Source organism: Mycoplasma sp. 21DD0573, from assembly GCF_034863425.1.
Lineage (GTDB): Bacteria > Bacillota_I > Bacilli_A > Mycoplasmatales > Metamycoplasmataceae > Mycoplasmopsis.
In genome coordinates, this window is sequence record NZ_JAYFEZ010000009.1 from 1 (window position 1) to 41937 (window position 41937).

General features: G+C 28.9%; 33 protein-coding genes, 1 tRNA gene and 1 riboswitch. Of the genes, 5 read left to right on the forward strand and 29 right to left on the reverse strand.

Going from position 1 to position 41937, the window contains the following annotated elements; translation table 4 throughout:
- Positions 1 to 134 precede the first annotated feature (134 nt).
- From rplA to VBM86_RS01780, 12 genes are all read right to left on the reverse strand, one after another.
- Positions 135 to 830, reverse strand: coding sequence for a 50S ribosomal protein L1 (gene rplA, locus VBM86_RS01725; protein WP_257088879.1), 696 nt, complete (start codon positions 828 to 830; stop codon positions 135 to 137).
- Positions 831 to 832: 2 nt separating this feature from the next.
- Positions 833 to 1426 carry a 50S ribosomal protein L11 gene (gene rplK / locus VBM86_RS01730; RefSeq protein WP_323189659.1) on the reverse strand — a complete coding sequence of 198 codons (594 nt, stop codon included), beginning with the start codon at positions 1424 to 1426 and terminating at the stop codon, positions 833 to 835.
- 165 nt (positions 1427 to 1591) lie between these two features.
- Positions 1592 to 2617 (reverse strand): hypothetical protein, encoded by a 1026-nt coding sequence (locus VBM86_RS01735; protein ID WP_323189660.1) that lies wholly within the window; start codon positions 2615 to 2617, stop codon positions 1592 to 1594.
- A gap of 2 nt (positions 2618 to 2619) precedes the next feature.
- Positions 2620 to 3357: a triose-phosphate isomerase gene (gene tpiA / locus VBM86_RS01740; protein ID WP_323189661.1), complete on the reverse strand. Its 738-nt coding sequence runs from the start codon at positions 3355 to 3357 to the stop codon at positions 2620 to 2622.
- A gap of 73 nt (positions 3358 to 3430) precedes the next feature.
- Positions 3431 to 4696 (reverse strand): GTPase ObgE, encoded by a 1266-nt coding sequence (gene obgE, locus VBM86_RS01745; protein ID WP_323189662.1) that lies wholly within the window; start codon positions 4694 to 4696, stop codon positions 3431 to 3433.
- Between the two features lie 122 nt (positions 4697 to 4818).
- Positions 4819 to 7416 carry a protein translocase subunit SecDF gene (secDF, locus tag VBM86_RS01750; RefSeq protein ID WP_323189663.1) on the reverse strand — a complete coding sequence of 866 codons (2598 nt, stop codon included), beginning with the start codon at positions 7414 to 7416 and terminating at the stop codon, positions 4819 to 4821.
- A 65-nt stretch (positions 7417 to 7481) separates the two neighbouring features.
- On the reverse strand, positions 7482 to 8438 hold the full coding sequence (ruvB, locus tag VBM86_RS01755; RefSeq protein WP_323189664.1) for a Holliday junction branch migration DNA helicase RuvB: 957 nt from the start codon (positions 8436 to 8438) through the stop codon (positions 7482 to 7484).
- Positions 8410 to 8667, reverse strand: coding sequence for a hypothetical protein (locus VBM86_RS01760; protein WP_323189665.1), 258 nt, complete (start codon positions 8665 to 8667; stop codon positions 8410 to 8412). Before VBM86_RS01760 ends, ruvB begins: the two co-directional genes overlap by 29 nt.
- 30 nt (positions 8668 to 8697) lie before the next feature.
- On the reverse strand, positions 8698 to 9012 hold the full coding sequence (locus VBM86_RS01765) for a hypothetical protein (RefSeq protein ID WP_323189666.1): 315 nt from the start codon (positions 9010 to 9012) through the stop codon (positions 8698 to 8700).
- A 90-nt stretch (positions 9013 to 9102) separates the two neighbouring features.
- Positions 9103 to 9303, reverse strand: coding sequence for a 50S ribosomal protein L32 (gene rpmF, locus VBM86_RS01770; RefSeq protein WP_257088893.1), 201 nt, complete (start codon positions 9301 to 9303; stop codon positions 9103 to 9105).
- A 138-nt stretch (positions 9304 to 9441) separates the two neighbouring features.
- The gene (locus VBM86_RS01775) at positions 9442 to 9666 is read right to left on the reverse strand and encodes a hypothetical protein (protein ID WP_323189667.1); all 225 of its coding nucleotides are present in this window, start codon (positions 9664 to 9666) and stop codon (positions 9442 to 9444) included.
- 108 nt (positions 9667 to 9774) lie between these two features.
- Positions 9775 to 9921 carry a hypothetical protein gene (locus VBM86_RS01780; RefSeq protein ID WP_323189668.1) on the reverse strand — a complete coding sequence of 49 codons (147 nt, stop codon included), beginning with the start codon at positions 9919 to 9921 and terminating at the stop codon, positions 9775 to 9777.
- A gap of 122 nt (positions 9922 to 10043) precedes the next feature.
- Here VBM86_RS01780 and VBM86_RS01785 point away from each other — a divergent pair, with 122 nt between their 5' ends.
- Positions 10044 to 10979 (forward strand): nucleotidyltransferase, encoded by a 936-nt coding sequence (locus VBM86_RS01785; RefSeq protein WP_323189669.1) that lies wholly within the window; start codon positions 10044 to 10046, stop codon positions 10977 to 10979.
- A 1-nt stretch (position 10980) separates the two neighbouring features.
- Here the strand turns inward: VBM86_RS01785 and VBM86_RS01790 are convergent, their stop codons facing one another.
- From VBM86_RS01790 to nadE, 17 genes are all read right to left on the reverse strand, one after another.
- Positions 10981 to 12210, reverse strand: a complete 1230-nt coding sequence (locus tag VBM86_RS01790; protein ID WP_323189670.1) for a hypothetical protein — start codon at positions 12208 to 12210, stop codon at positions 10981 to 10983.
- Complete coding sequence (gene holA / locus VBM86_RS01795; RefSeq protein ID WP_323189671.1) at positions 12161 to 13114, reverse strand: DNA polymerase III subunit delta; 954 nt, start codon at positions 13112 to 13114, stop codon at positions 12161 to 12163. The genes VBM86_RS01790 and holA overlap by 50 nt, the downstream gene beginning before the upstream one ends.
- 121 nt (positions 13115 to 13235) lie before the next feature.
- Positions 13236 to 13319, reverse strand: a tRNA-Leu gene (locus VBM86_RS01800).
- Between the two features lie 335 nt (positions 13320 to 13654).
- Positions 13655 to 14134, reverse strand: a complete 480-nt coding sequence (locus VBM86_RS01805) for a DUF3899 domain-containing protein (RefSeq protein WP_323189672.1) — start codon at positions 14132 to 14134, stop codon at positions 13655 to 13657.
- Positions 14134 to 16512, reverse strand: a complete 2379-nt coding sequence (locus tag VBM86_RS01810) for an ATP-binding cassette domain-containing protein (protein ID WP_323189673.1) — start codon at positions 16510 to 16512, stop codon at positions 14134 to 14136. The genes VBM86_RS01805 and VBM86_RS01810 overlap by 1 nt, the downstream gene beginning before the upstream one ends.
- On the reverse strand, positions 16505 to 17557 hold the full coding sequence (locus VBM86_RS01815; RefSeq protein WP_323177343.1) for an ABC transporter ATP-binding protein: 1053 nt from the start codon (positions 17555 to 17557) through the stop codon (positions 16505 to 16507). Before VBM86_RS01815 ends, VBM86_RS01810 begins: the two co-directional genes overlap by 8 nt.
- 11 nt (positions 17558 to 17568) lie before the next feature.
- Complete coding sequence (locus VBM86_RS01820) at positions 17569 to 18918, reverse strand: ABC transporter permease (RefSeq protein WP_323189674.1); 1350 nt, start codon at positions 18916 to 18918, stop codon at positions 17569 to 17571.
- A 12-nt stretch (positions 18919 to 18930) separates the two neighbouring features.
- Positions 18931 to 20091 (reverse strand): ABC transporter permease, encoded by a 1161-nt coding sequence (locus VBM86_RS01825; RefSeq protein ID WP_323176495.1) that lies wholly within the window; start codon positions 20089 to 20091, stop codon positions 18931 to 18933.
- A gap of 14 nt (positions 20092 to 20105) precedes the next feature.
- Positions 20106 to 23975, reverse strand: a complete 3870-nt coding sequence (locus VBM86_RS01830) for an OppA family ABC transporter substrate-binding lipoprotein (RefSeq protein WP_323189675.1) — start codon at positions 23973 to 23975, stop codon at positions 20106 to 20108.
- A gap of 10 nt (positions 23976 to 23985) precedes the next feature.
- Complete coding sequence (pepF, locus tag VBM86_RS01835; RefSeq protein WP_323189676.1) at positions 23986 to 25836, reverse strand: oligoendopeptidase F; 1851 nt, start codon at positions 25834 to 25836, stop codon at positions 23986 to 23988.
- A 97-nt stretch (positions 25837 to 25933) separates the two neighbouring features.
- Positions 25934 to 26101: riboswitch (Lysine riboswitch) on the reverse strand.
- Between the two features lie 229 nt (positions 26102 to 26330).
- Positions 26331 to 27572 (reverse strand): CNNM domain-containing protein, encoded by a 1242-nt coding sequence (locus tag VBM86_RS01840; RefSeq protein WP_323189023.1) that lies wholly within the window; start codon positions 27570 to 27572, stop codon positions 26331 to 26333.
- A 51-nt stretch (positions 27573 to 27623) separates the two neighbouring features.
- Complete coding sequence (locus VBM86_RS01845; RefSeq protein WP_323189677.1) at positions 27624 to 29111, reverse strand: DnaB-like helicase C-terminal domain-containing protein; 1488 nt, start codon at positions 29109 to 29111, stop codon at positions 27624 to 27626.
- On the reverse strand, positions 29098 to 29559 hold the full coding sequence (rplI, locus tag VBM86_RS01850) for a 50S ribosomal protein L9 (RefSeq protein WP_323188374.1): 462 nt from the start codon (positions 29557 to 29559) through the stop codon (positions 29098 to 29100). The genes VBM86_RS01845 and rplI overlap by 14 nt, the downstream gene beginning before the upstream one ends.
- Positions 29540 to 31579 carry a DHH family phosphoesterase gene (locus VBM86_RS01855; RefSeq protein WP_323189678.1) on the reverse strand — a complete coding sequence of 680 codons (2040 nt, stop codon included), beginning with the start codon at positions 31577 to 31579 and terminating at the stop codon, positions 29540 to 29542. Before VBM86_RS01855 ends, rplI begins: the two co-directional genes overlap by 20 nt.
- A gap of 140 nt (positions 31580 to 31719) precedes the next feature.
- Positions 31720 to 32862: a ZIP family metal transporter gene (locus VBM86_RS01860; RefSeq protein WP_323189679.1), complete on the reverse strand. Its 1143-nt coding sequence runs from the start codon at positions 32860 to 32862 to the stop codon at positions 31720 to 31722.
- Positions 32862 to 33590, reverse strand: a complete 729-nt coding sequence (locus tag VBM86_RS01865) for a YebC/PmpR family DNA-binding transcriptional regulator (RefSeq protein ID WP_323189680.1) — start codon at positions 33588 to 33590, stop codon at positions 32862 to 32864. Before VBM86_RS01865 ends, VBM86_RS01860 begins: the two co-directional genes overlap by 1 nt.
- A gap of 12 nt (positions 33591 to 33602) precedes the next feature.
- Positions 33603 to 34391: an NAD(+) synthase gene (gene nadE / locus VBM86_RS01870; RefSeq protein WP_323189681.1), complete on the reverse strand. Its 789-nt coding sequence runs from the start codon at positions 34389 to 34391 to the stop codon at positions 33603 to 33605.
- 289 nt (positions 34392 to 34680) lie between these two features.
- On the opposite strand from nadE, the gene VBM86_RS01875 reads away from it, so the two are divergent.
- The 4 genes from VBM86_RS01875 to VBM86_RS01890 are packed head-to-tail and all read left to right on the forward strand — an operon-like array spanning position 34681 to position 41885.
- On the forward strand, positions 34681 to 35394 hold the full coding sequence (locus tag VBM86_RS01875; RefSeq protein WP_323189682.1) for an MPN527 family putative ECF transporter permease subunit: 714 nt from the start codon (positions 34681 to 34683) through the stop codon (positions 35392 to 35394).
- Between the two features lie 10 nt (positions 35395 to 35404).
- Positions 35405 to 37732, forward strand: coding sequence for a leucine--tRNA ligase (locus VBM86_RS01880; RefSeq protein ID WP_323189683.1), 2328 nt, complete (start codon positions 35405 to 35407; stop codon positions 37730 to 37732).
- A 10-nt stretch (positions 37733 to 37742) separates the two neighbouring features.
- Positions 37743 to 40388 (forward strand): endopeptidase La, encoded by a 2646-nt coding sequence (lon, locus tag VBM86_RS01885; RefSeq protein WP_323189684.1) that lies wholly within the window; start codon positions 37743 to 37745, stop codon positions 40386 to 40388.
- Between the two features lie 6 nt (positions 40389 to 40394).
- A complete protein-coding gene (locus tag VBM86_RS01890) occupies positions 40395 to 41885 on the forward strand; it encodes an APC family permease (protein ID WP_323189685.1) in 1491 nt (496 codons plus the stop codon).
- Positions 41886 to 41937: the final 52 nt, after the last annotated feature.

Here is a 41937-nt window from a genome sequence, read left to right on the forward strand (position 1 = left end):
TTGAGATGCTTTGAGTTTTTTATAAATTGTCTATAAAACTTGTCCTAGTTTATTAAAAAAGTTTCATTCATTTTTTATTTCCCTTGCACATAGGAATAAAAAAATCATAGGTTGCCCTATGACTTATAAATTAACTATTTTTCAATTTTAATTTTAACACTTGGTCCCATTGACGCTGAAACTGTTAAGTTTAACATATATGTCCCTTTAACAGCTGCAGGTTTTAATCTTTTAATTAATGAGATTAATGTTTGTGCATTTTCTACTAATGCTTCAGTTGACATACTTGCTTTTCCGATTAATGAGTGTACAATACCAGCTTTGTCTGTACGGTAGTTAGCTTTACCTTTTTTAAGTTCTTCAACAGCTTTTTCAGGTGTTGGAGTAACTGTACCTGTTTTAGGGTTTGGCATAAGACCTTTAGGCCCTAATTTTTTACCATATTTTCCTAATAAAGGCATCATAGCTGGGTCAGCTACCATAACATCGAAATCAAATTGATCTTCTTTAATTCTTTGTTCTAATGCTTGTGCATCAACAACAATATCTGCACCAGCTTCTTGTGCAGCTTTTTGTTTTTCAACATTGTTTGTAGCTACTAAAACTCTGATTGATTTACCTGTTCCGTTTGGAAGTAATACAGCCCCACGTAATTGTTGGTCTGCTTTACGAACATCTAAGTTTAAGTTGAAAGCTAAATCGATTGAAGCATCAAATTTTGCGTAAGAAGTTTTTTTAGCAAGCTCAATAGCTTCAGCTAAATCGTAAGCAACTGTTCTGTCAAATGCAGCTCTAGCAGCTTTTAAATTTTTAGAAACTCTTTTAGCCATAATTATTCTGCTCCTTCTTCTTCGTTGTGTTCGTGTGAAATAACGTTAACTTCGATTCTTTCACCTTTTGTTGCAACAAGTTCTTCAGCTTCTTTGTTTAATTCAGCTTCTCTAGCTTCAGCTTTTGCTTCTGCTTTAGCTGCAGCAGCAGCTTCTTTTTTAGCTTTAAAAATGTCGTCGTATCCTTCAACTAAAACACCCATTTGTTTAGCTGTACCAGCAATTGTAGCCATAGCAGCGTAAACATCATCTGTGTTTAAGTCAGGTAATTTGTATTCAGCGATTTCTCTTAATTGGTCTTTTGAGATTGTAGCAACGATTGTTGTTTTAGCGTTTGAAGCACCTGATTGAATTTTTGCAGCTTGCTTAATTTTGTATGAAGCAGGAGCTGTGAATAATTTGAATTCGAATGATTTGTCTTTGTAAACTGTAATTTGTACTGGAACTGGTTCGTCCCCTCTATCTCTTGTAGCATCGTTAAAAGCTTTTGTAAATTCTGGCATGTTAACACCAACTCCAGCAAGAGCTGGACCTGGTTTAGCTTTACCAGCAGGGAATTGCAACTTAGCAATACGTTGAATTTCTTTTTTTGCCATAAACTCTGTATCCTTTCGATATGGTGGTCAAACGATATTTCTTATATCTCCCACATTAATTTGGCAATATTGTGTATATTGCTTTTTTATTATAATAAAAAAAATCATTTTTGATAATGATTTTAATGTGATTGATTTTTAGACTTTTAGCACTGTGTGTATGGCTTAAATGTTTTTAATTTTATCTCTTAGATTCTGTGTTTTTTTAGAAAGATTTTCATAATCATCTGATAGACGTTCTAAATATTTTTTAATGTTTTCTCCATTAAATTCTGCTTCATTAACTAATTCAATTGCTTTCTCAAGTCATCTTAAGTTTTTCTTAAGAATTTCTAACAAGTCCTCATTTGCAATTGATTTAGAAATTTTATCAAGTATTACAATGTTATCAATTTGTCTAAATAAATTAATTTTATTGAGTGTCTGCATTCTTTTTTTATCAAATGATTTTAATTCAGTTGTTATTACATTTTTAGCTTTTATCCTATGATTAAGAGTTTTTGAATTTTTGTAAATAAAATCAATTCGCTGAATATCATCTGAATTATAAATTCTTAATTCATTTAATATTGTTGTGATTTCTGCATTATTAAGAAAATTCTTATTCTTTTTCTTATATTGTGCTTCAAAAAGAGCGAAACCAACTAAAGAGGCAATTAAGCCAGGATCTGACTCATCAGTAATCTTGCGAATTGATTTTTTCTTAAGAATTTCTATTGTATTTTTAAAGTAGCTTTTATCTTCATAACCTTTAGACATTCACTTTAATGAAATTTCTTGTTTAGATGTAAATTTATCCTTAAAAATATTTGCATTATGACAAATTGTTTGGTTGCCTAAAACTGTTTTTATGATTGTATTTTCTAAAACGGGATTTCAGCCATAAAACACAAACTTCTCATTAATATTATTAACAGTTAAATCTTTGACCTTCATTCCATTTAATTTAGCTATATCAGCTAACAATTTAATTCTGAATTTTTTGAAGTATTCTTTTTTGTCGTAATTTCTAAAGTTAATAACATTTGTTTTTATTTGCATTTCTTGGTTTTTATCATTATTTGGATATTTCCCAATTGTGTATGCAAATGGAATTGAATGAAACTTCGATGTCTTTAATTCATCATAAATAAGAGCGTGTCTTCTATCTATTGCTTCGAAGTCAATGTATATTTCTATTTTCTTATTCATTTTTACCTAGTTTTTAAAGAATGCTTAATTACTTCGATAAAGTTATCTAATTGCAATGATGCCTTACCAACTAAAAATCCATTGATATTTGGTTGTGCGCATAATTGTTCAATATTTTGACTTGTAACACTTCCTCCATATTGAACAATAACTTTGTTATCTAGCAATTGCGAAATGAAGCCACAAATTTCATTAGCAAATTCAGGAGTGGCTGAATGACCTGTTCCTGTAGCTCAAATCGGCTCATAAGCAATGATGAATTTATCTAAATCAAGACCTTTAGTTGTTTCTAAAACTTGTTGCTTAATAATTTCTTTAGTTTTATTGTTTTTATAATCTTCTAAACTTTCACCAACACAAATTAAAGGTGTAATCCCGTGTTCAATAGCAATTTTAGCCTTAACATTAACTCTTTCGTTAGTTTCAAAGTGATGTAATCTTCTTTCGTTGTGTCCCAAAATAACGTATCTAACGTTTAAATCATTTAGCATAAGAGCACTAACTTCACCTGTGAATGCACCGAATTGATGAATAGACATATTTTGAGCAACTGGTAGTACAAATTTACTTATAGCGCTTGTGAATGCAGGTAAACTTGGATAAGGCGCTGCAATTCCGACTTTAATGCTTTTAGGAATGTTTAATTCTTTGAACGATAAAACTAAATCATCTAAATAACTCAATGTTTGAGTATAAGTTTTATTCATTTTTCAGTTTCCGATTATTAAAAAATCTTTCATATTTACCTCTTTTATTTATTTTATTTTATTTTATTTAAAGAAAATAAAAAGAAATCAATAATTAAATTATTGATTACTCTTCATCTGTTCATTCAAATTGGAAACCGTAAATAGAAACAGTGTCACCATATTTAACACCTTTTCTAATTAACTCTTCTCAAACACCCATTTTCTTTAAGATATTGTTAAATCTAACAAGGTTGTCAAATGTGTTGATTGGAATACGGTTGTATAATTCTTCAACTTTTTTACCTGAAACTTCGTAGTATCCGTGATATGGATTTGTAACGACAAAATCAGGTTCATACTCAATAACTTTTTCCTCTTCTTCTTTTTCTTCAATTGGTTGAGCTTTGTTATTGATAATTAAGTCTCATAATTTAGCTTTAACTTCTTCTAAGTTTTCACGTTTGATTGCAGAAATTGAAACAACTTCAACATCCGGATATTTAGCTTTGAATTCTTTTAAGTGTGTTTTGAAAGCTGGTAAATCTTCTTTGTTAGCAATTACTAATTGTGGCTTTTGCTCTAATTTTAAATTGTATGACTTAAGTTCATTGTTAATAACTTCATAATCTTCAATAGGATTTTTTTCTTCTGAACCAAAGTCAATAATGTGAGCTATAACTCTGCAACGTTCAATGTGTTTTAAGAATTGAATTCCTAAACCTTTACCTAATGCAGCACCTTTGATTAATCCAGGTAAGTCGGCAACTGTAAATGAATCGTCAAAATATTTAACCATTCCTAATTGTGGCACAAGAGTTGTGAATTCGTATTCAGCAACTTTAGCTTTTGCATTTGAAACAGCATTTAAGAATGTTGACTTTCCTGCCGATGGCTTACCTACAACACCAACATCTGAAAGAATTTTTAACACAATGTGTGCTTCAAATTTTTCCCCAGGTAATCCATTTTCAGAAATTCTTGGAGCTGTATTTTTAGCCGTTTTGAATTTAGTGTTACCTCTACCACCTTTACCACCAGAAGCTATTAAATATGGCTTATGTGGTTCAATAATATCAGCAACTAAACGTTTACCATCATAAACCAATGTTCCAACAGGCACCTTAACGTATGTGTCTTCTGCATTGGCTCCATAAAGGTTTTTAGGACCACCTTTAACTCCATCTTTTGCAACAATACGTTTGTTTTGGTAGAAAGTTAAAAGAGTATTTTTACCTAAGTCACCTACAAAGTAAACATTTCCTCCTCTTCCTCCATCTCCACCGTCTGGACCACCTTTATCAACGTGTGCCTCTCTACGGAATGAAACCATACCATTTCCACCACGTCCAGCTTGAATTGATACATAAACTTCATCTATAAATTTAGCCATATTTTCCTCCTTTATGGTAATTAATTCAAATTAATGTAATTATATTCTAAAAATATAATTAAGTTATGCAAATGCATTTGTTTTTGTTAAAAAAACAAACTCACGTTTGTGAGTTTGAAATTTTAAAGATAATCATTTACTCCAGCGAATGTTTGCTCATCTGGATTGTTAACATTTCAGTAACCTGTATCAATTCTCTTTTGAATTTTTCTTTGTTTGTGACCTTCTAACATTGCTCATACTCAAGAACAAATGAAGATTGATGAGTAAACTCCAATTGAAATTCCAAATAACATAACAATGTTAAATGACATATTTGTAGCATTGTTAAAGCATAATAGAACTAAAATAGCTAGAATTGTTGTTCCAGATGTATATAAACTTCTCTTGAATGTTTGTGCAATTGAGTGGTTAACAATTGACTTGATATCATCTTTTTTAAGAATTTTTCCATTGAATTTAGTTTTAATTGTTTCACGTATCTTATCAAATGTAACAACAGTATCATTGATACTTAAACCTAAAATTGATAACATAGCTGCAACTATGATTGTTGAAACTTGTAATCTTGTAATTACAATGAAAGCAATAACCATTAAGAAGTCGTGAACTAAACCAATAATTGCTGCAATTGAGTAAGTTCAGGACATTCTGAATAATAAGTAAACAATAATTCCTACAAAGCTGATTACAGTAGCTAAAACTGCATTTAATACTAATTTGTTAGCTTCACTTGTTGAAATTGTGTAACTGATAATTTCAACGTTTGCATTATTGCTTAAAATATCAGCTCTAATTTTTTCGACAACATCTGCTGATAATGATTGACTTGTTTTAATCATTACAACATATTCATTTCCTGAAGCACTTGCTTTTGAGAAAGAAACTATTTGGTCAACATTTTCAATATTGTATTTTGCAGCATTATCTGCGATTACTTTTTTAATAGATTCAGCATCTTCTAATGTGATAGCAGAACCAATCGATGGTTGAACAGTTATATTTGTTCCTCCAGCAAATTCAAGTGATTTATTAAATCCTCCTCAAATATTGTGTTCAGATGCTGAAAGTGAAATGAACACAATCAATCCAATAAGAACAAATACCACAGAACCAAGTGCAAATCATTTTGATTGTTTCAAGTAATCAAAGTTTTCAATCATTGCACCAAGCTTAGTTTTATGGTTAATGTATCTTTTTCTAATACCTAACATATAAAGCTTGTCATTGAACATACCTGTTCCAACTAACATTGACGCTAAAAATCTTGAAAAGACCAACATAATTAACAATGTACATAAAACAGATAATACAAGTGTAATGCTGAATCCTTTCACATCTTTTGTACCAAAGTAGAATAGGATAAATCCGACAATTAAAGTTGTAACGTTTGCATCGATAATTGATGACATACTTAGCTTATTAGCATTCCTGAAGGACTTCTTGAGCGAGTCTCCTGTGTAAACTTGTTGTTTTAGTCTTTCAAAAGTAATAACGTTTGCATCGACACTAATACCAATTCCAATAATCAAGGCAGCTAATGTAGCCGGTGAATATTCTCCTCTTAATACTGTGAAGATTAGTAGTGTTAAGAAAATATAAAGAGCAATTGAGATTGTTGATAACGCACCAAGTAATCCATAGTTAACTAACATAAATATTGAAATTAAACTGAAGATAACAATTCCAGCAATCATTGCATAGTTAAATGATGAATTGTTTAAATCGGGTTGCACGTAAACATTTGATAATACTTCTAACTCATAATCACTTAAACCAAAGTTAATTTGGTTAGCTAAGTGTTGTGCTTCTTGAGCTGTGAAATTACCTGATATTTGTACGCTTTCACCATTTAATGGTTCATTAACTGAAGCGTTTGAAATCATATAAGCAGTTGCATTAAATTCAAACTCTTTTAAAGCATTTTCAACTCTTCTAGGGTAACCGGTTGAATTATCAATTGAGTAAGCTTGGTTTGTAACGTGAATAAAGTTTCATAAATTATGTCCTGATTGATCTCAATCTTCAGGGAACTCATTTTGTGCAATTGATAATAATTTTTCAATATTTAATCACATTAAAACACGTTTGTCTTGTTGGCTTGAAACATATTCAGTTGCTTTTGTTCATTCAACTTGACTATCTGGTCTAAGTTTTAGACTAACTGAGTTTTTACCATTTGATGTATTTGCTTGTGATGTTGCAGAATCTTGTAAAAATGGTGGAATTCATTTTGAAGCAGGTATATCTGTAGGAGAACCATCCACTCCAATAGGCTCACCAACTTTAAATGAACCTTCATAGAATAATGGTCTTAACTGTCCATCAGTAATTGTCAATAATGGTTTATCAACAATTTCATTTTGGAAAAGAATTCTCTCTGAATCCGTTAATTGACCTGATTTAGTGATTCTTATTTTTCCATCACCTTCAGAACTAACTGTAATTCCATTTAAACCGGTACTATTAAGTCTGTTATATAACGATGTGTTAACAAGATTTGTAAGTTGATTGTCTGCGTTCTTTTTATCTTTTTGAACTTGGACTAAAACTTCAATTCCTCCACCATACTCAATAGATTTATTTACATTTTTACCAATGTAAAATAAACTACCAAAAACAATAGCTAAGATTGTTGAAATAATTGTGATAGTGCTTATCACAATTCTCTTTCAATTGCTTAACTTAAAAAATCCTGATATTCTGCTTCTTAATTTCATAATTAGTATTAATTCTACCAAAAATATGCTTTATTTTTTATCTATAAGATAAAAAGAAATTAAAACTAAATTGACAAGTTTTGTCTTAGTAAATAATCTATTCCTAAAGACGTTATTTTTCTTCCTCTAGAAGTTTTTTGCACTAATTTTAAGAGCAATAAGATTGGTTCTATTTCATTGACTATATCGTATTTGTTATGTAAGGTTAAACCGACAATAGTGTCTAATGAAACTGATTTTTCTTCAAATCCATCTTTTAAAATTTGAAGATATTCAATATGATCCTTTGTTAAACCATATTCATATAGGTCAAGATATTTAAAGGTTTTCTTAATAATTTGCTTTGTAATTTCACCTTTTTCTGAAGAAAGTGCAAAGTCTAAAACTCTATAAATTAAGTGATTTGCTAACCTAGGTGTATTTCTTGAATAGGAAGCAATGTACTTAATTAGTTCGTCATCTAAATTTAAATTTAACTTTGAACAAGTGATTTTTAAGATTTTGCAAATATCTTTTAATGTGTAATTAACTAATCTTCCAATGTAACCAAACCTATCTTTAAGAGGTTGTGAAATTTCATTTAATTTTGTAGTTGCTCCAATTAATGTGAATGGTTTTAACTTCATTCTGATCGGTCTAGAATTTCCATCTACACCTATGATTAAGTCAAAAACAAAATCTTCCATTGCAGAATAAAGAAATTCAACAACATTTTTATTAATGCTGTGAATTTCATCAATAAACACAATATCATTTTCATTTACAACTGATAAAACACTAATTAAATCAGCTTTCTTTTCAATGTTTGTGCCTTGTACAAAGTGAATTTTGGTACCTTTTTGGTTAGCTATGATAGTTGCTAAAGTTGTTTTACCCATACCAGGCATTCCATAAAATAAAATGTGATCTAAAGGCTTATTTTGAACTTTAGAACTCTGTATCATTGCTAAAAGTGTTTGTTTTAATTTATCTTGACCAATGAATTTTTCAAAACTATGCGGTCTTAAATCTATTGTCTTCATCTTTTTGAGTCGCTATAAATTTAATGCTTTCTTCTACCATATCTTCAAGTGATTGATTTAATTTAACATTTTTAACTGCACTTTCAATTTGACCTTTGGTAAATCCTAAAACTAATAATGATTTATATAACTCATCTTTCAGTTGTAATTTTTCAGCTTTTTTAGCATCTCCATTTGTTAATATTTTTGCTCATTTGTTACCTAATTCAAAACAAATTAAGTTAGCCATTCTTTCAGTAACAAATGGAATTGATGCTAATTATTCAACTTTGTGATCAACAATTAAGTGAGCTACATATTCTCATCCTTTTTCAAGAATGCTCATTGCAATTTTAGCCCCTACTTTTTCTATACCAATAAGGTCTATAAATAATAACCTTTCCTTAAATTCTTTGAACCCATAAGTGTGTGTCATATAATCTGTTCTGTATTCAAATAAATAGAGTTTTGTCTTTTGCCCAACTTCTCATCTTTTGTCGTCAGCAACAGTTACTATGTATCCATCTCCTTTTGATTCTAAAATAATGTTTGATTTGTTTTTATAAACTATTTCTCCGATTGAATATAATTTCATTTTTTGTCCTCCACTTATTTAGTAAAAACTCTCAAAAAGGAACAAAAAAAGAACAGTTACCTGTTCTAGTTTATAAATTTAATTAAATTATTAGTTGTTACGATCTAATAAAGCTTTGTACCCTTGTACTTTTTTACCTTTATAAAATCCACAGAATTTACATACAACATGTTGTTCAATTTTGTTTGAACATTGCTTGCAATTTACAAGGTTAGGTAATTCTAATGCTGAATGACTGTTTCTTTTGTGTTTACGTTGTTTTGACGTTTTACGTTTTGGAACAATGGCCATTGTTACCTCCTTTTTAATATTTTGACTAGTCTAAAAGCTTTTATATTATAGTATAAAAGGTAAAAAATAATAGTCCATTTTTAGATTTTTTAGTGATATTTTATAATGTAAAAAAATAAGTAGCAAAGCTACTTTTAATTATTTGATAAGTGAAACTTCTGTTGAAGAATCTAATTTTTTAACCACTTGATCAAGTGTGATTAATTCTTTTTTCAATAGCACTGATGTAACGATTGGAAGGATTACTGCACATAAGAAACCTATAATTTGTAAAATCATATGTTTTCTAAATAGTGATGCATATTTTGAATCTAATTTTTTATTTGCAATTAATGCAAAAATAGATTTTCTAATATCTAACATAAATACTATGCAAATTACATTAAGAATTCCAAATATAAGTATCAATGTTACTAATCATCATTGAGACATAAGTGCACTCAAATCTAAAAGTGAAATTACAACATTTGATTAAGTAGTTGATTTTTTGTAATTTGTAAGTGCCGTTAAAAATACAAAGTATGAAAAACCTGAAATAAGCACAAATATAGAAATGACTAAAATTGCTATGTTGAATTTAGCTAATTTTGGTTTGAGTTCTTTAATAATGCTTAACATAATATGTTCCTTTCAGGTTACTAAACATATTTAGTAACCAAGTATTTTTCAAATCATATATAAGTAGTTATATTTATTAGCATTCTAAAAACTCATATATTTATATTATAATAATTTTATTCATGAAAAGTTTTATTGCAAGAAAAAAGAACATTGTAGGAATTGTGGCTGAATACAACCCATTTCACAACGGTCATATTTATCAAATAAATTGAATTAAAGAAAATATTCCTAATGCTTATATTGTTGTTGGAATGACAAACAAATACACTCAACGTGGAGAATTCCCTATTGCATCATTCAGACAAAGAGCTAAAATAGCAAAAAAATATGGAGTTGATAAAGTTATTAAGTTTAATGATGAAAAATCAATTCAAGCAGCTCATATTTTTGCATCAAATGCTGTAAAACAGCTTGCTAAACATAAAATAAAATACTTAGTTTTCGGTTCTGAAACAAATGATATTGATTTGTTTTATAAAATCGCAACAACTATAAAAGATAATATTGATGAATACAATAAGAAAATTAAGTTCTATTTAAAGCAAAATGGAACAGGATTTCCTAGAGCAGCTTCCCAAGCTTTATCTGATTTAATAGGAGTAAGCATAACTTTACCTAATGATATTTTAGGAATAGAGTATGTTAAAGAAATTGTTAATTCAAATTTAGATATTAAAGCAATTTCAATCCAAAGAACAATTCCATTTCATTCAGATGAAACTATGTCTAATTTTGCAAGCGCTTCAAAAATTAGAAGTATGATTAAAAACAATCAAGATGTTTCTATGTTCACACCTATGAGACTAGTTTATAAGCCCAAAAACGATATTGCAAGTACTTATAAAAAGTTTAAGAAAATAGTAAATAAAAAAACACCTCAACAATTAGCTTCAATTAAAATGATTGATGAGGGTATGGAAAATTTATTTAAAAAACAAGTTAATTTAAATGATGATTATTACTCATTTATTGATTCATGTGTATCGAAAAGATACACAGCAAGCAGAATAAAAAGAGCATACCTTAGTATATTCTTGAATATTAAAAAAGATTAATTTAATAAATATAAAACCCTCAAGGTTCTAATTTCTTCTTATTAAATTTTTTGAACAAGAATTTAATTCTTACATAACCATTTGTTTTATTAATAATTACATTATGTGTAACATTGTTGCACATAATTTTTTTTCAAATTAACTTTTTAGTCTTAAATGTAGAGACAGAAATCTTTTTAAGTTTTGGATTGTATTTTAGAATCTTGTATCTTTTGAAAATTGAAGAGTTGAATAAATCAAAAAATCTATCTTCTCAATTAATAATTGAATTTAAATTATTTTCATTGTTATTGAATGACTTAAATGGAATTTGATATCCAAATAATTTAGGTGATATTAACAATAAATTTAAAATGTTTGATAATGATTCTGTTTTGTAAATTAAAACATCATTAAACTTATTGATGAATGAATTAGGATCGAATATGAAGTTTAAATTATTTTTAGCAAAAACAACTTTGTCATAGTCTCCAATGTTTCTTACTTTATGTGTATCCAACTTAGTAAACACATCATAATTGTTGAATAGTTTACATACTTTTAAAGCTTTTTCGTAGTACTTTTCATATAAAGTAATCTGAGTTACGGTTACAGCTAAATTGTCAATTGCTTTTTTGATTAATTGAATATGAGGTTTATGAATATTATTTTGCTTATCATTAAGAAAATCAAATAAACCTGAAATGACAACACTAGAAATTTCATATTCAATTTCAAGTCACTTGTAAATTTTTTCAAAATCTTTATGTAACTGATTATCTGAATTTGCAAGAGATTCTAAATCCATCATTTGTGTGTTCAATAAATCAACATACTTTGTCTCATCTGGTGATGTTTCATTATTCAATTTTTTTTGAACATCGAAACCATTATGTCTGCTCAATAATTCTGCAAACGAAGTTATATTATCAAACTTAATAATTCCTTGAATTTCAACATTTAATTTCTTTAAATTAGAAACAAAACTTTTCAAATTATCTATTTTCTGTAAGAAAATTTGCTCTGTATTTGTTTTTGATGATAATAAATCAAAGTTATATAGAGAATATAAATCAGGTAGAACAATAACAAATTTTTCATCAATGTTTGAAGTAATCACTTTTAGCAATTGCTCATAGTAATTTTGAATAACTTCAATATTTTGTGATTTAACAATTTGAGAATCCAAGTAAATAAATGTTTTATTTATTTTTGGCGAAATTTTGGATCATAAACATTTCGAAAATATCATATGAATCAACTCCTGAAGTTTTTAATAATTTATCTGTTTTAGCTAATTGTTCAATTATTTTTTGCACTCTATCAAAACCAAATCTTTTTAAAATCATCACATGAACAAAAACTCTTTTTTCATTCATATTTAAAGCTTGTGAAATTTCAGAGATATTAAGTCCTAAACTTTGATATCAGTAAATTCTATTTACTAATGTAAACGTTGAAACAAAGTTTGCAAACAATAATATAACAGGTGTGTTTTCGTTTTTCTTTTGCTCAAAGATCTTATACATAGCTTGAAAATCATCTCTTGAAATAGCATTAGAAAATTGAAAAGGATCATCTGATGGGTAAGGTGCAATGGTTTGTTCAATTATATCTTCTGTAATCGTTTTGTTTAATAAGCACAACTTATTAATTTCATTATTAATAATTTTTCAGTCATTAGGTAATTTTTGTAAAAATACCAATGCAGTTGTTTTATCTATAACAATATTATTTCTCGCAAATTCACTTATAACATAGTCTGCAAGCTGTGTCGGCAATAATGCATCTATTTTTTTAGGTTTTTCGCATAGTCTTAATGCATCGTCGCTTATAACTCTTTTATTTATTATTTCTGTTTTGTAAATTAAATAAACACTAATATTTGAATCAACTGATTTTAATAAATTTAATAAATACTCATTTTTAGAATTATCTTTAGATTTTGCAGGTTTGCTAAAACTAATATTCTCGAGGATGATTAGTTTTTTAGAAGAAAATAAACCATTGCTTAACAAAATTTCATTTAATGTATCAAACGAGCTTAAATATGAGTTGTTGTCAAAAATAAAAACATCTCTTTCAAGAACAGCTTTTTCCTCAGATTTAATTATTGACTTAATGTATTCTAAATCAGTTCCATAATATAGCTTCATATCATTCCTTTAAATTCAAATATTAAAATTATTATACAAAGATATTCAAATATTCTATTAGCTCTTTATTACTGTACGAGTACTAAAAAGGTATAAAAAAATAGCACAAAGTGCAGTAAGTTGGTGCCTTAGACAGGATTCGAACCTGCACGGATTTCTCCAGTGGATTTTGAGTCCACGGTGTCTGCCATTCCACCACTAAGGCATATTATTTATTATATCAATTTTTAATCATCTAAAAATAAAACAAACTGAATAATCAGTTTGTTAAATTTACTATTAAATCAGAAAGTGATAAATAATAAGAATTGCAAAAACAAAATTTCTTACTTAAGGTATTTTATAATTCAGGATTGAAATAACGATAAGAATTTCTTATCTTTTTCATCTTTTGTAAAAATCAATTAAAAAGATAATTAACATTTTACATACTTATAATAAGTACACTCCTTTAATATCGGAAATTTAACTTTTTGAAAATATTCATTTAGTAAAAGGGTATAAAAATGCACATAGGTTTAAAGCTATGTGCAAGGATTATTAGGCATAAATAATAATTGTGAAGATAATTGATAAAAGTAAATAAATTGAAAAGTTAAATACAAACGGAAACTTAGATGGTGCAGGTTTGTCTATTTGTCTTTTTTTAGTTTTTTCCTTTGTGTGGAGATAAGCTCTCTTTTCTTCATTAGACATAGACTTGAGTCTTCTTTGTTCTTTAGCATCTTGTAGATTAGTTCAAGACATCTTGAATTTTTCAATACTTTTTTCTAAAAAACCAAGTTTGAAAATAATACATAATAAAGCCACTAAACAAGTAACATAAGCTGGAATTGAAAAACCGTTTATGAGTATGTTGTAATGGTATTTTTCCTCAGCTAATAATGCATTATTTTTTCCTAAATATGCAGCAACTATCACAAAATATATAACTAGAAAAGCTAGTGATATTAAATAAAATCTAAGTGTTACAAATTCAAATTTTAATTTATTTAAACTTCTATATATTAACTTTTTCATTAATTGTATTTACCTTCTTTTCATTTTTTAGCTTGTTCATCAGTTGCATAAATATAATGTTTATTTTTCTCAACTGTATGAATTGTTGGAATATTAGGGAATTGTTGTTCATCTAAATATGATAATTCAAACTTAACATCTTGGAATTTTTCATTAGCATTTGAAATTTTAGGTATTGCTTTGAATAAATTAAGTGTGTAAGGGTGAATTGGTTTTGCATAGATTTCTTCAGTTTGCCCTGATTCAACAATTTTACCTAAATGCATGATCTGAACTCTGTCAGCGACATATTCAATCATTGATAAATCGTGTGCTATAAAAATCATAGCAATATTTTTTTGTTTACATAAATCTTTTAAAAGGTTCACAACTTGAGCTTGGATAGAAATATCAAGTGAAGCAATCGGTTCATCAGCAACAATTACTTTAGGTTCTGTAATTAATGCTCTTGCTATAACTATTCTTTGTCTTTGACCACCACTAAACTCGTGTGGATAACGGTAAGCAAATTGTTTTAGTAACCCAACATCTTCTAAAGACTTGTAAATTATATTTCTTACATATAAGTTACCTACTCTTAAGAAACGATATGGAGCAATTAATAATTTAACAAAATTAGCACATCATCTGTTTTGAAGTCACATATCTAAACTTGAAATTCCCATAAGCAATCTAATATCACTTAAGTTTGCATTTAAATATTTTGTTTCAATTTTGAACGATTCAATTCCATTTAATCTATCTGAAACATTTGTTTTATAGATATTTAAATCAATTTGTCTTTGTTTAATTAAAGCATTATTTCTAGATACTTTAGGCTCTTTGAGTAGTGGTTCAATTAAGTTTTCTTTGTAAAACTTGATAAAGTTAGTGTGATTTTTCTTGAAGTTTTCGAAAATCACATTGTCTTTACTTCTTAACTCTTGTTGGAATTTTAATGCTTCATCAATTTCTGCTCTAATGTCATAAATTCTATTTGAGTATTCTTGTAAGTATTTGGCAAGTTCGGAATTAAAGACTTCTTGCTTTTGTTTAAGTTCTTCTTTTGCAACTTTGATTTGATCACTTACATCTTGAGGATCCTTAAAGAATTCTACAAACATTCTAAAGAATGTTTTATTTTTCGTTTTTTTAGCTTCTTTATAGTTTTGACGTAACTTAGAACCTAAATGCTGTGATCTTTGAATGAATTTTGAAAGATCAAAATTGTATTCTTTTGAAACTATGTTTTGAAGTTCTTTGATTGATGTTTTAAATCTTGTATCCACATTTAATTTTGTATAAAAATCCTGTGAGTAAGCTCTAAATTCATCTGAGAGCTCAACTAAATCTTCAAATGATAAAAATTTAAGCAAACGATAATTTTGTTTTAACTGCCTATATAAGCTATAGTTAATTAAATAAAGTTTGTATTCGTGAAAATATAAGTCTAAAAATGTTGTGCTTCTTGCATCATTTTTGTGCATTGTGTATTCGTTTTTAACTTCTGCTAAAAAGTTTTTAATTGATGTTTTTGAAATTGACACAGTATCCTTGAAATTCACTTTTTGCTCTTTGTAGTAGGCTTTTTGGTCATTGTATAAATCTTTTAATCCAAAGTACTCTGGGCTAAAACTTGCAAGTTGTTTAACTTTTTTGTATTTAAGTTTAGCTTCCTCAAGATCAATTTCATCTAAGTCGATTTTTCTATGTCTAAAGTCAGATTGTTTTTGCTCAAATAATTGAATTAACTTCTCATTATTTTTATAAAGGTTGTTAATAACTTGAGAGTTAATTTTTGTTCTCTCTTCTAAATATGCAAAATATGAGTTAAATTGATCATCAATATTGTTTTCAATATCAAATTGAATGTTTTCAGATAACTTTTCTCATTTTTTAATTAATGGGATGTGAAGTTTGTTAATTATTTTTAGGTTTTCGAGTCTTAACAATAATTCTTGTTCTAAAAATGTGTATCTGAAGTTATTTGTGACATCTTTTCAATCTTTTTTAATGTTTTTAATTTTATTTTTAATTATTCCATTAACAATTAATGGTTCTTTTAAAATACTGAAAATTGTATTTTGTCCATTAAGCGATGCCATTGGGTCTTGGAAAATCATTTGGATGTTTTTGTGCATAAATTTCTTACGTTTTTTAGAAATTCTTTTTCCTGAAATGATTTTTCCATCTAATCTAACAAAACCGTTGTAGTCATTATATAAACGTAATAATGAACGTCCGATCGTTGTCTTACCTGAACCTGATTCACCTATGAGACCTACTATTTCACCTTCTTTTAAATCAAAAGAAACATCATCAACAGCTTTGTTAACATTGTTTTTGTTAACAAAGTATTTTTTAAGATTAATAATTTCTAATATTGTTTTTTTACTCATTAAACACCTTCTTAAAACTTTCTAATCTAGCTTGTAATTCTTTTGATAATTCAACTTTTGGAGCATCTGGATGTAATAATCAAGTAGCTGCTCAATGTGTTGGTGAAACTTCAAATAAAGGAGGTTCTTTAAGAAAATCAATTTCTAATGCATATTGGTTTCTCGGTGCAAATGCATCTCCTAAAGGTAAGTTATTCATATCAGGTGGTGTTCCACTGATTGAATATAATCTGTCTTCTCTATTTTCAGGAATAGCTGAAATTAAAGCTCACGTGTAAGGGTGTTTTGGTTCTGTGAAAACATCCTTTTTCGTTCCTTTCTCAACTATTTTTCCTGCGTACATTACATAAATGTAGTCGCAGAATTTAGCAACAACTGAAATGTTGTGTGAGATTAAGATAATTGTAATATTGAATTCTTGTCTAATATTTTCAAATAATGATAACACGGAAGCTTGAACTGTAGGGTCAAGTGCTGTTGTAGGTTCATCAGCAATAATTAAACTTGGTTTAAGTGCAACAACCATTGTAATAACAACACGTTGTTTCATACCACCACTAAGTGTGTGTGGATACATATCAAAAACAGCTTCAGCTTGACGAATTCCAAAACGCTTAAGTAGCGAAATTAAGTATTCTCTTTTTTCTAAGTATGTTGATTTTTTTCATTCAGGATTTTTGTTAAGTGCATCTAATAATTGTTTACCAATTTTTCTAGTTGGGTTAAGTGATGTAAGTGGGTCTTGAGGAATGTAACCGATTTTATGTCCTCTAATTGTCTCTCAGAATTTATCTTTTTCGCTACTGAGTAAGTTAATTCCATCAATTTCCATTTTATCAGCTGTAATAAATGAATTCTCATTTATGTTGAGTAATGATTTAGATGTAACTGATTTTCCTGAACCAGATTCGCCTACAATACCTATGATTTCACCTTTTTTGATTTTTAAATCGACACCACGTACGATAGTGATAAATTTATTTCTTCTTAATTTAAATGAGACTTTAAGGTTTTTAACATCTAATAATAAATCTTTGTTTTCCATAAATTTACCTCCTATCTTGTTTTAATAACTTTTGGATCAAGAGCATCGTGAACTCCTAATGCGACAAAGTGAAGTGAAACTGAAATTAATAATAAGATTGATGCAGGTAAGATTAAGATAAATGCGTTATCTCCTGCTTGTGATGCTGCGTTAGATAAAATCGTTCCTAAGTTAGCACTATCTGATTTGAAGAATCCTAAGAATGCAAGTGATGAAATTTGCATAATAATTGATGGAATAGATGCAACGAAGCTTGTTGAAATTTTTCCAATGATTGCAGGTAATGCGTGTTTGTAAATTAATCTAGCTTTTGACGCACCGATTGATTGTGAAGCTGTAATGTATTCTTGATCTTTAACAGTAATTATGAACATTCTTGTACTTCCAACCGATCTAACTCAACCGATAAATACAAGTGCTATTCCTAAAGTTAAGTTTGATGTACCGAATGTAGCAGCAAAGATTAATAATCAAATCATTGTTGGTGGTGCCATAAAAATATCAATAAGTCTCATTATTGTTGTATCAATTCAAGTTCCAACATGGAAACCTAAATAAGCACCAATTGCAACCCCGATAATTGTTTGAATTGTAGCAACTATTAAAGCTAATTTAATTGCTTCTCAAGTTCCAACTCAAGACTGTGTTCATATATCAACTCCAGCTTGGTTTGTCCCTAAGTAAGTAGATAATGAAAATTGTGGATTGTGATTTAAGATAGCCTGAATGTATTCTCTAGCTTTTTCAGCTGAAACTGATGGGTCAATTTGTGATTTTTCTAAAGCAATACCGATATTTTGAACTTTGTTAAACACGTAAGCATTAACTAAAACTTTGTTTGTTGAATCTGAGATATCAACAATTTTAATTGCATTAGCAGGATTATTTTCACCAAAGTAAATAAAGTCTCTTCATAAAACTCCACCATAATAATCTCTACTTGCTCAAGTATTAATTAATGTCTCATAGTTATCAATGTGACCTTGAGCAGGATATCAAGGACTGCTCATTGGTGGTAGCCCTATGATGTTACTTGTTGATGAATCAATGTATTTACCAACTTGCATTGTTTGTGGGTCAATTGTTCAAATTCCAACCGAATTATAAAGTGGTTTTGTAGCTGAATACTTTGCAGTTTCAGTTACAAAAATTGAAATTACTAAGATAGTTATAAATACAAATAATGCAGCAACTGCAACTCAGTTTGTAAAGAAACGCTTAATTATTTCAACTAAAAGTTTTTTAGGCTTACCAGCGATTGAATTAAGCGTACTATCATCTTTAGGAGCAAATTGTGAAATTGCTGGACGAATGCTATCTAAAGATAATTTATATTTCTTTTCGAATTCTCTTGCGTTCATATTCGCTCCTTTCTATGATTGTTTTATTTTTTCATTTTCTTTAAATTGTTTATTTCTTAAGAAGTAGTTTCTTATAAATCTTGTAACACTATATGGGTTAGATGCAGAGTATTTAATTCTAGGATCTAAGAAAGCAAATGATATATCTACAAGTATTGTTGTAAATAAACTAAGCGATGTGAAGAACACTGTTGAGAACATAATGATGTTAATTTCACCATTAGGGAATGCTTGTGTAATAACTTGTGATGTACCAGGTACCCCTCAGTAAGTTTCAATAACAATTCCACCACTTAAAAGAGGAATGTAAGATGGAATTAAAATTGCAGCAAGTGGGATTGAAATATTTCTTAAAACATATTTAAAGAAAATTTCTCTTTTGCTTAAACCTTTAGATTTAGCAATTAAAATGTAGTTTGATGTAAGAACTGTAATAACTTGGTTTCTTGTGTAAGTAATGTACCCTGATAGTGATCCAAGCACGATAACTAAGATCGGTGGAAGTCAACTTAATATCATTTTCCCTACACCATATGCTTCAACTTCAGCAGGGTTATTAAAGTTAATGAAATTTGGTGGAAAGTTCATTGAGAACAAGATTGAAATAATAATAGGCGCGATAACAAACGATGGAAGCGCTATAAAGACAAGTGCAAAGAAGTTAATTGATGCATCAGCAACTGTTCCACGTTTGTATCCTGAAACTATTCCTAAAGTAATTCCGATAAGAGAAGAAATTAAGAAAGCAGGTAATGTGATAATAATAGAGTATTTAAGGTACTTAAAGAAATATTCAGGAATTGTTTTAACGTCTGCATTTTCTAAAAGTGAATTATTGAATGGATATCCAAATGGGTTTGATGGGTTGCTAAATAAATCTCCAACTCAGTAACCAAATCTGATAACTGGATTTAGTTTCATATTAAATCATTCTGTTTTAACATTCTCATAAATCAAATTATCAGGTATTAAATGGTACTTAACTGAGTTTTCAAATAACCTTTTCATCTCACCTGCATTAACTGCTGAAGAATTATTTTCACCAGCTTGCTCAAGTGCTTTTTTAGCAAATGGGTTATCTGAAAACTGAGCAACCATAAGGTAAACTACCATTATAATGATAAACAAAGTAACGATAGCAAAACCTATACGTTTAAATAAGTATTTAAGCATTTATCTCCTTTCAATTATTTTCCGTTAACTGTTCTAATATCTACTCAATATGGAATTTCTGTTTCGAATTCAGGAACTAAATAGTTAGGGTTTTTAAGTGTTTTAGCAAGTATTGATGTACTCATATATGAGAATGCACTTGGTACTGCTCCAACAAAGTTTCCAATTTCTTGTGCTAAGTGAACTAAATCTAATTTTGAAACCATTTCACCAGTAACTGGATCTGGATTTTGTGTGTAATCTAATCAGAAGTTTGCATTTAAGTTATCTCAAGATGTATATGAACTTAAGTTGTCAGATTCATCCATTCTAATTAATTTTTCACCATCTCATTTGTACATACCCATAATATTTGAAAGATGTTGAACTTGACTGTTTGTTAAATTGAATGTAACTTGCTCTGGTGTAATTGATAATTTATTTCCATCAATTTTGATAAATTCTCCAAGTCTTTGTGCCGCTTTATAAAGTTGTGGATATAAAGCTTGCATTTTTTGTGCATATTCAGGGTCAGCTAAAATTGCAAGCATTGCAGTAGTTATATGAGCTCTTTGTGCGACTCCTGTAATACCTGAACCAATTCCGTTGTAGTCGTATCCTCATCCAATTAAGTCTACCGGAGATGGTGTTGTAGTTCAGAATCCTCTTCATTCGTCTTTATCTATTGGTTTGATTAATTTAATGTTTAATCTAGGATCTAAACCATTTCAAGCTTTAATAAGTAAATCAAGTGCATTAACGGCTAAAGTTGGATAGTTGAAGAATCTATAAAAGATACTAATATCTACTGTTTTACCTATGAGAGTAGGGTTTTGAGCATAAACTCTATCGAGTAAGTCTTTCATTCTTGCTTTAAGTTGCTCATAAACAACACTCTTAACTGAATCGTCAGCTGTTGTATTAATGTTTTGAGTATCGCTTGGATTAATTAAGTTTCCAATTGCACCGAAATCAACTCTTTGTCCTGTTTGTGAATCAACTACGAAAAACGCGTTAACAATATCACTATTGCTTCTTAAACTGTTTGCAGTTGAGTTATCTAAAGCGTTTGAATTAATATCATTATCAGGTGCAAGATAACTTACTCACCCAACTGCAGGTTGTGGTTTTCTTTGCATCATACCGATTGTGTTTCAGTCAATTGCCGCTGATAAAATTGTTTTAAATTCAGCCCCTGTACCTACAGATACTGATTTAATTGCATTTTTAGAAGATTGAGAAATTGCTTCGGCAGTTGACATATTTCACATTACATATGAATAAGCATGATTAAAGTAAGTTGTTGATGAACCTTCTTTTGGTAAAAGTGATCAAATAAAGTTTTTTGTTAATGAACCTTTATTTGATAACTTAACTGAGTTAAGTCCATAGTCATTTGGATCTTGCAATACTGCATCTCTTCTTTTTTGAGTTAAGGCTGTAAATGGATATGATGCTTTTTGACCAAATAAATATTGGTTATATGATGAATCATCAAAAATCGCAGCATCAACTAAATAGTTTTGAAATCTTGAAGAGAACTGATTAATTGTTGTTGGGTTATTAACAAACTCTGAATCTCAATAATGCATATTTTTAAATGTTGATTGAGTTAATGTGTCTGAATTAAATTTAGAACCATAGTATTTTCCGGCAAATAAAGTTTTATCCTGTGAAAATCCATATCAGTAGATACCTGAATCTTTTGCAAGCCCATCAATCGATTGAACTGATTGTCTAATTTTGTTAATTTTGACTTCATTACCTTGATCTTCTTTAGTTTGTGGAGTTATGTCCTGATCATTTCTTCTGTTTTTATCTTTAATAAATTCAGATGGAGCTGCAGCAAATTCATATGATTTAGTAATCATATCTAAAATATTTACAAATGATGCAGTTGCGTTTTCGTTAAGACGTTCAAGCCCGAAATATGAGTGTCCATCTTTGTTAACAACTGAATTTGAACGGTCTAATATTTTGTCTAAGCTTACATTAAATAAATCGAATAAATAAGAGTTTGTATATTGTTGTCTATCATCAAAAAGTTTATTTGGTTCAGATAACATCGATCTAATATCATCATCTGCTGTTTTGCTTCCACCATTTTGCCTTCTAAATAGTGTGTCATTCATTTTTGTTCTTAGAATTGAAATGTAAAAGTCATCTGCAACAACAGGATATTGTGTTTTATTACCGTTTGAATCAACTCAAAATACACCATTTCTAATTCTAAATTCCATTCTGTGAGCTAAACCAACTTTTTCGAAGAAGTTAGCTGAGTTAATAGAACGTGGATTAGATGAAGTTCTTTTAACAATACTTGTTGTGTAGTAATCTACATTAAGCACATCATCGTGTTCAGTTGGCGCAGGAACTAATCCAGCGTCATCTTGATCAAAAACAATAGCTTCTAAAATTGGCTTACCATTTGGGTCAACTAATTTAGTTCCGTTTTCTTCTTTTTGAACATATAGAATGATTGCATCAGCTAAATCTAATTTAAATCTTTGTAATGTAGGTTGTAAGATAAGCTCTGTTTTCTTGTTTGTAATTCCAGTTTCAGAAAGTGCTGATTTTTCATTGTTAATAAATTTTGCCTTACCTGAACTTTCTAAAGAAATAAGAGATGAATAAGTTGTTCAAAGTAATGGTTCAACTGGAGAACCATATCCAGCACTTACATCTCACGGATATGTGCTTGATGAATAAACTGAGTTATATACTTCTTGATAAATTTGTTTTTGAGCGAATCTATCACTAACTTTAGATTTATTGAATGCAATATTAGGATAAAGAATGTTTTTAACTTGTTCACTAGTTAAAAAGTTATTTTGACCAGCATTTTCATCAACATAATCTTGGCCATATGAAGCTAAATCATCTTCAATTAATTGAGCTTGATAATTTCTAGCTAATTTATTATGAAGATTGAATTTTTCCAATTCAACTTTCATTTCTTCTGCATATTGAGAATTGAATTGATTTTCGATTTCGACAAGTTTCGCTTTGTAGGCATTATCAGCAGCATTAAATTTTTCAGTGGTTTTATTGTATTCAGCTTCTGCAGATTTTACTTGTTCTGTTAATTCGTTTAGCTTTTGTTGTCTTTGTTCTGTGAAACTTGAACCCATTAAGACATCTTCATTAATTAACTGTGTTAATTTATCTAATGTACGTTTCGCAATTTCTTGTTTAGATTTAATATCTCTAATTTGCTCGTTTAAATTTTGAATATTTTGTTCTAGCTGACTAATTGCTGATTTGAATTTTTGTGCCTCTTCTGAATCTTTATCTTCTAACTTCTCATATTCAGCAGTTTTTTCTGCAAAAGATTTTTTATTAATATCAAGATTAATAATTTGGTTTTCTAACTCTTGCTTTAATTTTTCAATATTTGAAAGTGTTGCGTTATATTGTTCTGATTTAGGTTCTGAACCTTCTTCTAAAATAACTTTATAAGATTTGTTTAAGTAGCTACCTAATATATCTAAAACTTCTAAGTTAACATCATTGTTTTTAGGTAAACTATCAACTGCTAAAATTAACGCAGCTAAATTGTTTGAGCTAGACACCAAGTTATAAAATTGTTTTTCTGATTGTAATGAAACCAATTTTCTAAATGAATTTGTATTTTCATTTTTAGCAGCTCTATATTCAGTTTCAGTATCGTGTAATTGTTCATAAAGAGCTTCTTTTTTAGCATAATACTCTTGATATTTTGCTCAAGCTTCATTAGCAAGATTTGTTTCTTGGACAGATAATCTTTGATAATTTGCTCTCTCTTCTCTGCTCAAAGGTGGTTTTTCTCGTTTATCACTTGTATTCGAACACGAAGCAATTACTAATGGTGATATTATGGACAAACCGGATATAGCACCTAATAATAATTTTTTGTATTTTTTCACGGATACCTCCTTATTTTTTATCTAATTTGAAAATTTTGTTTCCTAATTTAATTCATTGATTTACTAAATCTGATAAGTAATCAAAACTTTGCTTATAGAAGTTTTTATCAAGTAAATCAACTCCAACTTTTTTAAGAATTTCAAGTGGATAATCACTTCCACCAGCTTTTAAGAAATTGTCAATGTAGTTATCTAATGCTTCTTTACCTTTTTCTTTATATTGAGCAAAGAAGTAATTTGCTGTTAATTGTCCAACTGCATATTTATATACATAAAAACCATAGTAATAGTGAGGCACATAAATTGAGCCCAAGTTTTCTTTAGCTATATATTTAGCTTTTTTACCCTTCTTAGATTTATATTTGAATTTAAGTGAATTTTCGTGGTAAAGTTTTGAAATTGCTTCATAGCTTCCTGCAATACTTCCTTCTTCTATACCTTTGTACAAGTTGTATTCGTATGAAGCTCATTCAACTTGTCTTACTACTGTACCAATAAACCCTTGAATAATTTTTGATAAGATTTCAAATTTAAATAGGTCGTTTTTAGATGTTTTAAGTAAGTAGTCATATAACATTGACTCGTTGAAAATTGATGCAATTTCAGCCAAGAAAATTGGATATGAGCTAAGTGGTAATGGCTGATATTTAGTTGCAAAATATGAATGCATTGAGTGACCTAATTCGTGAGCTAAAGTTTCTACTGAATCTAATTGACCATCAAAGTTCATTAAAATGTACTTCTTATCAATTCCATAAGTTCCACCGATACTGTAAGCTCCTGAACGTTTGTTTTGGACACTCATAAAATCAACTCAATTTTCTGTTAATGCTTTGTTAGCTTCGTTTGCGTATTCTTCACCAAACGGTTTTACAGCTTCATTAACTAAATCAACCGCTTCTTCAACTGTGTATGAGGTTTTAACATTTACAAGTTCTCTTAATGTATCTCATTTTTCCATTTTTGACTTATATTTAGCTTTATAGAATTTTTTGTATGCTTCTGAATATTTAGCTAATACTTTAATGTTTGAAGCAACTTGATCAAATAATGTTTGTAAGATTTCATCAGTAACTTTATCTGAATTAGTCAACATCATAACTGCTGATGGGTATTTTCTAACTTTTGCAGCTACGGTTAAGCTCTTAAAGTGTTGGAATAAAGTTTCTGCTAACGAATCTTTGTGTTTGTAGTAAGCGTCTCAGAACTTTTCAAAAGCTTGCTTTCTAACTTCTTTTTTATCTGATTTAAGTAATTGATTTCTATTTGTTTTATTTAATTTAATTTTCTTTTTGTCTGATAAATCAACATATCCATAATCTAATTCTGAATTAGTAATAATTGAGAAAATGTTGTGTGGATCAGGTTCTCCATATGATGTTTGCAAAATGTATTCTTCAACATCATCACTTAATTTATGTTTATGTTGTTCAATTGTTTCTTCAATTTCCATTTTGTAATCTACTAATCTTGGATCATCTTTTCAAACTTTCATTTTGTCTAAGTTTGCGTAAAATCTATTAATTTCAGAACCAAATTCAGTTTCAAGTTGATTATCTAAAAATTCCACATCTTGTGATTTTTTGATAATTTCAGGATCAATTAAATTAACATTTTGTTTGTTACTTAAATAATTAGAAACCTTGTTACTAATAAGTGTTAATTGCTCACTAACTTTTAAATCTTCTAAATACGCTTCAATTGAGTCATATTTTGAATCTTTATTTTTAATTCTTTCTTTGTATAGTGCTACATACTCATCGATTCAGTCATCTAATTTTTTACCTTGTAAAATGTCTTCTAAATCTCAACGATATTTTTTAGGTACATCTTCATATTTTTTGTATTGTTTTGCTTTCATAATAACTCCAAATAATTAAATAAAAAGTTTTGTAGAACTATAAATCTACAAAACTTTAATACAAAATTTAAAATAAATTAATGTTATTAAAAGGATGTAAATCTATAGCACCAATGGTTAAACCAAAGAGTAGAAATCTTTTATGCTTTTCTACCAATATAGAAGTTTGCCAACCTCAATATTTCGGCTTTTATATCCTTTCAATATTCATTTTTGCATGCCTGCTAGAATATTTACTTTTATTAAAAGCTCCTCTATAGTATTTATTACATAACAGATTTCAGTTTTAATGTAATCTGTTATGTTTTTGTTAACAGAATACACCAAATTAAACGTTAATATGAAATCAACGAATAATGGTGATATTAATAATTCTGTTTTTCTGCATTTTCATTTTTTTATTATAAACCATAATATTGATTTATTTTTAAAAATTAAAATATTTTTATATATGTGAGTAAGGGATAAATAAAAAATAGCATTACTGCTACTTTTTATAATTTGTTAACTTCAATGATTGCTGAATATTTTTTATTTTTAACTAATTCAATAACCTTGAAACTAATTTCATCTTCGATAGTGAATTTTGTTGATTTAAGTAGTTTAGTTGAATTTGTCTTAGTTAATAAATAAGTTTTCAAGTCCATAGCTTTTTCATCATCGCTTATAAGTTCTTCATCAATCTCAAGTTGCTTAATTAAATCAGACATTTTAACGTTTGAATGAGCTTTAGCTCTTTCAAGTGAAATTTCATAAATTTGCTCATCATCATCGTATTCATCATAGATTTCTCCGATGATTTCTTCAATGATATCTTCAATTGTAATGATACCTAAAACATCTGTAGAGTTGTTGTTTTCAACAACAAAAGCCATTTGAGCTCTTGCTGCTCTCATTTTTTCAAGAGCACTTGAAAGAATTGAGTTAGCTGAAATGCTTGGAACTTGTTTCATATAATTAATCACTTTACCTTTTTTAAGTGAGAATATGTCTTTTAATAAAACTATTCCAATAAGTTGCCCATCTTTTTCAATTGGTAATCTTGAATAGTTTGTATCCTTGAATATTTCAATCGCTTCTGCTACGCTAGCTTTATAAGAAATGTAAGTTACATCTTTTAATCTAATGTAGTGTTGTGCAACTTTTGTTGAATCTAAATCTAAAGCATTTTGAGCTAAAATACTTTCTCCGGTTTGCAGCACCCCTTCTTCGTTAGCGAGTGCTAGCATTGATTTAATGTCACTTTCTGAGTTTGTAACATAAACATTTTTGCTAAGTTTGCTAATAAAGAAAGTGATCGGGAAGAAAATTCAGAACATTAGTTCATTGAATAAACAGAAAACTTTTAAGTATCTAATTGGATTATTTTTAGCAATTAATTTAGGTGTTATTTCACCAAATAATACTAGGATTGGAGTAACTACCACTGTTGAGATAATAACAACAAGTGAGTCATTATCAGAAAGATATTTTGATAAAACATAAGACATTGTAGCTGATGAAGCTACGTTAACTAAGTTGTTACCAATTAAAATGGTACTTAGAATTTGATTGTATTTCTTAACTTGCTTGTCAATTAACTTTCCAAATCTATGTTCGTTTTCAACTAATTCATAAACTTTAGCAGGTGAAACTGTCGAGTAAGCAGTTTCACTTCCACTAAAGATACTACTTAAAATAAATAATATAAGCATAACTATGCATAAAACAATTGTAATTACTGTTTTACTATCCATAGTACACCTCTAAAGAATTATTTTTGTGGTTCCTATAATAACTGGAGTCCATTAAAATCCACCTCTTTCATTTGTCATATCGTCTAAAAATTGTACATATTTACCTGTATAAATTAAAGTTGCTTGACCAGGTTCACCATTACGGTTTTTAGCAACTGATAACGTCACAGGGATTGATTCAAATGTTTTAACTTCGTCATCATTACTGTGTGCTGATTTTTTAAGTTTCTTTCTACTTAAGAAAATAACAATGTCAGCATCTTGCTCAATTGATCCGGATTCTCTAAGGTCACTTAATTGTGGACGCTTGTCTTCACGATTTTCAACACTTCTAGATAACTGTGATAGAGCAATAATTGGAATTTTAAGCTCTAGAGCAAGGGTTTTTAGTGAACGTGAAATCATTGCAACTTCGTTTTGTCTATTTCCTGTTGCTTGATTTCCTCCTGAAATCAATTGTAAATAGTCAATTACAATTAAGTCCACTTTATTTGTGTTTTTAATTAAATGTTTAATTTTGAAAATGATTTCATTAATTTTTGATTTGGGATCATCATCAAATCAAATTTGATTTTCATCAGGTGTTCTTTGCATACTTGAAACAACGTGATGAATTTTCATTAAATCTTCATAATTGTTTTTTAAGAGCTTAATATTTTGCAATTTGTACATATCTATTAGTGTAGAAGTTGCTAAATATCTAGTTGTAAGCTCTGATGTAGGCATCTCAAGAGAAATAAAAGCTACATTTTTCGGTTTACCATCTTTCATTCCTTTTTCAATAATGTTTCTTGCAATATTTAATGCAAGCGCGGTTTTTCCAACCCCTGGACGAGCAGCTAAAATAATTAGCTGACCAGGTTTAAATCCTTTAACATATTTATCAATTGCATTAAATTCTGTAAGAAGAGCTTTTTCTTCATTTTCATCATTCTTAAGGCGACTAAAGTATTTCTCAAGTGCGCTTTCAAGTGAAATAAATTCACTATTTTTGATTGATAAATTATTACTGCTAATAATGAAGTTTTCAACATCGGTAACAATGTCTTCTCAAGTGATTTTAGGATTTTGCCCTAATACAGATAAATAATTACTAAAGAAAGCTTCTGCTTGTCTTCTTTTGTGAAGTTCAATTAACTTTTCAACATTTGGTAAAAAGTTTTCATCTGAAGAAAGTGTTGAAACAACTTTGTTTAATGTTTCAATTGATAAAGGAGCTCATTCAAGACTTGGGTTTTGAGCTTTGAATTTAGGTATTTCGTTTAAAAGTGTGTTGTAATCAAAAATGTAATTTTGATTAGACTCACTTGCTTTTCTAGTTTTTAAAAATCTAAATAATGTAGAGTATTCAAGGTTGAAAAATGCTTCAGGAACAAGGTAGTCTAAACCAAGAGATTGTTTTTCAGTATCATTAATTATCGTACTTAAAACTTGTCTTTCTATTTTTTCATCTTTGTACAAAGTATTTGCTAAAGGACGAATTATTGTTTCAACTCACTTGTATAAAGAGTTTTGATTGTTTCTATTATTTCTTGACATTTTTAATTTTAATTTCCACTCTTAAAGTTGCTTTTATATCTTTATATAAAACAATTTCAACATCGTGCAATCCTTCTGAAACTAAATGCACTTTTTGGATTGAATGTTTTGGTAACTTATACCCTAATGAAGTTAATTTTTTATCAACATCTTTTGTAGATACTGAACCGTGTACATTTAAATTAGAATTTCCATCAATATTAGCTTCTAAAGTAAATTCTAATCTTAACTCTTCTAATTTCTCTTTAAGTCTTAAAGCACCTGTTCTTTTTTCATGTTCATCAGCTGATAAATCATCTAATCTTCTTTGTAATTGTCTTGCAGTTTGTTCATTGTATGGAACTCCAAAACCATTTTTAACTAAGTAGTTTGAACCATAACCATTCGATACTTCGATAACTGTGTTAGCTTTTCCATCTTTGCAATCTTTAATTAATATAACTTTCATCTTTTAACTCTCTTTCTGTTGTTGTTATTGCATGGTGCACATTGTTAACAAATGTTTCTAATTCCTCATTTGAAATAGCAGCAGCTGTTCCAAAGTGTCCACCTCCACCAACTTGCTCAGTAATAATCTGAACGTTTGTATTTATACCTCTAGCACTAAGCTTGTATAAGTTTGTCCCCTTAAGTCTTGCGATAACGAAGGAAGCAACTCTACCTTTAGTTTTAAGAAGTTCATTAGCAGCCATTGAAATAACGTCAGCTTCAACTTCGATTGGAGAATATGCTAAGTAGTAACCTTTTTTAACTTCTTGTGCATTTTCTAAAATAGTATTAATTTGTTCTTTTGTTGTTTCATCAATTTTAAGAATTTCGCTTCCTTCAACTACATTTGCGCCTTTTGATTGCAACCAAGCACTTGCTTGGAATGTTCTAGCTGAGACTGATTTTGTAAATTGTACTGTATCAACTAAAATACCACCTAAAAGTAATTGAGCACATAATGGTGAGAATTTTCATTCCCTATCTGTGAGCATAAAAATTTCAGTAACAATTTCTGAAGCTGAAGAAGCTGTTGTTTCAACATAAATGTTTGTAACAGGACAATAATCAATTTGCTTTCCAACTCTGTGGTGGTCAAATACAAAAATATTTTCCCTGTCTGCATTTAAAATAGCATCCTTATTATCTGTACGACCTGGATCTGAATTATCTACAAACACAACTAATGTGTTTAAGTCTGTTAATTTTGATGCTTTATTTGCGCTTATGATAATTTTTTCTAAGTTTAAATCTGTATCTTCATAAACATTGTTTTTGTAACTAAGTTCATTTCTAAAATATGTTGTAGTCATATCGAATGATTCAGCACATATGTAAGCTTTCTTTCCTCTTTGATGAGCTAAATATGCAATTCCATATGATGAACCTAATGAGTCCATATCAGCTGATTTGTGTCCATAAACAATAACTTTTGTAATTTGGTCACTATCAAGTTTTTTAAGGAACTCATCTGAAATTTTCTTAATTTTAGTCATATTATTGTTAGACACAATTTCGATACTTGAACCATAATAAATCGCAGTCTCGGTATCACTAAAAATCGCAACCTGGTCTCCTCCACGGTTTTGAGCTTGAACTAAAGCTTTTTTAGCTTGCTCTAATTTTTCTTTAAGCGAGCTTCATCCTCTAGCAAACCCAACACTAAGCGAAAGTTTACCAATTGATGTGTCCGGAACATTCTTTTGAATATTTGTAAATAAAGAAAACTTATCTTTAGACATATTGTAAAGTGAAACCTGGTCTGTAATAACAATGAACTTACCATTTGTATATTGTCTATAAATTAAGTTGTATTCTTTTGAATATTCATTGAATGTATCAATAATTGTTTTATTAACTAAGTAAAGTTGCTCTTCAGATAAGATTGATTGATACATTTGGTAGTTATCAATTTCAATTTCACCAATAACAGTTTTTTGATCATGAACTTCATTTTTAAATAAAGTTTCAGTTGTAATATCACGAATAATTATGATGTTTGATAATGGTCAGAATTGAGCTTCATAAATGTTTTTATTATTTTCAAACTCAATTTTAGTTTGATTCATATCAAGCTCTAAAAATTCTTTGTTATCAGAAATTGTTGTAAAGAATGTCTTAATGTGAATATCAATAAAATCTTTGTGAAACTTGTTTTTGATAAAGTTACTTGCTCAAATGATTTTATGTTCAGCATTGTAAATAACAAATCCAATGTTATTACTTGACATAATATCTTCAGTAAATGAATCAAAAGAGTTTTTAACAATGTTTCTTGACCTTGCAAAAATCTTTGTAATTCAAACTAGTGTAATTGCTAGTGATGCAAAAACTAAAATCATTGCAACAGTAACTAAACCAATTTCTCAAGTTAATGCAGTTGTTTCGTTATTTTTTACTAAAATTGCAGTTAGCAAAATAAACAGAATTACAAAAACTAGACATAAACATGAAAGTAAGCTTATTTTGTATTTTGTTTTCATTCAAATCCTTTTTGTTTGTTTTGTAAAAATTTAAATATTTAATATTTAAATTATATAAGTTTTGCAGAAATTGTTATCAATATGTTTTATTACACTCAAAATATCTACAGGAATATGATAAATAAAACAAAAACTCACAATTAATGTGAGTGATTGTGTGTATGGAATGAAAGAATTAATGCAGCAAAGATTACACCAATAAATAAGAATGCAAGGATGAAATATCATTTTTTCTTCGACATATGTGAATGATAAAACTCAGGAATAAACTCAATTAAAGTAGTGAAAATGAAAATTCCTGCGATTGCTGACATCATCATTCCTTTTAGTATTCAGTTTTTCTCAATTGCTGCACCTGCATAGCAACCAATTAGCATAAATGGTAAAAATAATGAAAGCCCTAAAAATGATAATAACAATGATTGAATTCTTGAGTATCCTGCTTCTCTAAGTCTGAAATAGAAGATTGTTTCTTCAGGGATTAAGTGTAAAACTAAAGAAGCAAAATAAGCCATAGTAAGTGAGTTTTCGTGACCGTTTGCTGCTAAATTTAAGTTGTATCCTAATAATAATCCTTCTGGAATTCTGTGAGTTAAAAGTAGTAACAAAGCAATAACTTTTAATTTATTTGAAGCTGAATTAATCGCTTCTTGTTCAGCTTTAATAATTGACTCATCATTTGAAAAGATGTAATCAGGATGATAATGAACGTGTTTTGAGTTATTATAATTTTTACTTTGTCTTAAAAATATATTTTGATTTTTATTATATTTCTTAACTTCGTAAAAATGTTCTGAATGTGGGTGTGAGAAATCAAAATCACCGTGCTCGTGTTCATCACCGTGATCGTGGTCGTGAACAAATGCGTTTAACTTTCTATTATTTGATTTTTTAAGTTTTTTATTAATTTGATAAGTAATTGCATACTTAAGCGTGAATGAAAATAAGATACCTACAGCAAGACCGACAACTACGACTAAAATGCTATACCCATAGACGTTTACATTGTCTGTCATTGCACCTTGATTCGCTAATTCAAGCGATTCTCTTAAAAAACCAAATGTAGCTAATACTAAGAAAAAACCTGTTGAAAATGAGTATAAATAAAATGACAGATTTTTTCAACCATTCTTACTTAATTTAATAAGTGGGAAAATGAATGAAAGAATAGTTGGTATAGCTAATAAGCAAAGTAATGTGACAAGTATTAGAATGAAGTAAGATAACCCTTCATTACCTGTGCTTAATTTGAGGGTTTCGAAAAAATCTCTAATTATTTGCATTATTCTTCAGTTTCGATGTTATGGTAAACATCTTGAACGTCATCATCCTCTTTTAATTTGTCTGCAAATACTAATAATTTGTCTTTCTTTTCTTGATCATATTCTACATACATATCTGGTACATATGTTACTTCACATTGGATGAAGTCAATTTGACCGAATTTATCTTCAATTGCATTTTTTAAATCTGTGAAGTTTTCAGGTAATGTAGTTAATACAAATGATTCATCATATGTTTCAACATCTTCTGAACCATTTTCAAGTGCAACTTCCATTAAATCATCTTCATTAACTAATTCTTTAGCAATTTCAATGATTCCTAATTTTCTGAATGGATATGGAATTTGACCTGTTTTACCTAATGCAGCATTTTGTTTGTTAAAGTATGACTGAATATTTGATTTAACTCTGTTAAGGTTGTCTGATAATGTAACAACGATAAATGTCGCTCCTCCACCTACAGTAGCGTTAAAAACAGTTTCGATAAATGCGTTTGCATTTTTATCTCCAGCTGCTTTAGCAATTGCTCTTTCAATGTTATCTTTTGGCATATTTTTTGATTTAGCTTTAGCAATTGCTAATTTTAAAGCTGGGTTAGTATCAGGATCTGCTCCTAATCTTGCTGCAACAAAGATTTCTTTAGATAATTTTTGAAAAATTTTTCCTCTTGCTGCATCTTGTGCGCCTTTTCTATGCGCTATATTCGCTGCGTGTGAATGTCCTGCCATAATTTATCTCTCCTAATCTATATCATTTGGTTTGTAAATGGAATCTCTTTTGTGTTGTGAGATTTTATGTTTATATTCAATTTTCTTAATAACTTCTTCTGGTAATACTGATTTGATTTGATCATAGTCATTTAAGTGATCTAAATAAAAATCAAGTTGAGCATATGAGAAACCTAATTCATCTTCATCAGTTTGATTTTCTCATAATCCTGCTGATGGCGCTTTGTTAATAATTTCACTTGGTACATTTTGAAGTGAAGCTAAAAATTTAACTTCACCTTTTGTAAGATGACAAATCGGAAGTAAATCAACCCCTCCATCACCATACTTTGTGAAGTAACCAATGAATGTTTCATCTTTATTATCTGTTCCTAACACAAGCAAATTATTTTCTTGAGCTAGAGCATATAAAGTTGTCATTCTTAAACGTGGTTTAATGTTAGCGACTGCTAATTGATTTTTAACATTAACTTGCTTGCTTAAAGCGTTAAAAGCATCAGTTAAATCAATGTACTCAAATTTATCATCAAACTTTTCTTCAAGTTTTTTAATATGTTCTAAATCACTTTGTAACATTCCATTGACTGACATCACAACTCCCTTAACTTTTAAAGGAAGCTGTTTTGCTATTGCATACACAAGTGAAGAATCAATCCCTCCACTGATACCTACAATAAAACCATTGCAATTAGCTTCTTTTGCTTTTGTTACTAAAAAGTCTTTAATAACTTCAACATAAGCTAATCCATTTTCTTTGTCATAATATGGTTTGTTATCTTTGTAAAATGTAATCTTACCCATATTGCCTCTTTATTAACTAAATTGAATATTTTTTCAAAATATTAATTGTAAAAATATACTTAATTTTACCATAACAATCTAAAAAATAAACTGAATATATTACTTTTTAATTGTTTAAAATTCAACACGCTTGTTTTTTATGGTCATATTAAAAATGAACGAATTCAGTCTCTAGTTCATAATTTGTTCTTTTTTGGATTTTTTTACTAATAAGATGAAATAATGATATTATTAATGAATATATTTTTATATCATGCAAAAGAAAAAAGTGTAAAAAAGGAGGAAAATAATGCTAAAAAAACAATTTTTAGTTTGAAATAACAAAAATATGAATGTTATTTTCAAAATAGCTTTCACAGGTTTGATGTTGGCTGTTTCTATTGTTTTTAGTATTATCGGAAGTTTTATTCCATTTAATTCATTTTTATCTTTCAATTTCCTTTTAATTTCAGCTTTTTTAACTGCTTTTATTATCGATATTCAATATTCATTAATAATGCTTATTTCAAACTTTTTGATAAGTCCTTTTATAACAATTAAATCAACTACATTGGACATTGCATTTCTAGGAAACTTTATTCTTTTATTAATGCAAGGTATCTTCGTTTCCAGTTCTTATTTATTTGGAAAATTATTATGAAAATCTAAGCTTAAAAAAGAACTTTCAATCCTTGTAATATTATGAATAAGTTCATTAGTAACAATTGCAATAATAACATTTTTGAATACGTTTTTATTTAACTTAATTTATTTCAAATTATTCAAGCAACTAGATGCTGTTTCATTTAATGAACTGCTTGCTAACTATGATAAAAAATTCAAAATTTTCTTCTTTGGTATCCCGAATTACTTTGCAGGTTCTGTAGCTTTATATTTATCATTTAATTTGAGCAATATTGCAATAAATTATTTTATAATTTATATATTTGTTTTTACCTTATCTAAAACTAAGTTTTTAGATAACATCCTAAATAATTTCACAGTGAATAAGTGTGATTCATAGAAAGGTGTTTATGTCAAAATTTAACTTTAAAGAAATTGATTCAAAGTGAAGAAAGATCTGAGCAGAAACTAATGCTTTTGAACCAAAAGATGATTTTAGTTTACCTAAAAAATATGTCTTAAGTATGTTCCCTTACCCAAGTGGAAAATTGCATATGGGACACGTTCGTAATTACTCAATCGGTGATGCTGTAGCTAGATACTTTAGAAGAAAAGGTTTCAATGTCCTTCACCCATTTGGTTGAGATGCTTTTGGTTTACCTGCTGAAAATGCAGCAATCAAAAACGGAACACATCCAAAAAGCTGAACATATCAAAACATTGCATCAATGGATGATGAAATTAAAAGATTAGGAATTTCATTTGCTTGAGATTATGAAACAATCACTTGTGATGCTTCATACACAAAATGAGAACAATACATTTTCATCAAACTTTGAGAAAAAGGTTTAATTTACAAAAAGAAAAGCTCATTAAACTGATGTGAATTTGACCAAACAGTTTTAGCTAACGAACAAGTTGAAGATAACAAATGTTGAAGATGTGGAAATCAAGTTATTCAAAAAGAAATGGATACTTACTACTTAAAAATTACCGAGTATGCTGATGAATTACTTGAAGACCTGAAATCTCTTGAAACACACTGACCTCAACAAGTTCTTACGATGCAAAAAAATTGAATTGGTAGAACTGAAGATTACAAATTAACATTTGAATTTGCAGATAACATTCAAAACACACTTAATGTCTATGAATCAAATTTAGATTACATTTCAAAAATTGATTATGTTGCTATCTCAAATAAACATCAATTAGTTGACGCCTTAAAAGAAGCAAACTACTTTAATCAAGAAGCTTTAGACTTACTTGAAGAAATCAATTTAAACTTTGTTAAAAAAGAATTTTCAAAGAAAATTTTTATCAAAACACCTTACACTGTTAAAAATCCTTTTGATGGTAGCTTAGTTCAAGTTATCATTACTGATTTTGCATCAAATAATCCAAACAAAGATGCAACAATTGTTTCATCAAATAATCAAACACACACCACTTTTATGGAAGTTAACCATTTAGACTTTTTAGACAATAATTTAGTTCAAGTTGAAGAAACTAAATTAACTAAAGAAGTTAAATACAACTTACGTGACTGAGGTATCTCAAGACAAAGATATTGAGGAACGCCAATTCCTCTTGTGCACTGTGAAAAATGTGGAACAGTTCCTGTTTCGCTTGACCAATTACCTGTTTTATTACCTGAAGAAGTTAAGTTCACAGGTCAAGGTAATCCACTTTTAACTAATGAAGAATGAATGAATACAACTTGTCATCTTTGTGGTTCAAAAGCAACAAGAGAAACCGATACATTGGACACATTCTTTGAATCAAGTTGATATTTCTTAAGATATACTACACCATCAAACTTACGTGACGAAGTTATTTTCAAGAAAGAAAACTTAGATTACTGAAATTCAGTTGACTTATACATCGGTGGAATCGAACACGCTATCTTACACTTACTTTATGCAAGATTCTTCACCAAAGCATTATCTGATTTAGGTTTAGTAAACTTTAGAGAACCATTTGCTAATTTATTAACTCAAGGTATGGTGCTTAAAGATGGTGCTAAGATGTCTAAATCAAAAGGTAATACAGTTGAACCTGGAGAAATGATTAACACCTATGGTGCTGATACAACTAGATTATTTATCTTATTTGCAGCTCCTCCTCAAAAAGAACTTGAATGAAGTGATTCAGGTGTTATTGGATGTTTTAAATTCATCAATAGACTTTACGATAGAAGTTCTGAAATTGATGTAAATTCAAACTTTAAAAACATTGACAAATCAACCTTAAGTGCTCAAGAAAAAATTGCAAGACTCAAACTTTACCAAGGTATGCAAAAACAAAAGAACACATTTGAAAGTGATGATAATTCATTCTCATTTAACACTTTAGTTTCTTGAACTATGGAAATTATGAATGAATATGATTCAATCACAAAACCTGAATTAATCACAGAAATGTTCTACGTTTTATTAAACATTCTTGAACCATTCATTCCACACGTTGCTTGAGAATTATCAAGCAAATACTTTGACTCAAAAAACCTATATGACTTTGCTATAGATAATTCTGCATTAGAAATGGATGAAGTAACTTATGGAATTACAGTTAATGGAAAAGTTAGAGCTGAATTAACAGTTTCAAAAACAGCACAAAAAGAAGAAGTCTTAGAAAAAGCAAAAGAACAAGTAACAAAATGATTAGAAGGTAAAGAAATCGTCAAAGAAATCTTTGTACCTGGAAAAATCGTTAACATTGTTGTAAAAGACAAATAGAAGGAGAATGATGACTTTTAATGAATATATTAAAAAAGCGAAAGCTGATAAATCAGGCTATATAACATTCTTTGAAACACCAGATTTTTATTCAATTCCTGGTGGTTTTATGGAAACTGAGGTTACAGAAAAAGTTCTTGTTGAAGATCTTAAAAAGAACCGTGAAGAATTACTTAAAGAATCAGGAAGAGCAGTTGTTTTATATGCAAAACCTGAATCAACAGATGAAATTGTTTATGGTAACTATGTAAAACCACTTGAAGTAATTTACAAAGCTACAACAGATTCATTTATCGTAGTTTATAAAGTTATTTCACAATTCTATTTACCTAATGGATTTAAAATGCTTGAAACTCTTCCTGAAGGAGTTCAATCACACGTTGAATATAAAGGTTTCATAGGTTCAGAATCTGGAGAAGGTGGAGCATTTGTTGACTTACCTGCTACATTATCTAAAAAAGAATTAAGGGAAGTTTATGACTACTTGCAAACTTTCTCAATTTTTGCAGGTGTAGGAATTGACCTTGAAGAAGATAAACCACAACAATTTGCTGATTCTGATTTTATTGGCTTATTTAAAACTGAACCTTTATCAGGAAGACACTTTACATTCACAAGTATTGTTGATTTAACAAACAGATACTTTGAAGGTAGAACTGATAGATTCTCTGAAGATTATGCAAGTGCATTAATCGCTACTTTCTTAAACCACATTTCACCTGTAGTTGTTCCAGAAAGAATTGAAATTTTCAAAGAACCATACAACAGATTTTGATACCAAACTTACTTAATTCAAGCTACTGCAAAAATTAATGAAATTCTTCAAGCAGAAACAGAATTAAAAGGTAAGATGACACAAAAATTAAGTAAGCAACAAACTGAATTCTTACTTAGAGAAAAATTAAAAGCTCTTCAAGAACAAATTAAAGAACTTAACCCAACTGCATCTGATGATGAGTATGCACAAATCATCAATTCAAAATTCAAAGACATCTTCCCTGAAAGTGTTATTAAACTTATTGATGCTGAAACTAAAAAATCAGAAGAAATGGTTCCTGTTTCTCCTGAGGCTTCAATCATCAAAACATACATTAATACTCTTAAGAAACTTCCTTGAAGAAAAGTTCAACACGAATTATTAGACATCAACAGAGTTAGAGAAGTTTTAGATAAACACCACTATGGTCTAAATGAAATTAAGCAAAGAATTATTGAATACTTAGCTGTTATTATTAAAAACAACCAAGTTAAAAAACTTGACGAAAACAAAATCAAGATTGATGATAAATTTGAAATTGACCTTTCATTATTTCAAAACAATGAAGAAACAAATACATTTAACAATGTTCCTATCTTAACCCTTGTCGGTCCTCCCGGAACAGGGAAAACATCACTTTCAAAAGCTATCGCAAGTGCTTTAAATAGAAAATTCGTTAAAGTTTCACTTGGAGGAGTTCACGACGAAAGCGAAATCAGAGGACACAGAAGAACTTACGTAGGAGCTATGCCTGGAAAAATCATCAAAGGAATGATGTACGCAGGAGTTTCAAACCCTGTTATCCTTCTTGATGAGATTGATAAAATGGCAGCTGATATGAAAGGTGATCCAGCAAGTGCAATGCTTGAAGTTTTAGACCCAGAGCAAAACACAAGATTCCAAGATCACTACTTAGAACACGAATACGACTTATCAAAATGTATTTTCATTGCTACAGCTAACTACTATGAAAACATACCACCTGCATTAATTGACAGGGTCGAAGTTATTGAATTATCTTCATACACATTGAATGAGAAATTAAACATTGCTAGAGAGCACTTAATACCAAAAGTGCTTGAGCAAGCTACTTTAGCTGAAAAATACTTCCAAATTTCAGATGATGTGCTTAAATACATCATTCAATATTACACACTTGAAGCTGGAGTCAGAGGTCTTAAACGTACATTAGATAAGATTGCTAGAAAAATAGTTGTTAAGACTTTTGATGATCCATCATTAAAAGAATATGTAATTACACTTGATAAAATTGAAGAATTACTTGGTGTAATTAAATTCAAACAAGAAGAAAAAGAAGAAGATGTTGTTCCAGGTTTAGTAACAGGATTAGCTTACACATCATTTGGTGGTTCAACATTGCCGATTGAGGTAACTACATACCCAGGTAAATCAGAAATTAAGTTAACTGGTTCACTTAAAGAAGTTATGCAAGAATCAGCTCAAATTGCTTTAACTTTCGTTAGAGCAAATGCTGAAAAATTTGATGTTGATGAGTTTGATTTTGAAAACAATACAATTCATATTCACGTACCTGAAGGGGCAGTTCCTAAGGATGGTCCAAGTGCTGGTGTAACATTTACAACTGCAATTATTTCTGCTCTTTCAAAAAGACCAGTTCCTAACACAATTGGTATGACTGGTGAAATTACATTAAGAGGAAAAGTCCTTGAAATTGGTGGATTAAAAGAAAAATCATTTGCAGCTAGTCAAAAAGGGCTTGAAACGATTTTCATACCTGAAAACAATATCAAAAACTTAAAAGACATTCCTTTTGAAATTAAAGAAAACTTAACATATGTACCTGTTAAAACATATGATGAAATTTACAATGTAATTTTCAATAGTCAAAAACCTTCTAACGAAATAAAAGCAAAATAATAAAAAATGCAAAAGCAGTTCACACAGAAAAGTTTTACATTTTTTACAATTAATTTTGTCGTTGGTATAGGTTTTATAACTACAATATCAACAATTATGAACATATCTTACTGAGGGTATCTTGTAATGATACTCTCAGCATTTATATGCTTTGGAATAATGTTGGTATTCTCTAGATTATCAAATCAATACAATGACCACTACGGTGGTTCGTATGCTTACGCAAGACATTTAGATGATGATGTTGTTGATGGTAAATTAACAAAACCAAAGAAACGTGGTCTTAGAAATCTTGTTTTCTTCATCGGATGAAACCAATTTATTCAAACACCACTTTTATCAGCAATTGCACCTTTATTCCTAGCTGATGTTGTTGAAATCATACTACCTAAACCAGAAGAATTTCCTCAACACAGCTTAGTTATGTGAATAGTTAGAGGGATTTCGATCTTACTATTCATTTCCATAATTGCTATTTCAACAATTGGATTAAAAACAAACAAGAAAATTATTTTCATTGCCTCATTATTTAAATGAATAATACTTATCTTAGCCATCTTTGTAATGTTAGTCGCTGTTTCAAAAGAAGCTACATTACCTGACTCAGCTACATACAAAAAAGTTACACCTCAATTAATTATCGCTGATGTTCTTTTATTTATGTATGCTTTTGCAGGAACTGAAGATGTTGCTGCTATGGCTAAAGATGTTAAATTCAAGAGTTTTAGAAAAATATTATTAACATCATTAGCTTTCATATTTGGATTTTATCTAATATTCTTTTCACTCTATTTATTCTTACCAAACTCATTAAAAGTAACTACTGGAGATGGTTCAAACGAGATTTCAAAAATCTACACCTATGGATTAGGTGCATTTGGAGTCTCTATCTTCATTATTGGATTATTATGCAATGATTTAGGATTTAGAATTTTTCAAACAGTTGCAACTGCTAGAAAACTTGTTCCTCTTTCTGAAGATGGTTACTTATTCAATTCATTGCATCACAAAAATAAAAAGGGTGAATTTAAAAATGCAATCGTTTTCTCTACAGTTATAATAATGATTTCAATGATTACATTATGACTTGTTCCTACTATATTCTTAGATAAAGAATATAGTGATGAGTTCTTTAAAGCAACAATTATAACTAGCTCAATTGCGTTATTAATTGAAGACTTAATCACATTCTTTATAGCATTCAGATTAGCTGCAAAGAAAAGAATTTCAAAAATAACTGTTTGAGAAAAAGTTATTTACATTATTGATATTTGTATAATGTCACTTATCTTATTAATCACATTCTTCCCTTGAATTTTAGGTGGACAATGAGAATTCAAAAATACAGTATCAATTATCATTTATGTAGTATTTATTGGGGTTGGTTTTGCACTAAAACTTCTTAATAAATACAAACACAAATTCAAAATTTACAATAAATGAATTGCTAAGCACAATAAGCAATTTGATAATTTAATTTTTATAAAAAATAAATAATAAACTAGGACAAGTTTTATAGACAATTTATAAAAAACTCAAAGCATCTCAA